Source organism: Psychrobacillus psychrotolerans (assembly GCF_900115805.1).
In the GTDB taxonomy this organism is placed as follows: domain Bacteria; phylum Bacillota; class Bacilli; order Bacillales_A; family Planococcaceae; genus Psychrobacillus; species Psychrobacillus psychrotolerans.
Map to the genome: position 1 here is coordinate 1 of NZ_FOXU01000012.1, position 57,269 is coordinate 57,269.

Here is a 57,269-nt window from a genome sequence, read left to right on the forward strand (position 1 = left end):
TCCCTCAAAGACGATGAGGTAGATAGGTTCGGGGTGGAAGCGTGGCGACACGTGCAGCTGACGAATACTAATCGATCGAGGACTTAACCAAATTTTGTTTAACGTAACAATGTCGTTTATCCAGTTTTGAAAGTACAAAAAAAATATAAAAAAAAGCTTGAATTATTTTCTAGTTTTGTTATACTAAGTATTGTCTTTCAAATTAATAAGGTCTAGTGATGATGGCGAAGAGGTCACACCCGTTCCCATACCGAACACGGAAGTTAAGCTCTTCAGCGCCGATGGTAGTTGGGGGTCTCCCCCTGTGAGAGTAGGACGTTGCTAGGCTGTATTATTCCGAAGTAGCTCAGTGGTAGAGCAATCGACTGTTAATCGATTGGTCGTAGGTTCGAGTCCTACCTTCGGAGCCATTTTAGGAGAGCTGTCCGAGTGGCCGAAGGAGCACGATTGGAAATCGTGTAGGCGGGTTAAACTGTCTCAAGGGTTCAAATCCCTTGCTCTCCGCCAGATTAGTTTTCTACATAAAAGTATGGCCCCTTGGTCAAGCGGTTAAGACACCGCCCTTTCACGGCGGTAACACGGGTTCGAATCCCGTAGGGGTCACCATTTATTAAATTGAACGAATGAAGTTGACGCAGAGATGCGAAGCTTATCGTAATTTAACCCAGGAGGATTAGCTCAGCTGGGAGAGCATCTGCCTTACAAGCAGAGGGTCGGCGGTTCGAGCCCGTCATCCTCCACCATTTCTTTTGAAACAAATTAGCAATTATAGTATTGTCGCGGGGTGGAGCAGTGGTAGCTCGTCGGGCTCATAACCCGAAGGTCGCAGGTTCAAATCCTGTCCCCGCAACCAAATGGTCCCGTGGTGTAGCGGTTAACATGCCTGCCTGTCACGCAGGAGATCGCCGGTTCGATCCCGGTCGGGACCGCCATTTTTTAAAAGATTGGTGATAAGCATGAAGGTCGAGGAAGCGATTGAGTGATGGAAGGAACGTACTAAAGTACGTGACTAACTGAACGAATGAAGCTGACAAAGCGATTCGCAGCTTAGCACAATCGAATTTGGCTCAGTAGCTCAGTCGGTAGAGCAAAGGACTGAAAATCCTTGTGTCGGCGGTTCGATTCCGTCCTGAGCCACCATATTTATACGCCGGAATAGCTCAACTGGTAGAGCAACTGACTTGTAATCAGTAGGTTGAGGGTTCAAGTCCTTTTTCCGGCACCATACACTGGTGGGGTAGCGAAGTGGCTAAACGCGGCGGACTGTAAATCCGCTCCTTCGGGTTCGGCGGTTCGAATCCGTCCCCCACCACCAGTTTTTAGGGGCATAGTTTAACGGTAGAATAGAGGTCTCCAAAACCTTTGATGTGGGTTCGATTCCTACTGCCCCTGCCAATTTTTTTTAGTTAGCTTTGAATAATGGCGGTTGTGGCGAAGTGGTTAACGCATCGGATTGTGATTCCGACATTCGGGGGTTCAATTCCCCTCAGTCGCCCCATATTCCTTAGTAGTTAGCTCTTTTTTTATTTGTGGCGGTTGTGGCGAAGTGGTTAACGCACCGGATTGTGATTCCGGCATTCGGGGGTTCAATTCCCCTCAGTCGCCCCATTGGGGTATAGCCAAGCGGTAAGGCAATGGATTTTGATTCCATCATGCCCTGGTTCGAATCCAGGTACCCCAGTTTGCGGAAGTAGTTCAGTGGTAGAACACCACCTTGCCAAGGTGGGGGTCGCGAGTTCGAACCTCGTCTTCCGCTCCAATTACTTTACGGCGGCATAGCCAAGTGGTAAGGCACAGGTCTGCAACACCTTTATCACCGGTTCAAATCCGGTTGCCGCCTCCAATTTTTTAAAAATGATTTAATAACTGCCTAGTATTTATTTTGCCGGTGTGGCGGAATTGGCAGACGCGCGGGACTCAAAATCCCGTATCCTCTGGATGTGCCGGTTCGACCCCGGCCACCGGTATAAAATCATGACTTAAAGTCATACATATCAAGACTTCTAACTACTTGTTAGAGGTCTTTTTTGTTGTCTAAATAAAAGGACTGAAATAAGCTAAAATCCCGTGCTTCGAATCCCATGCATAGGAGGATATTAGTATGACTAGAAGAAGTAATAGTTTATCAACAAAAGAATTAAGCATGATTAAATTAAAAATAACCGATGAAGAAGCTTTTCGGAAGTTTGAGAGAGATTGTTTGATAAGAAATTTAAGAACTGAGACATTGAGGTACTACAAGGACAAGTTTGCTGCTACTAAGAACACTTTAAAAGAAATGAAAATTGATAAGCAACTTGTAGAACTAACACAGAAAGATATAGAAGATATAGTACTTCATCTGAAAAGTAAAATTAAAGTTGTAAGTATTAACACTAGGATAAGGGCTTTAAAGTCATTTTATAATTTTTTATATAAGAATAAATTAGTGATGCCTAATCCTATGAAAAATATCAAGCAGTTGCGAGATCGAACAAGAGTTATTGAAACTTTAGAAGATAAGGAGCTAGAACTCCTTGCAGCACATATTAAAAATCAAAAGAGCTTTATAGGGGTTAGAGATTATGTAATATTTTTAGTGATGCTAGATACAGGGATACGATTGTCTGAATAATCGTCCAATAATTTCTAGACCGAAAATAAAGCTTTATTCATTTAATTACACAATGGAAGGTGAGTATATATAATATGCAAGAGAAGATGAAACATCTTAAAGAAGTTAGAATAGATATTGGAGAAGAGGCATTAAGAATAAATGCAGCAACAATCATCACAAAATATTATACTGATCGGTTAAAAGTGCGAGGGATTAAGAGAAATCGAATGTCGATTTTGAATCAAGTTAATCTTAGACTGCTTGGCCTAGATGTTGATAAAGTTTCCTATGGATTTATTCGAAAGTTTTACTAATAAATGAGCTCACTAGCTAACGATACTAATATGGTATTGAATGGGTGCTGCACCCCAAAAGTTAGAGTAATAAATCTAACTTTTGGGGTGTTTTATATGGCGAAGTATAGCCAAGGTTTTAAATTAAAGATTGTTCAAGAGTATTTAAAGGGGCAGCTAGGATACTTCTTATTAGGACAAAAATATGGCATGCCATCTTCAACGCCAATCAGACATTGGGTCAGGGCTTATAAAGCTTTTGGAGAAGAAGGCTTACAACAGAAAACAAAACATAAAGAATACCCTGTTCAATTCAAATTAGATGTATTAAACTTTATGAAACAAACAGGTGCTTCTTACCAAGATGCAGTGATTCAATTTAACATGAATCACCCTAGTTTAATCGCTACTTGGAACAGTAAGTTTTTAAAAGAAGGAGTAGAGGGCCTGAAACATGCGAAGGGAAGGCCATCTATGTCTAAAAAAATAAAAGATACAGCGATTAAAGTAGAAAAAACAATGTCTCGTGAGGAACAGTTAGAAGGTGAAAATGAACTACTGCGTCTCGAGGTCGCATATTTAAAAAAGTTGAAGGCTTTTCGAGAGAACCCCGATGCCTTCCTCGAAAAGCACAAGCAGCGATTGCCTTTGAACTTAAAGAAGAAGGATTCCGATTAAAAAACATTTTTAAACAAGTTGATATTCCGGAAGCAACTTATCATTATCATACCAAGCAAATGAAGCAGGAAGATCCAAATCTAACTTGGAAAAAATTGATTTTAGAGTCATTTGAACAGCATGAAGGTCGATATGGGTATCGTCGAATTCATGTGGAATTAAAAGCACAAGGGCATAAAATTAATCATAAAAAAGTGCAGCGAATCATGAATGAATTGAATTTAAAGTGCGTTAAATTCGTACGTAAATCTCGTTATAAATCGTATAAAGGGACTGTTGGAAAAGTAGCGAAGAATCGTTTAAATCGCCGTTTCAACACACCGTATGCCTTACAAAAACTGGTGACTGATGTAACAGAATTCAAGTGCACAAATAATGAGAAACTATATTTAAGCCCGATTATGGACTTATATAACAGTGAAATAATCGGTTTTAGTATGTCTAAACGACCTACACTGGAATTTGTGATGAATTCACTGAAACAAGTACTCCCTATCATTCAGGAACCTGCAAAATATCGTTCATCCATTCATTCGGATCAAGGCTGGCATTACCAACATAATTCATGGGTGAAAACATTAAAACAAAACAACATTTTCCAAAGTATGTCTCGTAAAGGAACATGTGCGGACAATGCGGCAATGGAGAACTTCTTTGGCTTACTTAAACAAGAAATGTATTACGGAGAAGAATTGATGTCCTATGAAGCGTTACAGAAGAAAATGAAGAAGTATATCGATTACTATAACAACGAACGAATTAAACAAAAACTGGCTGGCATGAGTCCGGTAAAATACCGAACTCATGCCAGCCAGTTAGCTGCATAAATAAAACTCTAACTTTAAGGGGTCACTACCATGTTGGTGAGCTCATTTTTTTTGCATTAATCTAGATAGATAGATAGATAGATAGATAGATAGATTCTATTTTGAAATGATACCGCCTATCCCTACAGAAAAAAACACAAAAAGTACGGATATAACATGTGAAGAACTGTTTACACCAAACGTCCCAAAACAAAATTTGGAATTGAAATTTTATGGTAATAAAGAAAAAAATGTAAATAAAAAAATCCCACCAAAGTGAGATCCTTAGTAAACTTTCAGGTAAATTAAGGTTGGTATGGTGGAAATCCACACTCTTTTAATATTCCATTGTGATCATCTGTATTCAAATGTGAATCATCATATTCATCTAGGACTTTTCTAAGTTCCATAAAAAGCTCCTTATCAACTTCAAGAAATGAATCCTCAAATCGTTTTTTAATATCCAACTTTATTAAATACCTTATCAGGTTCTCATATAGTAACGGATAATCTTTTTTAATACTTTCTCTATTTTCTAAGAATGATTTAATGTAATCCTCGAAAATATAAGCTTTATTTGGTTCAGGATATTCATATTTTTCTCTTTCTTTAAGTGGTGTGAAGACGGAGGTCGATCCCAACCACGTATCTCCAAGACCAGACATAAAGATTAAAAGAGAATACTTACGTAAATCAGGATCAGGATGATTAAAATATTTAAAGTATTCGTCATAATAATCACCTTGCCATTGGCCGTTGAAATCAAAACAAAAGTTGCCAACTTCAATACCTCGTAATACCTTTTTAGCTTTTTCAATTGGAGTTAGTGACATTGGGATTTCTTCCTCTCGTCTTCAATATTTAGGTTAATTAAAAATATGGGTACATTGTTATAATAACATAATCATACTTGTTGGCTTGTTGGTATTCCAATGGGCTGATCTTGTATCAACCTTAACTGTGTGGCCATCTAATTAGTAATCACGTGCGTTGATTTTAGCTAAGTAGTAGTTAATGTTGATATATATGACTTTATAAGAATATTGATTTTTTAGGGGACTCAAAATCCCGTATCCTCTGGATGTGCCGGTTCGACCCCGGCCACCGGTATAAAAGCAAAGAACCCTTGATATTTCAAGGGTTCTTTTTTTTGGAAAAATGCAGATAACATAGTTGTACTATAAATAGAAAAAGAAATTACTCAAGGTTTCAATAGTAATAAGAATAAGCCCAAGAGAAATCACCTCTTGGGCTTTATATGTTTATGAACTAACACAAAGCTTTTGATCATTTAGTGTGTTCCTACAATAGTTAGGAATCAACATGGCAAACTCCGTACTCCTTTGGAATTTAGTGCAATTCTCTTTAGCAACGATACATGTTACGCAAAACCATTTACAAAGTACTCGATTATTTCTAAATCGTCTTCCGTCACGTCACGGTCAAAAAGAGAGGACATCTCTTCTACAATTGCCTCTATTTTTCCTTTATGTTTATTTGTTAATTCTGCACTTGTCTTTAATAATGATACAAAGGAAGTAAATTCATCCTTTGTTAAAGGTGCTGGATGATGAGATAGGAAGAAGATTTCTGCGTCATAGCCTTCAATTTTCTCCAAAAGCTTATACATCTTTTCAATGGTATAATGCCACTTTTCTGCGTACATATTTGCATAGAGACAGTCCCCAAGAAATAATGTCTTTTCCTCTGCTATATAAATGAGATTTGAATCAGGTGAATGATCTCCACCAACATGTTCAATGATACAGGTAACCCCACCTATATTAAGTTTGATTTGCTTGTCAAAAATGATAGTGGGATCTGGTATGATAACTTCTCGCATACTTCCTAGCTCTAGCTTTATCGCATCTGCACAAAAAGGAATTTCAATCCCTGCTTCGACACGTCCATCCAACTCCTTATCTTCCCATGATAGCTTTTGAAGTTCTTTTACTTTGTTATAGGTCATGGAATTGGCAACTGAAGGAACATCCATTTCACGTAAGCCAAATACATGATCCCAATGCCAATGTGTGAGAGCCAGAATATCCCCTGTGAGATGATAGGAAGCTAATTGCTCTTTAAAGTATTTAGCATGATTAGAAGAATTACCAGCATCAATCAGTAGAGTCTGTTTGTCCCCTACAATAGCAGCTAATATCGGTCGATCTGTCTTTTGATATGGAGGCAGGTAAAAGAGTCGATCGGAAAGTTTTTTCAATGTTTGCATGAACTCGTACTCCTTAGATATGTTTGTAACGTTCATTATATACTACTGTTACAGGTGATGAGAAATAAAACTAGAAGTGTAATTGAACTTTGCATTTCGGGAGGGGATACAAAGTTGTTAAATCTAGTTGCATATAAGTTTGCTCGTGCAAACATGTAAAATTTATTATTGTTTGATAAAGATCCACTTTCATTTAATTTTTTAAACTATATATGTACTTTAGTAAGTGAGACTCTTAAAGTTAGAGTTTGAAAAGATTCACAAGATAGCTTATTAAGCCCTCCCGTGAACCAATTCTAATAGTAAGTAAAACCTATCCAACAAACTGTTTGATTAGCTCGTTAAATTTTTCTCGTTCTTCCCAGAAAAGCCCATGTCCACTATAGTGAAATGGAACGAGATGCGAATTTTTTATGGCTTCGTTAAGCTCTTGAGCTTGTTTAAATGGCACAAGCTTGTCATGCACACCATGAACGATTAATGTAGGAACTGTTATTTTAGGAAGATCAGTATCAAGCTTTTCATCTCTTAAAGTGTTGATAATTGCTGCAGTGGACCATCCAGCTGCCTGTAGTCCTAATCCATTAAACCAATTAGAGAATGGGGCAGAAATATATTGAAAGAAAAAAGTATCTGTTACACCTTGCATCATTTTAGGTCGGTCGTTTAATGTTTCTGTAAGAAGTCGGTTCGCTGTTTCTTGTGTAAATCCAGTTGGAGCAGCGGCGTCTATTAGAATCAGTCTCGATAATCCGTAAGCATTGTGACGAGTCGCATATCGTATAGCGATTGCTCCTCCTGTAGAATGGCCAGCTAGAGTAAAGTTGGTTAACTGGAGTGATTTAACTACTGCATGGATGTCATCTGCTAGTCTGTCAAAGTTGTAACCATGGATTGGTCTATCTGACTTTCCAAAACCTCTCCAGTCAATACCTATACAGCGGTAGCCCATTGATGGGAGAACATCATACTGATATTCGAATTGTTCATGGTTTAAAGGCCAACCATGTAAAAATACAATTGTCTTGCTTGCACTAGGATTAATATCCTCTACAAATAAATTAACACCTTGTTCTACGTTTACAAAGTAACCCACGCCAATTCCTCCATGAAAAAGTTTTATAGGTTAAGATACTCGAAAGTGTTTAAATGGGTGAATCGCAAGATACTAACCGCAAATCGCAAATTAGAATTTTTTAATCGCAAGTTCGCCTAAGATAATCGCAAGTTCCAAGGCTGCCTCTTTCATAAAAAAACATAAAATTATTAGCAGAGCTTTATTCACATTGTATTAAAGTAGGATATTTGGTATATTATTAGTAATACAATCTACGAAGTGACCAAGTAAATGAGAATTGTGAAACAGAAAGTATAGCCAATGCTGAAAGCTATACCACCGCTTCTTATTGAAACCTATCACGGAGATGTTATGTAAACATAACCGATTCGTTTTCGTTAACAAACGTTTAGAGGGCTTAAAATTTTTAAGCTAAACTAAGGTGGTACCACGTCTATTCAGCACAGAGACGTCCTTTTACGAGGATGACTTTGTGCTTTTTTCATTGATGTAAATAGGAGGAATATAAATGACAAATCAACAGCAAAACGATTTTACTAAATGGTATATTGACACGATTCAGAAGGCAGATTTAATGGATTACACACCAGTTCGTGGGTGTATTGCTTTTAAACCAGATGGCTTTGAAATTTGGGAGCATATTCAAGATGAGATGAACAGACGTTTTAAAGAAACAGGTCACCGTAATGCTTATTTCCCAATGCTAATTCCTGAATCTTTTTTCCAAAAAGAAAAGGATCATATTGAAGGGTTTGCGCCAGAATTACCATGGGTTACTGAGGCAGCTGGTGAAAAATTAGAAGAGCGTTTAGCATTACGCCCAACATCAGAAACAATGATTGGTCATTTGTATTCGAATTGGATTAAGAGTTATCGTGATCTGCCAGTTCTTATTAACCAATGGGCTAACGTTTTTCGTTGGGAAAAGAAAACACTTCCGTTTATCCGTACTTCTGAATTTTTATGGCAAGAAGGACATACAGCACACGTAGACGAGGAAGAGGCACGTCAGGAAACAATGCAGATGCTTAACATCTATAAAGAGGTTGTAGAGGAGCTTTTAGCAATTCCAGTATATGATGGTCAAAAAACACCTTCCGAACGTTTTGCAGGAGCTGTAGATACCTATTCTATCGAAGCTATGATGAAAGATGGAAAAGCTGTTCAAGCTGGGACTTCTCATTACCTTGGAACAAAATTTGCGGAAGCATTTGATATCAAATACTTAAACAAAGAAAACAAGCATCAGCATGTGCATACAACATCTTGGGGAACATCTACTCGTTTAATCGGTTCAGTTATTATGGTACATGGTGATGAACAGGGTCTTGTATTACCTCCACGTGTTGCACCAACCCAAGTAGTGCTAATTCCTGTGGGTCCTTGGAAGAAGAACCCTGCTATTATGGAGAAACTAGATGAGCTATACGCTGCATTGAAAGCAAAAGGTATCCGTGTTCGTCTTGATGATTCAGATCAATCTCCTGGTTATAAATTCAATGAATGGGAGCTTAAAGGTGTACCGGTTCGTATTGAATTAGGACCTCGTGATTTAGAGAACAATCAAGCGCTGATCAAAGTACGTGACCTGACAGAAAAAGAATCAGTAGAAATTGCTGTTATAGTAGAACGTATTGAAGAAGAGTTAACTACTATGCAAACACGTTTACTGGAGAAAGCTCGTGCATTCCGTGATGAGAATTCCCATACAAATGTAGATTCTCTAGAGCAGTTAAAACAGCATCTTACGGATTCAACGGAAAATGGCACAATTCCTGGATGGATTCTTGCAGGATGGTGTGGGGAGGATGCTTGTGAAGAGAATGTGAAAAATGAAACGAAATTTACGACTCGTAATATTCCATTCAACCCACCAGCAGAAAAAGCAACATGTATTAACTGTGGGAAGGATTCGAAACATACTGTATGGTTCGGTCGTGCCTACTAAAAAATAGTAGTGATTAAAAAAAACAACCCTAAGTGGTTGTTTTTTTTGATGACGAAACATATTATTTTGATCCTGCTACCCAATTCATACCCCAGTTATACGCATGATCCATCTCTTTATGCCCCTTGAAGTATTCTACTAAGCGTTCAATTTTAAATGTCTCATTATTTACATTTTCAATCATTGCGACTGCACACATTATTTGTCCATTACGATGTTCATCTAGCTTCACTTCAATAGCTGGGCCAGCCGGATATGTTAATGTAACAACTCCATCTGCTTCTGCCCAATTGGCTACCCCTTGATAGATAAATGAATACACCAAAATTCTTTTTATATCTGTTATTTTATTTCCGTTAATTCTCAGGTTTTCTCCTCCTGATAGGGAACCAGTACGATCATCACCATCGAGTTCCATATAGGGTGCTTGCTTTAGTGTGCCAAAAGCGTTACCTAAAGCTTGTACGCAGCCTTTTTCGCCGTTATTTAATTCATATAAGCAACCTAGGTCTAAGTCTACACCTTTAGGTTTTCCACCGAGTAGGGAAGAAAGGAATCCAGTAGATTTTGCTTTAACTTGTTGATCCCATTGGAGATTTACTAAAATTTCTCCGATATTATTGTTGTTTTTAGTAAGATTAATGGACTGTCCCTTTTTCTTAAGCTCAATCTTGTTCAAATTTACCATCAATAATCACTCCTTTTCTAATTTCACCATTTTGTCTACTTAAACTAAAACCGAAGAATCTTCTGAAGATAGGATTACTGGCTGTTCTATGTGTGTTGCTTTCAAACCAAATTTAGGATAAAGAGGCTCCAACTGATTACCTAGCAATAGTTTAATAGCATAGTAGGGGAAATTGATATCTGCTAGACAGCTGATATGCAATCCACCACTCATACGGGGATTAATCTCTAGTAGCTTAGGAATACCGTCTTTGTATTTAACTTGGATATTAAATACATAAGGAATTTTATATTGTATTGCCATTTTCTCTGCGATTTCGATTAAATCTTTGTTGTATTCAATTTCTCGAATACGTCCATTTCCTTTTTTCCTAGGTATTGCGGTAAGTAGTGTTCCGTCTGCATCAGCTAAACAGTCTATACTATACTCATAGCCATCCAAATATTCCAAAACCATTAAGTCCGGGAAATGCTCCTGCGTTTGTAAAATTCTAAGAGCAGTTTCATATGAAATTTTTTGAGAAGAAGCAGTATTGAATATAAAAGGAATCGTATCTGCATCATTATCTATAATTCGGAATCCGCTTGCTCCTTCTCCAATGACCGGTTTAATGCATAGTTTCGTATTATCCTTACTTAATTGTTCATAGGCTACTTTAAATTCCTGAGCATTGTTAACAATTTGATAGGATGGAATAGTAACGATAAAGTTACCTTCCTTTTCTTGGTTTTGTAAAGATTGATACATCGCTGCTTTGTTATCTACCATGGCCATTAAATCACCATCCGGACAAACCAACACTGACACACCGATGTCTTCGAACTTTTCTAAGTGCCGAGATATAAGCACGTTTTCTTTTCGTGGAACAAATATATGAATCTGATTTTGTATACAATAGTCTAAGCAAAACTGTATATAATCCTCGCCCTCAATATCTGGCTCTGTACTAAACACATCACAATAATTGAAATATACAGTGTCAGAATTAGGATGTGTTCCATGAATGATAAATTCTTGTTGATCGGGATTATGACGTATCAACTCCATGTAGTGTGAAACAGTTGAAAACCATCTATTAAACCAAATATTGAGGACCATTATAATTCTCCTTTGCTCGTATGAAAGTTTGTATTTAAAATATTTGTTTTAAAATCACCGCCATGTATTTGAGTAAACATGGAAGCCATAGATTCAAGTAATTTCTTACTTTCCTCTATCTTTAAGGAAGGACGTAGAAATACTATTTGTAATGCTTCTGTAGTATCTTCTGTTACAGCTGTTCGTGCAGAGTCTACAAATGGACTTCCAAATGGCCCTGCCTCATCCTGTAGAGTTATAATATTTTTTAATGTATTATCTCTGCCATTTAACCCGACATAAGTTGTTTCTTCGGTTCCAATAGTGATGTTTGTTTCACCTTGAATTTTCGCCACATCATATATACCCATTGGAATTTCATATTGCATAGAGAAGAAGTTGTTTAAATCTACAGCAGAATGCATGGGTGTGATATAATTTTGTTTTGCAATCCTTCTATACATAGCTTCCATTGAAGGACGGTACCGATTAGGATCTGCTCCGAACTTTTTCCAGAGAGCTCTCCATTCTTTAATCCCCGCGAAATCATTTACGGGCTTGTCGTCCATTTCAAAGAAAAGTTGCTCTTGAAATAATTGAAGTCGTCCTTTAAGCATTTGGGGTGAGGAAGTAACAATAATTTTGGTATAATGAATAATGCCTATTTTAAATGAGGGCTCTATTTCAGTAATTGAATCATCCAATTTTACTAACATATCAACCATCCTTACAATTATTTTTCTTAAGTGTAGCATAAGAAAGGAGAACATTTGTGAATATCATTCAGTTTCAAGAAAACCTCATAGATTATGCAGCATCCATTGGAATTGACAAAATTGGATTTACTTCTGTTTCTCCATTTCATGAATTAAAAAATAGATTAATCCGACAGCAGGAGTTAGGGTATGCCTCTGGATTCGAAGAACCTGATATTGAGAAAAGAGTGCATCCTGAAAACTTGTCAGAAGAAGCTAGTAGTATTATATCTATTGCAATTGCGTATCCTTCAAAAATGAAAGATGCTCCTCAAAGTGTGAAAGGTGCAAGACGAGGAATCTTCGCACGTGCATCATGGGGTATAGATTATCATACAGTTTTACGTGAAAAGTTAGCACTGTTAGAATTATATATTTTATCGCATATTCCAGATGCTAAATTGCGTTCAATGGTAGATACGGGAGAACTTTCGGATCGTGCCGTAGCAGAGCGCGCCGGAATAGGATGGAGTGCAAAAAACTGCGCTATTATTACTCCTGAGTTTGGTTCTTATGTCTATTTAGGAGAAATGATTACGTCAATTCCTTTTGAGTCTAGTGAGCAGATGGAGGACCAATGTGGTGATTGTCGGTTATGCTTAGATGTTTGTCCAACAGGAGCCTTAATAGAAGGTGGTCAGCTAAATGCCCAACGCTGTATTGCTTTTATAACCCAAACGAAAACAATGGTTCCAGATGAATTTCGAGCAAAAATTGGCAATCGCATATATGGTTGTGATACATGCCAAACAGTTTGTCCAAAAAACAAAGGCAAAGCCAATCTTCACCAAGAATCGTTTAAGCCAGAGCCTGAGTTAGTGAAACCTTTGCTACTACCTTTACTTAAAATGACGAATCGCACATTTAAAGAAACATATGGTCATATGTCCGGTGCTTGGCGAGGGAAGAATCCAATTCAGCGAAATGCTATAATTGCATTAGCTCATTTTAAAGAGCAGGCAGCTGTTCCAACACTGATAGATTTAATGCAACATGATGCTAGACCAGTCATCCGTGGTACAGCAGCATGGGCAATAGGTAAAATAAATACACAAGAAGGCTTGCTAGCCCTTCAAGAGGCTGAACAAAGTGAACAAGTGGATGAAGTTTTAGAAGAGATTCGAAAAGGGTTAGAATATTATACAGTAGAGAATTAGGAAGTGGAATATTTGAGTATTAATGTTGTTTTATATCAACCAGAAATACCTGCTAATACAGGGAATATAGCTAGAACTTGTGCCGGAACAGATGTTAAATTACATTTAATCCGACCTTTAGGATTCTCCACAGATGATAAGATGCTAAAGCGAGCAGGGTTAGATTATTGGGAACATGTAGATATTACTTATTATGATGGTCTTGATGAGTTTTTTGCAGCACATCCATCTGGCGAATACTATTTAATTACAAAGTTTGGGGCTAAGCCACATACTACATTTGATTTTAGTGATACGGAGAAGGATCATTTCTTTATTTTTGGACGTGAAACAAAAGGGTTGCCAAGAGAGTTTATCGATGCACATCCTGATCGTGCATTGAGAATTCCTATGAACGATAATATTCGTTCGTTAAATTTATCTAATACAGCAGCCATTCTAGTTTACGAGGCATTACGTCAGCAAAACTATCCAAACTTGCACTAAGAAGAGCTAGGTATCATGATTGGGTTCACTAAAAAAACGGACGAGGTCATAAATGACTCGTCCGTTTTAACAATAGATTATTTTTCAGATGCACCTGGTTTGTCATCGTATCCTGCTGTGAAAATTGCCACAAGGAACGAAATACTAACACCAAGAATAAGGATTAGTTTCATATGGAGTGCCTCCTCTATAGTATTCTGCACCTAGTATACCCTAATTTGTTTGAAAAAGAAATATTTCAAAAAAACGAAATTTGACAAAAATCGTTCATTTGAATGTTGCAACCTTTCGAATATTCTACTAACATAAAGAAAAGGAGTGATTTTTGATATGAACGAATTCAAAAATGGTCCAGAGAACGGTTCAATGGCAACAAACATGGAAGAAGTAAAGCAGTTAGGAAAACAGATGGATAGAATGAGAGACAACAAAGAGCTAGAAGAAGATAATCGTGTGTCCGATCCAGCTCAATCCGAAGATACATCTTCCATGAAGAAAAGAGAAAACGACTGAGTAACTCAGTCGTTTTCCTCCTAAGAAAGGATGAGAACTATGGCTTTAAATATACATTCAACGAAAAAGTTATCAAATGGAATTGAGATGCCTAGATTAGGATTAGGTGTTTATAAAATGACTGAACCTGATATGGCAATTCAAGCAATGACAGCTGCTCTAGATTATGGCTATCGTCATATTGATACCGCAAGTTTATATGCCAACGAAAAAGAAGTGGGCGAAGCAGTTCGAGCATCAAATGTTCCACGCAAAGATATATTCATTACTACAAAGGTGTGGAATACAGATCAAGGCTATGATCAAACTCTCAGAGCATTTGAAAAGTCTTTAAAGCTCTTAGAGATGGATTACGTAGATTTATATTTAACGCATTGGCCAATTACAGAAACTTTTGTAGATACATATCGAGCAATAGAACGGTTATATGATGAGAAGCTAATTCGAGCTACTGGTGTTGCCAATCATCATCAGCATCATTTGGAGGCTATTTCTGTTAAAGCAAACGTTAAACCAATGGTTAACCAAATTGAATGTCATCCACGCCTTACGCAGTTTGATCTACGTGAGTATTGTGCAGAACAAGAAATCGCGATAACTTCGTGGTCTCCACTTGCAAGAGGACGAATATTAGAGGAGCCAACATTACAACGTATTAGTAACAAATATGGTAAGTCTACTGCTCAAACCATTATAAGATGGCACCTGCAACATGATTTGATCGTCATTCCTAAGTCAGAAAATCCATCTAGAATTGCCGAAAATATGGATGTATATGATTTTGAGTTATCATTCGAGGACATGAAAAATATAGATGCACTTAACTTAAATGAGCGTACTGGTAAAGATCCAGATAACTTTAGTTTTTAATAAGGTGATTTAAGTAATATTGCACGATAGTATCTCTCCTGATTTGGAAGAGAAACTATCGTGTTTTTATTTATATTGGAAAATATTACGAAATAATGAAACCTATTACATATTTAAGCGTATTAGTAATAATACATGAATAAATATTAGATGAGGTCAATAATGAATATATTTTTTGAAAAGACTTACAAAAAAAGTAGTAAGCCGTTCCTAATATTAAAGATGCTATTGATAAGTTTGATGATTGCAATGCTAATAATGACCATATGGAATAATTTAGATATTTTTTATGTGAGATTAGTATTCATATTAGCAGGGATTAACTTTTTGGTAGATGCTATAGAAAGTTATCTTCAAAAAGAAAATAAAAAAGTGATAATAAGAGAAGTAGTGTTAGGGACTGTGCATATATTATTTGCTTTAATCCTTAAGTGGTGAGTGTTAGGAGGAGACTTTAATGGAAGGTTTTATGGGAACAGGAAATTGGCTAGGCATCTTATCTATCGTTTTTATAGTATTATGCTTTTATTTTACGCTTACTTTTTTTCAATACTTAAAACAAGAGGACGCACGTTTAACTAAACAATCCAAATTTGGAGCAGTTATTTGCCTCGCAGTGAGCTTGCTAATTCCAGCAATATACAATCTATATATATTTTTTGAGATGATGAGGTAAGGGAGAGTATGGGGTTATGAAGCAATGGAAGACGTTAAATACGGAGTATGTCCATAAAAGCTCTTACGGAAATATTAGGAAAGATATATGTGAGCTACCTAATGGTATGGTCATTAATGATTATTTTGTAAATGAGTATTCCGATTGGGTGAATGCTGTTGTACTAACTAAGGAAAATAAAATACTACTGGTAGAGCAATATAGACATGCCGGAAATGATATCTATTTAGAAATTCCTGCAGGTAAAAGAGAACATGGGGAAACGGATGAGGAAGGCATTATAAGAGAAGTTAAAGAAGAAACAGGGTACATTTCACGACAAACACCTATTTTGCTAGGTGAATTTATGATTAATCCTGCTACACAAACTAATAAAATTAGAACCTACCTCCTGTTAGATGCATATAAACAATTTGATCAAGAACTAGACGAAACCGAGGAGATATATGTACAATTGTTAGATTTTGAATCGTTAGGTTCTCTTATAAAAACAAATAAGATCAAAACACAGCTTTTTACTGCTCATGCTTATTATCTGACAAAGACTTTCCTTTCTGAAAACCCGTAAAAGCAAAGGAGTGATTATTATTTCTAGCACTTACTTCATATTATTTGTAATTACTCTCGTAAGTATACTTTTCAATTTTATTTTGTCGAAACTGTACAAAGACAAGGAAAAAGTAGATAAGGGTTTTGTATTTGGTTATCACGAGCTAACCCATAGAAGAAAAATGGTGCGAACACTTTGGACAGCTCCTTTTTTAATTCTTTGTTTAATTATGATAAAGAAAGTTAGTGAATGGCCATCGTCCTTAATTCTCCTGTTCTCCATCTTTTGTTTTGTAACGATTGTTTGGGATTTTACTTATAACTATTTAAAGTGGAAAAAGTTAGAGAAAAATAGAGGAGGAGTAGATGCTGAAGGATGATTGTTTTGAAAGTGGGTTTTCGCAATCCTATTATTAGGAGTTTGGGATATGTAGTTTTAATAGGATATTTTACTTAGAATTTTTTACGAAAGATTAGAAAGCGAAGGGGGCAAGTAAAATAATGATGCCCACGCATATTGTGGCTGTTGGAGGAATTGTTGAAAATGAGACCGGAGAAATACTTTTAGTAAAAACACACCATGGCGGATGGGTTTATCCCGGGGGACAGGTGGAGGTTGGGGAAAACCTAATAGATGCATTAGTTCGAGAAGTTAAAGAAGAAAGTGGAATTGATATCGAGGTAGGTCATTTAATAGGAACCTATTCCAACACAGGAGTTTATAAATGGTATGACGAAGTTACAGACGTCCCTACAAAAGTAATGTTCGATTTTGTATGTAAGCCTACTGGAGGAGTGTTAAGTACATCTGAAGAAACTTCTGAATCCTGTTGGGTTAAAAAGGATAGCGTATTAGAGTTCATAACGGCTCCTGCTATTAGAACAAGATATGAAGTGTATTTAAATTATAATGGCTCGGTAAAATACATGGAATATGTTACGAAACCTCAATTTGAAGTGAAATTAGATAAATAAATGAAGAATATAATTGGAGTTATGGAGACCAAGTAAACAAGCGTTAGATATGGATATATTTCTGATTTATGTAGGGGTGTTTATCGTGACAAATATAATTTTAGTTGTCGTCGCAATTATTGTGGTTTCTATTGTGGTTTATCATTTAGCAACCAAAAATAGGAAAAAACTGAATAGATTTCGGAAAGAATGGGATACTGGAACATTTGTTTCACAGAATATAGATTTTAATTCAGTTTCATCATACTGGTCGAACAAAAGAAATTATTATAAGCATTATGACGGAATAGATCAATTAACTTGGGATGATTTAGGGATGGATGAAGTTTTCAGGAAGATGAACTATACGCAATCTACTGTCGGCTCAGAGTACTTATTTAACCAGCTAAGAGACATTGAACCCTCCAGAGTTGGACAACAAAATAATGAGGAACTTTATCAGTTATTATCCACAGAACAAGGGGTAAGAGAAGAAATACTTTTAATTTTATCAAGTCTTGGTAAATTAAATTATACCAATTCTTCATCTTATTTTTTGGAGAAGAAAGAGACTAAGATAAAGTATGCTTCTATTTATGTGCTTTTAGCTCTAATGCCAGTTATATCCGTACTTTTAATGTTCCTTAATCTTAAGTATGGAATTATTAGTCTGTTGTGTTCCTTTACATTAAATGGAATCGTTTATTATCGAAATAAAACTATGTTAGAGAGTAATCTGTATTCTGTTGGATACGCAGCTGCAATTATTTCCGGTGGGAACCGTATAGCTTCTCTTAAGCACTCGATATTATTTAATCATCTAGATGGCCTCAAAGAGAATGTAAGACCTATTAAAAAAGTAATAACATTTAATAGGTTAGCTTCTTTTGGAAGTGGAGGTACTGGAGAACTGGATCTTTTATTTGAATATATACGGATCCTTTTTTTATTGGATTTTATTTCATTTAATAGTATTAGTAAAACGATTGCTTCTCATCAAAAGGAATTTCGTGAAATTTGGATGCTAATAGGAAAACTGGATGCAGCCATTGCAATAGGGTATTATCGCAAATCACTAGATATATATTGCACTCCAACTTTTACTGATGAGGATGGTTTATTTTTCGAGAATATGATTCATCCACTTATAGAAAAACCAGTTTCAAATACATCTAGTTTATGGAAATCAACTCTAATTACTGGTTCTAATGCATCGGGGAAATCCACATATATGAAAGCTGTTGCTATTAATGCGATTTTAGCTCAGACAGTTAATACTGCAGTTGCAAAAAGTTGGCGTATGAAACCTAGTTATGTCGTTACATCCATGGCCGTTCAAGATAATGTGCTAAACGGTGATAGTTATTTTATTGCAGAAATAAAATCCCTAAAACGTATAATTCGTCTAATAGAAGAAGAAAAACCTTGTCTCTCCTTCATTGATGAAATCTTAAAGGGTACAAATACAATAGAACGAATTGCGGCATCCGCAGCAATTATGGAATGGTTATCTGTAAACAATGGTATCAATATTCTTGCATCACATGATATTGAACTAACAGAAATTGTGGAAAAGACGTATGATAATTATCATTTTAGAGAAACGGTAGAAAATGGTGAAGTTCGATTTGATTACAATATTCATTCAGGTCCTTCAAAATCGAGGAATGCCATTAAGTTACTTGAAATACTTTCCTACCCACAAAGTATCACAGACAAAGCTAATAGTGTGGCACAGCAGTTTAATGAGCAACGTAAATGGAGTATTCTCGGAGAAAGTAACATGTTTACCGATGAAAAGTTTCAAGTAAACTCGAAGTGAAACAATTAAAAAAAGCAGATGAGAAATAAAAATCTCACCTGCATTTTCATTTGTGCAACGTTTGAATTCATACTAGCAACGTCCACTGATTTACTGCCGTAGCATCAACCTAGTTCTGTTGGCGTTTATCTTCTATAACGAGTACTTCACCTGTTATGGGATGATTAAATTGGACTTTAAATGCATGAAGCTCATACATTTTAGTTGGTGTTCTTTTAGCACCATATAGTTCGTCTCCAACAATTGGATGTCCTAGATGAGCTAAGTGAACTCGAATTTGGTGGGTACGTCCAGTTTCTAAAATGGCATGTACTTTCGTGAATTGTTCATGTTTCCCTGCAACTTCATAATGAGTAATAGCATTTTGCCCAGACGGAGAAACTCTTTTGCGCGTCGGATGGTGGCGATCATTACCGATAGCTGCTCGAATGGTGCCATGCTGGTTTTTCACTTGACCTTCTACAGTTGCCTCGTACGTGCGGACAATTGTTTTGTTCTCCAGCATACGGTCGAGCATACCTTTGACAAGTGGATTTTTTGCAATAACTACTAATCCCTTTGTGCCTTCATCGATGCGATGTACATGTTCGCCGTAATGCTGGTCTTTACTGTGTAAATAATTTGTCACAGTGTTCATAAAGGTATGATTTTGACCATCTTCGTTAGGATGTGTCGCTACTCCGCGTGGTTTAGAAGCGATTAGTAAATACTCATCTTCATAGGCTACATATAAAGGAATCTGATCGGAAAGGAGATAGTTTGAAGATTCCCCCTCCCATTTAATAACGAGTACATCACCTTTTTTGTTTGGAAGCTTCCATTGTAGAAGTTCTCCGCTCTTGTTGCTTACGGCTTTCTGCATTAGTAACTCATGTATTAACTTCTTGCCTAATTTCCATTTCTCTTGAAATAGATTATTGATGGTTAATCCATCTTCTTGTACGGTATACGTTAATGTATGAATCATCTTCCTAACTCCTTTAAAAAAAGGGTCTGTCTGCTCGACATGACCCTTTTGGTTATTTTAAAACGACTTCATCAAAGAATCCTTGAATTTGACTATTAGATATGGCACCTTCTACTCGAACTACTTCTTGGCCTTTTTCAAAATAGATCATTGTTGGTGTTGCTTTGATACGGTAATCATTCCAACCCTTTTCATACTCAAGTACATTGTATTTTACAATTTCAACTTTATTTTCTTTAGCAAGCGGTGTCAGTCGTGGTGTCATCTCTTGACAATGTACACACTCTGGGCTGAAGAAGTAAGCTGTCACAGGTTCTCCAGTAGCAATCTTTTTTTCCAATTCTTCTGGTAAAATAATATTTTGATAGTTCGGATCATCGATAAGATCAATAGTAGATTGTCTTAGATCATCCGTATCGTATGGATTATTCGCTAATGCATCCTTGTTTTTCTGAGAGTTTAACACAAAGATTAATACAAAGACTGCAACGATAATACCACCAAAAATAAGTAGTTTTTTCAAGTTACTTTTCCTCCTTGATGTCCCTCCATACTAAAACACTTGTAATTGCAATTATAATAAATGCAATAAGAGCTAAAAATGGAATGGTTATAAAACCTGCATAGTTAATATATTCTCCTGTACACGCTACTCTACCACATGCGGGTGCTGATTCTTGCATGAAAGTAAGTTTTTGAATGCTATAATGATAAGCAGATATACATCCACCAATCACGGAGAATATAAAAGTTGTTACTGCAATTTTAGGGTTTTTTTGAACATATGCAATTCCTAATATTAGCACAAGTGGATACATGAGTATACGCTGGTACCAACATAAATCACATGGTTCGTATCCTCTTACTTCTGAAAAGTAGAGTGAACCTAATGTTGCAGTAAGGGAAACTGTCCACATAAATAGTAATAGATTTTCCAGTTTTTTTGTCATAGGAACTCCTTTAAATTACTTTGAACTCAAATTAAAGTATAATCCTTCTTTAAATACATGTAAAATATTTTATCTGAAGAGCAAATAGCTATATAATGAAAGATACTGATGAAAGAGGAGCCGATACAATGACAGAAGAATTTGATTTATCCCCATTCGAACAAAGCATGATTATAAGACAAACGTCTTTTTCCGATATAGAGTCGATCTTAGAAATACAACGACAATGTTTTCCGGGTATGGACCCTTGGGAAGTATCCCATTTACGTAGCCATTTAACTATTTTCCCAGAAGGCCAACTGGTTGCAGAACTAGACGGCAAAGTAATTGGTTCCTGTTCTAGTCTTATTATAAATTTTGATGAGTATGATGATCGTCATTCTTGGTCGGATGTAACAGATGCAGGCTACATTACGAACCACAATCCAGATGGCTATAATTTATATGGTATTGAAGTAATGGTGCATCCTGAATATAGAAGAATGAAGGTTGGTCAACGTTTATATGAAGGCAGAAAAGATATTGCAAGACAGTTCAATTTAAAGTCCATTATAATCGGAGGGCGCATTCCTAACTATCATAAATTTGCAGAAGAAATGTCTCCAAGAGAATATGTGACATCTGTTTCTCGCCACAAAATATATGATCCAGTTCTTACCTTCCAATTGATGAATGGCTTTACGCTAATGCGTATTAACCCAAATTATCTACCGGATGATATGGCGTCTGCCAAATATGCAACGCTGATGGAATGGAATAATGTCGATTATATTCCACTTTCTAAACGTCACTTTAAAACAAGCTATCCTGTACGAATTTGTGCAGTGCAATATATGATGCGTAAAATAAATTCATTTGAAGAGTTTGCTAACCAATGTGAATATTTTGTGGACGTAGCTTCCGATGCTCAATCTGATTTTGTAGTGTTCCCGGAAATCTTTACTACGCAGCTAATGTCCTTCCTGAATGAACCATCGCCAAGTCAGGCAGTTCGTAAACTGACAGAATATACTCCGCAATATATGGAGTTATTCTCAGATTTATCGATTCGTTATAATATCAATATTATTGCTGGTTCTCACTTCGTGGAAGAAGAAAACGAGGAAATTTATAATATCGCCTATTTATTCCACCGAGATGGTGCAATTGATAAGCAATATAAAATTCATATTACACCGAACGAACGTAAATGGTGGGGAATTAGTGCAGGCGATTCTGTACAAGTATTTGATACCGATTGTGGGAAAATTGCGATTCAAATTTGTTATGATATAGAGTTTCCAGAACTTGCCCGCATAGCTACTGATATGGGTGCAAATATTATCTTCGCTCCATTTTGTACCGAGGATCGTCAAGGATACTTACGAGTTCGCTATTGTGCACAAGCACGTGCTATTGAAAACCAAATCTATACTGTTATTTCAGGTACAGTTGGAAACTTGCCACAAACAGAAAATATGGATATTCAATATGCACAGTCTGCCATTTTCGCACCTTCTGATTTTGAATTTGCACGTGATGGTATTGTGGGAGAAACAGAACCAAACGTTGAGATGGTCTTAATAGGGGATGTAGATTTAGAAATTCTCCGTCGTCAACGTCAAGACGGGACAGTTAAGCATTTAAAAGATAGACGTCATGATGTATACAGTATCGATTATAAAAAATAATGAAGTGGAGTTGACTTTCCTATGCGTTATAGACAACTATTTGACCAATGGAATAACTTCTCAGAGTTAGAAACCGATTGGAAAGAAAACCTTCAACAGCTAGCCAAGGATGAAAAAAGGATAGAGGATGCATTTTACCGTGATCTTGAATTCGGAACAGGTGGAATGCGTGGAGAAATTGGTGCTGGAACGAATCGTATGAACACGTACACTGTTCGTAAAGCGACTACAGGTCTAGCTTCTTATATTAAGGGAGCTGGAGCAGAAGCTATGGAGCGTGGAGTAGTTATCGCTTATGATAGTCGAAGATATTCTCCAGAGTTTGCGCGTGAAGCAGCGAATACACTAGCCTCTAATGGTATTAAAGCGTATTTATATATGGAACCTAGAACTACACCTCAGCTGTCATTTACGGTTAGACATTTACACGCATTTATGGGGATAGTTATTACTGCAAGTCATAATCCTCCTGAATATAATGGATACAAAGTATATGGCGAGGATGGTGCGCAGCTAAACATTGAGGACGCTGAGGTTGTTATTGAGCATGTCAATGATGCAGGAGATGCACTGCATATCGATCAACGAAATCCTGATAAACAATTAATAATTCAATTAGATGAAAAATTGGATGAAGCTTATTTGGAAGCCTTAAAAACAGTGCAAGAAAACGAAGAATTAGCATCTTCTTCTGATCTGAAGGTGGTATTCACACCCTTACACGGTGCTTCTGGTAAAACAGTCCAACGTATATTAAACGAAGTTGGTTACAAGCATATTTCCTATGTAGAAGAACAGATGGAGCCAGATGGAGACTTCCCGACAGTGGAATCTCCAAATCCGGAAGAGCAAAGTGCTTTTGAATACGCAATTCAGTACGGCGAAAGGAATTATACAGATATTCTAATAGCAGTCGATCCAGACGGGGACCGCGTTGGTATTGCCGTAAAATCGGATTCTAAGTATGAACTTTTAACTGGCAATCAAACAGGTGCGATATTAATCGAATATCTATTATCACAACGTAAAGCAAAGGGTAACATCCCAGCTAATGGTCGCATATTTAAAACGATTGTTACTTCTGATCTAGGTCGTGTAATTGCCGAATATTACGGAGTAAGTTCAGAGAATGTATTAACAGGCTTCAAATTTATCGGTGAAAAGATTAAGAAATACGAAGAGACAAAAGAGTTTGAGTTTCTATTTGGCTATGAGGAAAGTTATGGTTACTTGATAAAAGATTTTGCACGTGATAAAGATGCGGTGCAAAGCGTGTTAGCGATAGTAGAAGCTGCTGCCTATTATAAGCAACAAGGAAAGACCTTACTCGATGTTTTAGCAATGTTATATGAAAGACATGGCTACTATTTAGAAGGGCTTCAATCTGTTACGAAAAAAGGAGTAAGTGGTGCGAATGCCATTAAAAACTTACTAGAGCAGGTTCGGACAAATAGAATTACGGAAGTAGCAGGGATAAATGTTACCTCCCAAGAGGATTACTTACACTCCACTCGAATGTTTACCGATGGACGAGAAACAGAGGAATTATTCTTACCAAAATCAAATGTAATTAAGTACTTCCTTGCAGACGGCTCATGGGTTTGTGTAAGACCAAGTGGAACCGAGCCTAAGATCAAATATTATTTTGGTGTACTTAGTGGCACAGAAGTAGAAAGTAAAGAAAAACTAAATTCTTTGAAGGAAGATTTTTCGTTGAAGATGAATCAATACTTAGTAGATTAATATAGAAAACAGGAAAAGTGAAATCTCTTTTCCTGTTTTTTTTCGGTCAAAAGTATGATGCGCATACCCTACAGTGAATAGTAAATAAGTGATACTATGGAATTATCTGAATTACATACTTGGAGGAGTTTACATGTTATCAAATGAACTCTCGAACATAGAATTACTAAAAGAAATAGCGGAATTGTTAAATGAAGAAACGGAAATGGAGAAAATGCTACAAGGTGCCTTGCAAAAACTATTGGATGGTACCTTATTTGAAACTGGATGGATATTTTTTATTGATGAAAAAGGAAAACAACAGTTAATTGCACATGAAAATTTACCGAACGCATTAAAGCAGGATGACTGCATACATTTGCAAAAGGATAGCTGCTGGTGTGTGTCCAGGTTTCAAAAGGGTGAGTTAAAAAAAGCTTCCAATATTATTGAGTGTAAAAGAATAGTAAACGCAAGAAAAATGAGTAATGAGGACAGTGGGGGCATCACGCATCATGCAACTGTACCCTTACAATCAGGACAAGAAAGCTTTGGCCTATTAAATGTTGCGACTCCAAACACGATACGATTTTCAGACGGCGAGCTTGCGTTACTCGAATCGGTGGCTTTTCAAATTGGTTCAGCAATTAAGCGGATTCTCCTCACAAGACAGGAGCAGCAAGTAGCTCTTGTACAGGAGAGAAACCGATTAGCACGAGATTTACATGACTCCGTTAACCAATTACTATTCTCCGTCACGCTTACTGCCCGTGGAGGAATTGAAATGACAGAGCAGCCGGATATTAAAGATACATTTAAAGAAATTCAATATTTAACGCAAGAAGCACTAACAGAAATGCGCGCCCTCATTTGGCAGCTACGTCCCAAAGGATTAGAATCAGGAATTATTGAAGGCCTTAAAGGATATGGTGATATTCTAGGGCTTACAATGACAGTGAAAGTAAAGGGCGTTGTTAACTTACCTGCTATTATAGAAGAAACACTGTTCAGAATTGCTCAGGAAGCACTGAATAATATTCGGAAGCATTCTGGTGTACTCATAGCAGAACTATACTTAACGGTCACTTCTACAGATGTATTGTTAGTTGTGAAAGACGAGGGTTGTGGATTTCATATGAAAGAACCCAATAAGCTACGTTCAATTGGTTTACAGAGTATGAAGGATAGAGCTAGTTTTGTTGGTGGGACAGTAGATTGGGTGACAGGTTGCGAAAAAGGAACAGAAATATTAGTGCGATTACCTTATTAGGAGGGTGCGATTATGATACGTGTATTAATAGCTGATGATCATCATGTAGTAAGAAGAGGATTAATGTTTTTTCTGAAAACCCAAAAGGATATGGATATTGTAGGGGAGGCTACTAACGGAAAAGAAGCGATGGAGCTAACACAAAGTTTAAAGCCCGATGTTATATTAATGGATTTAGTGATGCCGGTAATGGACGGAATTGAAGCAACGAAACTTATAAAATCTACTAATCCGGAAATTCAAATACTAATGCTCACTAGTTTTTCAGATAGAGATCATGTAATTCCTGCCTTAAAAGCTGGCGCAGCGGGTTATCAGTTAAAGGATATAGAACCGGATGACCTCGCTGACGCCATTCGTAAGCTCATGCGCGGAGAAAATACGATACATCCAGAGGCAACAACTCAATTAGAAAAAGAGTGGGAGCCCGTTGTACCAAGTCCACATGAAGAACATCCTTTAACACCTAGAGAGCAGGATGTATTATCTGAGTTGACAAAAGGAAAGAGTAATAGAGAAATTGCATCCTCCTTGTTTGTCACCGAAAAAACAGTCAAAACACATATTTCTAATATATTCGCGAAGCTACATGTTCAAGATCGTACACAAGCAGCTCTATATGCAGTAAAACATGGCCTAACAGAACCAAGCGGAAGATGAAAAGCACGGAGAATCGCAATGACTATGCGATTCTCCGTGCTTTTTTTGTTCTGATTAACATATCGATCGATGGCAACTAAGAATCGATCGATCCTCCGCAAGAATCGATCCATCAGGCAAGAAAATCGCTCGATCAGCAGAAACTATCTACTGCTGATCGAGCAAGTCCATATTTGGTTCAATGTGGACTAAAATAACTGAAAAAGGTTTGACCTTCATAATACGATGTTCTATTTCTTCTGTTATACGATGACTATTCAACACGTTTAAATTTGGATCCACTGTAACCGTAATATCGACAAACATTAAATTTCCATGCATTCTCGCTTTAAAATCGGTTAACTCATCCACACCCTCTACTAGTCGTACTATCGTAGAGAGGGATTCAGCTTCGTCCACATTAAAACCGTCGGATAGCGTATATGCTGCATCATGAAAAATAGTATAGGCGGTATAGATAATGATGATACCAACTAACAGGGCAGTTATACCGTCTAAAAGAGGAAAACCTAAAATAGAGCCGACGATACCAATAGTTGCACCGATACTAACAAGTGCATCAGAGCGATTATCATAAGCTGCCGCTTTTAGAGCAGCACTATTTATACGGTTTCCAAGGTTTAAATTATATCTATAAACAATATACATGATAATGGCACTAAACAAGGCAACAATTGCGGTTAAAAGGGAAGGTGACTCTTGGATAGGGTTAGCAAGATGTTGTACTGCTTGAATGAGAACCTGGATACCGATAAACGCCATAATAAAAGCGGCGACAAGGGAGGCAATGGTTTCTGCCCGTAAATGTCCATATTGGTGATGCTTATCTGGTGGTTTTTGAGAAATTCGCAATCCGATTAAAATAGCAACCGACGCAATGATGTCTGTAAAATTATTTAGACCATCGGCTTTTAAGGCTTCAGATGAACCGATAATACCAACACTTAACTTAAGTGTACTTAAAAGTAAGTATACGCCAATGCTAATCCAAGCACCTTTTTCCCCTTCACGTAAGTTTGTATATAGTTCCACAATGTTTCCTCACTTCAACAATTATAGACATAGGAAAACGACCCTCATTTGAGAGTCGTTTTTTGAAATCTAATAATTTTTTTATTCCACTATCGGTTCTAGTTCTTCAACTGGAGGTGCAGATTTAATAATCTCTAGATATTGAATATGATGCCCATCAACTTCTTTAATCATGAAATCATAGCCTTGTTCCTGAATCTTTTCACCTTTAATGGTTTCGTAGCTCTTAGTCATAAACCAACCACCTATAGTATCTATATCCTCTTCATCGATATCTATACCAAGTAGGTCGTTAACATTTTCTATTAACATTTTCGCATCGAGAATATAATGATTTTCCTCTAACTTTTGAACTTCTGGAAGTTCATCAGTATCGAACTCGTCACGTATATCTCCTACGATTTCTTCGATAATATCTTCTATAGTTACAAGTCCTGAAGTACCACCGTATTCATCCATTAAGATTGCCATATGAATTCGTTCACGTTGAATCTTAAGTAATAAATCAGCGATTGGCATATTCTCAATAACTCGGATAATCGGTTGCATATAATCACTTACGGGTGTGGTTGCATTCGTAGGATCTTTTATATATGCAGTTAACAAGTTTTTCATATTTACAAGTCCAATAATATGGTCTTTATCACCGTCAGTTATTGGATATCTTGTATATTGTTCCACACCGATCAACTGAAATACTTCATCTAATGTAAAATCTTTATCAATAGAAGTAATCTCGGTGCGTGGAACCATGATTTCTTTTGCAATACGATCATCAAATTCAAAGATTTTGTTAACATATTTGTATTCAGCTTGGTTGATTTCTCCGCCTTTAAAGCTATCGGAAAGAATCATACGAAGCTCTTCTTCGGAATGAGCTACTTCTGACTCTGATACAGCATTTAAACCAAATACTTTGGTTGCTAAGAAACGAGCAGAACCATTCATACCGTGAATAACTGGATACATAAGTTTATCGAAAATGATAAGCGGTTTTGCTACCGCTAATGTAATTTGTTCAGACCTTTGAATAGCAAACGTCTTTGGTGTTAACTCTCCTACAACTACATGTATATAAGTTACAAGAGAGAATGCAATAATAAATGAAAGTAAAGAGGAAACACTCTCTGGGAGCTCAAAATAAGTAAATGCCGGATGTAAAATCCGTTCAATTGTCGGTTCTCCGAGCCATCCTAGCCCTAAAGCTGTTATGGTAATCCCGAGCTGACATGCAGATAGATATTCATCCAGATTGGAAACTACTTTTTTGGCATTTATCGCCTTAGTGTTTCCTTCAGCTATAAGCTGATCAATTCTTGTAGTTCTTACTTTTACAATTGCAAACTCACTCGCAACGAAAAATGCAGTGAATGCGATTAAGACAGCAAATGCTGCCAATCGTATGGCTATGTCCAAATAATTACTTTGTCCCTAACCCAAATGGGGGGTAAGACAAAGTGTACACCTCCTGTTTTCTAAAAAATAGTTTATACGTTTAATAATAAAATATAAAAAAAGAAATTACAAATCTTTCTACTTTAAATAGAGATATTCTATTAATAATTTTTACAAAATCTTAACATTTACACGCTAAAAATTATTAGATAATAAAGATTATGCCTGTAGAGGAGGTAAAAATGAAAAATAAATATCTCGACATACTGAAAGCATCTACTAAGCTTGGCTTAACGTCATTTGGAGGACCAGCTGCTCATATTGGTTATTTCCGGGACGAATATGTGGAAAAAAGAAAATGGCTAGATGACAAGTTATATGCGGATATCGTTGCGCTATGTCAGTTTTTACCTGGACCGGCCTCTTCCCAAGTAGGAATCTCTATTGGATTATTAAGAGGGGGATTATTGGGAGGTATAATCTCGTGGATAGGTTTTACAATGCCGTCTGTAATTATTTTAATGTTATTTGCTGCATTCATATCGAGTTCAGGATCTTTTGATAGTGGGTGGATTCAAGGACTAAAAATAGTGGCTGTTGCTGTAGTAGCACATGCGATAATAGGTATGCAAAAATCATTAGCACCAGATCGTATAAGAATAAGTATCGCCATAGGATGCGCAATATTAACATTACTTATTCCTACCGCAATTGGACAAATCACGATTATTCTCATAGCGGGTATTTTTGGTTTTTTCTATTATAAAAATGACGCAATAGAACCAGCACCTGAAATGAAGTTAAGTTTTGGTAAAAAGACTGGCATTATTAGTTGGGTATTATTTTTTACATTGCTCACTTTGCTTCCATTACTAAAACCGTTTGTACAATCTGTCTATTATGCGATATTCGATACTTATTACCGCGTTGGATCTATTGTATTTGGTGGTGGGCATGTTGTATTACCAATGCTACAAAGAGAGGTTGAGCTATCTGCTGATATGTTCCTGACTGGTTATGGAGCAGCACAAGCAGTGCCAGGACCATTATTCACAATCGCTGGTTTTTTAGGACAGATAACTGCTGGTACAGGTGGAGCATTACTTGCCGTTTTTGCGATGTTTCTACCTTCCTTTTTATTGGTCATTGGAACATTGCCATTTTGGTCTATTATTCGTTCTAAAAAAGGGATTCAAGCAGCTTTAAAGGGAGTGAATGCAGCCGTTGTTGGAATTCTACTTGCGGCACTTTATGATCCTGTTTTTACAAGTGCGGTAAATAGTACGCTTGATTTTGTTATTGTGTTAATTACTTTTACACTTTTAGTGGTGTATAAGTTAGCGCCATTCAAAGTAGTACTCATCAGTATTGTGTTAGGCGCAATTGTTCATTCATTATAAAAATTCAAAAAGTATTGACAATTAAAATTTCGGTATGCTAATGTTAATATACACAAAAAAATGGAATGGAGGTATGACAAATGATTCGTTTAAAAGATAGCGCTGTTAACTTAAAAAGTTGTTCATACCTTCCATTAGATCGGAAATGATTTAATAATAGACTTTTGTATTCCATTGTCTATTATTGAGCGCATTACCTCTAGATGGGTAATGCGCTTTTTTCTGTCTTTTTGACTTCCAATTTTTGGTGAAAAAGAAAAAGGAGTGTTGGTTATGGAAACAATTCAACGGACAAAGCAAATTTTATTAAAGGAATCTCTTGAAGGTGGCTAGTTATTAAGTAATGTGTAGAAAGAAGAAAAGAGGGGTTATAAATGTTTTCTGTTTTATTTAAATTGAAGTGGTTTTTTAAGGATCATTGGAAGCGATATACAGTAGCAGTTAGTTTGCTAATAATTGCTAGTGCTCTGGAGGTTTTACCACCGTGGTTAGTTGGGGAAGCGATCGATTCCATAACTATGGGAGATATGACTAGAGAGTCGTTAATGCAATATGTATTCTATTTTATTGGAATAATAATAGTAGGTTATATATTAAACTTTGTTTGGCAATACCAACTGTTTGGTGGTTCGATTACAATCGAGCGTATTTTACGGTCAAAGTTAAATTTGAAATTTTTGAATATGACTCCTACATTTTATGAAAAAAATCGTACGGGTGACTTAATGGCTCGTGCAACGAATGATTTGAACGCAGTAGCAACTACAGCAGGATTTGGGATTATGACATTAATCGATTCTACTATGTACATGGCTGCACTTATACTGGCAATGGGCTTTATCATTTCATGGAAGCTTACTATCTTTGCAATTTTACCAATACCTATTTTAGCTTTTATAATGCAATATTTAGGGAAAATTATTCATGAAAAATATATGGTAGCTCAAGATGCATTTGGTGATCTAAATGACCGTGTTCTAGAATCGATCGCCGGGGTTCGAGTTATACGCGCTTATGTTCAGGAAAGAGCAGATGAGAAGAACTTTGCTGATATGAGTGAAGAAGTCTATGAGAAAAATATGGTTGTAGAACGTATTGATGCTCTTTTTGGACCTATTACGAAGGTAGGGACTGGTATCAGTTATGTAGTTGCATTAGGTTATGGTGCTTATCTAGTATCTAAAGGTGAAATGACAGTCGGAAATTTAATCACCTTTAATGTTTACTTAGGTATGGCAATTTGGCCGATGTTTGCAATCGGGGAACTGATCAATGTAATGCAACGCGGAAATGCCTCGCTTGATCGCGTGCAAGAAACATTAGACTACGAGCAAGATGTAAAAGATCCAACTTCACCAGTTCAGTTAGACAATGTGGAGTCAATTGGATTTACCGATGTTGGATTCCAATACCCATTGTCCCAAGTGAAAAATCTTCAAGATATTCGAGTGAACTTAGAGAAAGGTCAGACACTTGGGATTGTAGGGAAAACGGGTTCTGGGAAAACTACCTTTATGAAGCAATTATTAAAGGAATATCCGATTGGTGCTGGACAGCTAACAATTGGAGAGACCGCAATTTCCGCACAAACGAAAGATCAGGTGCTAGAGTGGATTGGATATGTCCCGCAAGATCATGTCTTGTTTTCGAGAACCATTCGTCAAAACATTCTATTTGGTAAAGAGGATGCAACAGAAGATGAACTAGAGGAAGCAATTCGCCTAGCGCATTTCCAACAGGATCTGATGAACTTACCGATGGGCTTAGAAACGTTAGTTGGAGAAAAAGGGGTATCATTATCCGGTGGACAAAAACAACGTGTATCCATTGCTCGAGCACTTATTAAAAATCCAGAAATACTACTGTTAGATGATTCTCTTTCTGCAGTAGATGCAAAGACAGAAGCCAAAATTATCGAAAATATACAAAATGAACGCAGTGGAAAGACAACAATTATTACGACGCATCGATTGTCTGGTATCCAACATGCAGACCATATTATCGTTTTAGATGAAGGTCTTATTGTAGAAGAAGGAACTCATCAAGAGCTTTTAAAACAAAATGGTTGGTACAAAGAGCAGTTTGATCGTCAGCAGCTAGAGGGGGTGTCGTCATGAGTACAGGGAAACGACTCTACCATTATGCGTTATTTTATAAAAAACCAATTATCCTTGGTCTAATCTTTTTAACTATTGCAGTGTTTGCAGATCTAACTGGTCCATTTATTGCAAAGAAAATTATTGACGACCATATCACAGAAGGGGCTATTAACCTTCAGCCGATACTAATGTTACTTGCTGTCTACTTTGGTTTAGCCATTGTCACAGCGATCTTTAGATATTTTATGTTCATCAACTTACAGGTCGGTGCTAACCGCGTTGTGCAAAAGCTACGTAATGATGTTTTTCAACATATTCAAACTTTGCCGATACAGTATTTTGACAACTTGCCGGCAGGAAAAGTAGTTGCGCGTGTTACGAATGATACAGAAGCTATTCGTAATTTGTATGTGCAAGTACTTTCTCAGTTTGCGACTAGTATCATTTCGATTGCAGGGGTTTATGTTGCCTTGTTCATCTTAAATGTACAAATGGCTCTCATGGCACTTTTTGTAGTTCCTATTGTATATGTGTGGATGATTGCTTATCGTAAGTATGCATCTAAATATAATCACGTAGTTCGTACGAAAATTGCAGATTTGAATGCAATGCTAAATGAATCCATCCAAGGGATGTCCATTATTCAAGCATTTAAACGTGAGAAGCAGATGGAACGCGAATTTGAAGAGATGAATGATGAACACTATACGTACCAGAAAAAGTTACTTACATTAGATTCAGCAACTTCGTTTAACTTAGTAAGTGTGCTTCGTACGATTATGTTCGTCATGTTCATCTGGTATTTCGGAAGCTTATCCATGGAACCAAATACAATCATTTCAGCAGGTATGCTTTATGCCTTTGTAGACTATACAACTCGTTTATTTAATCCAATCACTGGGATTGTAAACCAATTTGCTCAGTTAGAAAGATCATTGGTTGCTGGTCATCGAGTATTTCAATTACTAGATGAAACTGGAGAAGATGTAAAAGACGAACGTATGGAACGATATGAAGGGAATGTAGAGTTTCAAAATGTATCATTTGCCTATAAAGCAGATGAATATGTCTTGAAAAATTTAAACTTTGTTGCCAACAAAGGGGAGACAGTAGCATTAGTTGGTCATACAGGATCTGGGAAAAGTTCCATTATGAATTTATTGTTCCGTTTCTATGATCCTTCAAAAGGTAAAATCCTAATCGATGGTATAGATATAACGACTGTACCTAGACAAACAATTCGAGATCATATGGGCATCGTGTTGCAGGATCCTTATTTGTTTTCAGGTACTATAGAGTCAAATGTGAGTTTAAGTGATCCTCGTATTTCTAGAGAAACGGTTATAGCCGCTTTAGAAGCAGTTGGTGGGGAACGAGTGTTGAAGAATCTAGAAAAAGGCATAGATGAGCCTGTAATAGAAAAGGGTAGCACCTTATCATCCGGTCAACGACAGCTTGTTTCCTTCGCTAGAGCACTTGCATTTGATCCTGCTATATTAATCTTGGATGAAGCGACATCTAATATTGATACAGAAACAGAGGAAATTATTCAACATGCAATGGATGTACTGAAAAAAGGAAGAACTACTTTTATCATTGCTCATCGACTTTCTACTATTAAGAATGCAGACCGCATTTTAGTACTAGACCGTGGGGAAATTGTAGAAAGTGGATCGCACGACGAGTTAATAGAGCTACAAGGTCGCTATGAACAAATGTATAAACTACAAGCAGGAGTATCTCAGCATGTATAACACATGCGGGGATATTCCCTTTTTTTGTTGAATAGGTTATCCGCGTGACGAACTGAGCTATGCGCTCGAGCGACTAGGTTATCCGCCCGAGAAACTGAGCCATGCGCCCGAGCAGCCCGTTTATCGGCTCATCAAGCGGCCGAACGCTCGATTGATTAGGTTATCCGCCCGAGCGACCAAGCCATGTGCCCGAGCAAAGCACTTATCCGCCCGCCAAACAGAGCCAAAAATCCAATCGAAATATTTATCCGCCAAGCACACAATTATATATTGAAATTTTCTAACGATAATCGTATATTTAGTGTACCGAAATAAAAAAAAGAAGAGGTACCTTATGATTTATTGGTTTGCAAATTGGAAAAAGAGCTTTGCTTTATTCAATAGAAATATAAAAATGTTCATGCTTGCCAATGTACTCATTCAAGTGGGGATGGGTGTATTTTTAGTGATGTACAATCTTTATATAAAGGAACTCGGGTTTCCAGAAACATTGAACGGTAAAATCATCTCTATGACATCTCTTGCTTCAGCGATTATGTTAATACCGGCTGGATATCTAAGCGACCGGCTAGGTAGGAAAGGAATTATTATTACTGGTGCAATTTTTGCTGCTGGTACTTTATTTTATAGAAGTTTGATCACCGGCGAACAAAGCTTAGTTTATGCAGCTTTCTTTACTGGGTTGTTTATGGCATTGGTGCAAGTATCCGGTGTTCCTTTTCTTGCTGAAAACTCCACTGCTGGAGAACGAATGCATCTTTTTAGTATTCATTTTTCGTTGATGACTATAGCAAGCGTTATTGGAAGTCTTGGAGGAGGGGTATTAGCAGATGCGCTTCATCTAATTGGGAATATCTCCACAGTAGATTCTATTATGTATGTACTAATTATTGGAGCGATTATATTTACGATGGGCATAGTTCCATTGTTTCAGCTGAAACCAACGCAAAAAATAGAAGGTCAAACAGAGGCAAGTACCGAAGAATCAGAAGGAAATGCTCCGACTGGGTTCAGAAAAAATATGAAGGTTATTGTGTTATTTGGAGTTGCAAATCTATTAATAGGAACAGGGTCTGGTCTAGTTATTCCTTACTTGAACTTATACTTTGCGAACCGATTCGATGCATCGAACACTTATATTGGAATTATCTTGTCACTCGGATCAGCGATGGCAGCCGTTGCAATGCTACTTGGGCCAGCACTTGTGAAGAAGGTAGGGAAAGTTAAGGCATTGGTCATTTTTCAGCTACTATCGATTCCATTTCTGTTCATCACAGGTTACACCAATTCATTAATCATCGCTTCGATTGCATTTTTGATGCGCCAAGCTCTAATGAATGCGGGGAATCCTATCCAAAGTGCAATTGCAATGGAACTAGTACAAGATAAATATAAAGGACTTGCTAACTCGGTAAATCAAATGGTCTTTAATGTAGGATGGGCAAGTACTGGTGCAATTTCGACAGGGCTTGTTATGACATTTGGCTTTTACTGGGGATATGCTTATACATTTACAATTACAGGGATTCTCTATATTATTGCATCTACTTATTTTTATTTACTGTTTGGGCGTAAGCGTACTTTGCGCAAGAAACAAGTATGAATGCTTCTTGCACAGTGACACCTCAGTCATACACGTGAAATAGCATTAACTCATGTATCATTTTTTTTACTGTTTCTTCATCAGCAGGTGTTTCACCTAGCCACTTAATCGTGCCATCCGGTTCATATTCTGCAGCGTATCTTTGTTGTTTATAAAAGAAAGAGACGGACCAACCAGGTAGTTGTTTGTTTTCATAGAGTGGTTTGAAGCTAAAGTGTTGTAGCAAGAATATCAACCTTTCATGTGAGTGAATTTGTTCGCATACACTAATATAAATGATTAGTGAAGGAGCATCGAATTGTTTAATGATCAGCTAAGGCAAGCAATACTTAATGAATATCATGATTATCATTTTTATCGTTCTATGTATAAATTGACGGATGATCCATACTGGCAAGGTTTTATCGAACATATTTATGAGGATGAAAAAAGCCATTACGAAATGTTCCAACAACTCTATTATATGCTCACTGGTACATTTGTACAAAACTTTCCAGAACCCACTTTATGTACAGACATGAAAGAGTGTTTAAAAAATGCGATAAGAGATGAATTAGAGGCTGCAGAACTGTATAAGGAAATGCTCTTACAAATACCAATCCAACAAGCATATGCTCCTCTATTTGTTGCGATGCACGATGAAACGGAGCATGCTATTCGTCTTACTACTTTGCTTCATCTATTGTAAATTCTTTTAGTGTTTGCCTCTCCTCTGCTATAATAATCTAGAAGCTAGAGGAAAAAGGTGAAATTGATGAATTTTATATGGACAATCACATTTATGGCAGTGGTCGGAGCAGCAATCGGAGCGGTAACTAATCACTTTGCTATTAAAATGCTATTCAGACCTCATGAGGCAAAATATATAGGGTCTTGGCGCATTCCATTCACACCTGGTCTGATCCCTAAGAGACGTGATGAACTTGCAAAACAATTAGGTAATACAGTAATTCAACATTTGCTGACACCTGATATTTTCAAGAAAAAATATTTTAACGAAGAGATGAAACAAAAGGCAAATCATTTTTTAACTGAGCAACTAAACGATAAAATCTTTCAGTCGGATAAAACGATAACAGATTGGTTAAAGCTTGCTGGACTAGAAAATGTTCCGACTATTGTAAATGATAAAATAGAAGAACAGGTGGACGTTCAATTTAGTCAATTAAAAACTAGGTTTGAACAAGAAACTATACGTCAACTTGCACCAATAGATTGGCAACTAAAAGCGGACACTAAAGTCGGAGAAATAGTTTCGTACATTCTACTCAAAGGTGAAGATTTCTTCGAATCAGAAGAAGGCAGAATGACGGTAAGAAATCTAATTGATGATTTCCTTTCTACAAAAGGGACGCTTGGCAATATGATACAAATGTTCATGGGCGAATCTTCATCACTTGCTGGAAAAGTTCAGCCGGAAATACTTAAATTCCTAAGAGCTCCAGGTACTAAAAATATGTTAGAAAAAATAGTACGAAGCGAATGGGAGAAGTTAAAAGATCGCCCACTCAATGAAATGATGGACGGCTTTGACTTTGAACCAATTGTTAAAAACGTTAAAGTATACTTAACTGGACAATTGGCTGTGGAAGAAAGATTGAACTATAATTTCCTCCATTACTTCCCTGGAGCAACTGGATGGACAGAGTCATATCTTATACCTAAAGTGACGACATTTGCATTCCATGAAGCAGAAACAAAGCTAGAAGAAGTCTTGCGTAAAATGAAATTAGAAGATATGGTAAAAGAGCAAGTTGATACTTTCCCAGTATCTCGCTTAGAGGAAATTGTTCTTGGTATATCGAAAAGAGAGTTCAAAATGATCACCATTCTAGGTGGTGTTCTTGGTGGACTTATCGGTATTATTCAAGGACTAATCGTTTTCTTTACTAATTAACCCTAAAGGAGCTTACAACATGATTAACATTTATGATGACATTAACAAACTTGAAAAAACACTACGTCAAACAGATGAATTTTCCAACGTTCAAACAGCAGTAGAATCTGTAAAAGCTGACGAACAGGCTCTAGTATTATTCCAAAGTTTCCGTAAAGTTCAAATGTCTCTTCAAGAGAAGCAAATGAATGGTGAAGAAATCTCTGGAGAAGAGATTGAGTATGCACAAAAAACGGCTCAGCTAGCACAAGGAAACGAAAAGATTTTCCATATGCTTCAAGCTGAAATGGCTTTGAGCCAACTTATTGAAGAAGTAAACCGTGTATTGATCAAACCCGTTCAAGAACTTTATGAAGGTATCTAAGAAAACAAATGAAAGGAACTTCTCCTACTATGGAGAGGTTCCTTTTTTCATTTACTAGAGAAATGGATAAATACTCCGTTGCGCTAGTAAATCCTCATCGAATGCGAGTAACTAAAAGCTATAAATAGTTTTCCCCTTTCTAAGAAGGACTTTAATAGTATAATGGCGAATTTAACAAGAATGAATGACTATTCACTTATAAAGGGGAATGTATATGTACAAAACTATATTGTTAGAAAAAGATGGTCGTATTGCGACTTTAACATTGAATCGTCCAGAAGCGATGAACTCGATGAATGGGGTAATGATGAGAGAGCTAGCAGAAAGTCTAGAATCTCTGCAAACAGAAAAATCAGTTCAAGTGTTAGTTATAAAAGGTGAAGGGCGAGCATTTTCTGCTGGTGGAGACATTAAAGCAATGCTAGATAAAGAGAATCCTTTAGACATTGACGAGGCGATGACGTATCTTACAAGAATTGCTACAGCTTTATATAAGTTACCACAGATTACTATTGCATCAGTTAACGGCGCTGCTGCTGGATTAGGTTTTAGTATGGTATTAGGCTGCGATATTATCATAGCAGAGGAAAATAGTAAACTCGCTATGAATTTTATCGGAATTGGGCTTGTTCCAGACGGTGGAGGCCATTTCTTCTTAAAGGAAAGAGTAGGGATCCCAAAAGCAAAACAACTGATGTGGAGCGGGCAGCTTTTCTCTGGAAAAGAAGCACAAAAAATCGGACTTGTGGATGAAATTGCATCCGATGGTTTAGGTTCTGCAACTGCAGCATCCTATGCACAAAAACTAATCCAATCTCCAATTGCTGCTATGATCGCATCAAAAGAAATCTTACACGCAACGAAGATAAATGAATTGCAAACTGTTCTAGAAAAAGAAGCTGTTACGCAATCCGCAATGCGAAGAACCGAAGATCATTTAGAGGGTATTAAAGCATTTGTTGAAAAAAGAAAACCCGAGTTTAAAGGAAGATAAGATTTTCAGGGAGGATCATTTAGCTGATCCTCCTTTTTATTTGATTACATACTTTATTAATAACAAAAGAGGATGGAAGCGACAATTAAACTGCTGGGATAATTTGTGGAATTAGAGATAAGTGAACGTTTTATAAAGTTCTTTTAACTAAGTTATTTTTCTTCTGAAAAGTTCTATTTACAAGATAGATACCAATAATAATAAACAAGCCACCAACGATGATAGAAGGGTATAACGTCTCCCCTAATAGTAACCAACCAGATAATACACCGAAGAAAGGTGCCAAAAATAAATAGGCACTCGTTTTTCCTGGATCCCCCTTTTGTAAAAGATAATACCAGACGGCGAATTGAACAATAGAAGACATAATACTTAACCATAATAAAATGAACAATGATTTACCGTTCAAAATGAAGACTTGTTTTTCAAGAATAAAGCTGCCAAGTAGAAGTAGTAATCCACCAAAAAGCATCTGGTAAGCGGATAGAACCCACGTATTAAAAAGTGCCCCCCATTTTTTAACTAATAATGTGGAAATTGCCCAAAAAACAGCAGAAAGAATGCCAAAAAGAACGCCAATCTTTAATTCAATTTGCGCACCTACTGCAATACTTACCCCTAATAACCCTAAAAGAACACCAATCCATTGATAAAATTTATAGCGTGTTTTTAAAAATAAGGTACCGAATACAACAACAAGTAACGGGTTAGTGAATGTGAGAATGGAGGATTCACTAGCTGTAATGGTTCGTAAACTCAAGAAAATACAACCCATAACACCGGCAGTTTGGAAAGTACCAATAATAAGCATCTTTATCCAGTTTCCTTTAGATACTGGGTGCGGTCTTTTTAAAACGATAACACTTACCGCCATTATGAATCCGGCAAGTGTGAAGCGTAATCCTGCTAATAACAAAGGGGATGAATAAGACAAACCTATTTTACCTACTGCAAAAGAAGAACCCATTAAAAATGTCGTTAAGAGTATTAACAATGTAAATTTGAAAGTATTCATTTTTTTATCTCCCTACATATTATACTGAGTTATTTATGTCTATTATAACTTCTAAACATTTCAACTACGGTCGAAATATGGAATGCAATTATGGTGCAATATGTCTTCATTAAATCAACTTCTCCGTTTTTGATGTTTAACCGCTTTTGACTTGCTCAGTATGGGAAATTACAAAACTATCAACTGAAAAAGTTGATCGGATTAAATGCTGAAAGAATGATATTGTTTTAGGTATGCTACGGACAAGACCAATACTCCATTTAAATATGACATGCAGTTATCTTATTAAGAATGGTACAGTAAGTTTAACAAGATGAAAGAGGTGAAGCTATTAATGGAACAATGTTTATGGCCGCAAAGCAGTGAGCTTATGCAAGCTTATCATGATGAAGAATGGTGCAGACCTAGTTGGGATGACCGGTATATTTTTGAGATGTTGACGTTGGAGGGGGCACAAGCTGGATTGTCGTGGAGTATTGTTTTAGCAAAGCGCAAAGCTTACAAAGATGCTTTTCAAAATTTTGACATTGAGTATTGTGCTAGTCTGAGTGACACGGATTTAGAATTTATAAAAGAAAATTACAATGTCATTAAACATTTTTCGAAGCTTCAATCCATTCGCACCAATGCAGAAGCAGTAGTGAGGATACAAAAAGAATTTAAGAGTTTTTCCAATTTTTTATGGCACTTTGTTGATTTTAAACCAATTATTAATAATTGGGAGACAGACATTCAAATCCCTGCTCAATCTCCATTATCGGTACAGGTTAGCAAAGAGTTAAAAAAGAGAGGCGTCAAATTTGTGGGACCTGTTACAACGTATTCCTTTTTACAAGCAATAGGCATAGTAGATGATCATATTAAATCATGCGATCATCATACTTTAAATCAAATAATTCGTGAAAAGACTTGATATGACTTTAACAAACAATATATTGATGGGTGGAAATGATAATTTACTAGAAATCTGCATTAACGAAGAATATTCTACGGGCTTACTCAAATGAGCACTATTGAAGCCTATTGAGTCTATATGAAAAATAAAAAAAGGACTTAGCCAATATAATGGTTAAGTCCTTTTTGTTGTTCTATACATGAAATAATACTAGTTTCCCAGAACTATTTACTAAACGATGTGTTTTATTGGAAAAGCCTTTTTCTTCAATAATTGCTTCCCCTTTTTCCTTTGCTTCTTCGTCATTTTCATATTCCCAAGTTTCCTCTAAAATTAGTTCTCCGGTTGGTTCAAAGGCAGTAAATCGGTATGGTTTCATGAGTCAAACACCCCTTCATTATTCTACTATATATTATACACAAAAAATTATGAAAACAAAATGTAAAGCTAGCTTGACAATGAAGTGCGAAGTAAAGTAAACTTTACGTAAAGCTAACTTTACAAAAAAGGAGGGGCAAGTTGAAAAACTACGTTCGAGATAAACGGATGGCATTTGGCATGACACAGGATGAACTATCAGAAAAGCTAGATGTATCCAGACAAACAATAATATCGTTAGAAAAAGGAAAATACAATCCATCGATTAATTTGGCTTTTAAGTTATCCAGACTATTTACATGTACGATTGAGGATCTATTCATTTACGAGGAGGAAGAGAAGGATGTATGAAAAATTTGATTTACTTACATTTTTAATCGGTTTGCCATTAGCAATTGTAATAATAGGTATAGTTTTCATGATCAATCGGAAAATAGGCAAGAAAAAGAGATGGTTTGATGAACGATACAATAGAATACATGAAAAAGCACGATCCTATTCATGGGTAGCGACGACTATTGCAATCTTAGTTGTCTGGATGATTGTCATTGTAATAGAGGGACCTGGGCTGACCTTTTTCTTATTAACGGGTCTTTGGATCGTTCATATGCTTTCCTATACAATCGGAGCATTTGTTGCAAATCAAGATAACTAAGAAGGATCGTAGAAGACTGTGTACATTTAGTTGTATACAGTCTTTTCCTTATGGTAAAATAAGAACAAATATTCTATTTTGGGATGAGGTGTACTTGATGGCAAGAATTCGTTTTCTACATGTGGCAGATTTACATTTGGACAGCCCTTTTAAAGGTATTTCCTCTATTCCTAAAAAAAGGTGGAAAGAAATACGGGAGAGTACTTTTCAAGCGTTTCAAAACATGATTAATTACGCGGTGGAAAATAAACCGGACTTTGTATTAATAGTTGGCGATATTTATGATGGGGAAAATCGGAGTCTCCGTGCGCAGCATTTATTTCAACAAGGAATGGAAGCTCTAAATGTAGAAAATATTCTGGTTTACATCTGTCATGGCAATCATGATCATTTAAGTGGGAATTGGGTTCGTTTTCAATTGCCTGCAAATGTTCATGTATTTGGCGAAAAGGTAGAAACCAAAACACTCTTAATAAGAGAAGAAAAAGTCCATATTACAGGATTTAGTTATAAAGAACGTCATATTCAGAAAGCAATGCATAGCTACTATCCAATTTCTAATCATGAGGAAATTCATATTGGGATGCTCCATGGTAGTGTAGAAGGCAATAAGGAGCATGATGTATATGCACCATTTAGAAAAAGTGATTTGCTAGAGAAAGGCTATCATTATTGGGCGCTTGGTCATATACACAAGCGTCAAATAATCCATTCCGAACCACCTATTGTTTATCCCGGAAATACGCAAAGTAGGCACCGCAATGAAAGTGGCATAAAAGGCTTCTATGAAGTATCTTTACTTAACACTCAAGCTGACCTTCAATTTGTCCCATCATCTGCTTTTATTTATGACAAACTTTCTATAGATTGTGCAGATATAATCCATGCAAATGAATTAATCATCCATATTGAAACTGCACTAAGAAATTACAGTGAAATACACGGGAAAGCAATCTTGGAACTTACGTTAAATGGAATGACAGATGAAACAATTGAATTATTAAAATCTAGCAATAAAGAGGAGTGGCATGTATTAATACAGGAGAGTCTCGAGCAAGTAAATAACTTTTTAATAATCAACGAACTGTATATAGAAACTCCCATTGAGAAAAGCCCTGAATCTACCATGCTATTATCTTCTTTGAATGAATGGGACACTTCGGAATGGAAGCTCGCTTTAAAGGAACTTTATCAGCATTCTAGAGGGAGTAGATATTTACAGCCCTTAGATCAAGGTTTTATGGATGACGTCGTAAAAGAAGCAGAATCATTAGTTTTAGAGGCTATTGCAAGGAGGAGTGGCAATTGAAACTTGTAAAGCTTCAAATATATGGCTTTGGAAAGCATGAAAATATAGAGATTAAACTTAGTGATGGTATAAATGTGTTCTTTGGTGAAAATGAGGTAGGAAAGACTACTATTCAACAATTCATCCTACATATTTTATTTGGATTTCCGCAAAGAAATGCACAGTTACTTCGCTATGAACCTAAAAGCAATGCTGCTTATGGAGGTAAAGTCGAAATAAGTGATGATCAAGGACAGCTCATAACGATTGAGCGAGTTAAAGGGAAAGCAAGTGGAGAGGTTACAGTATATTATCCAGATGGGACCCGTGGAGGCGAAAGGGAGCTGTCTAGTATTCTCCACGCTTATTCACGCTCAGACTTTGAAGCCATTTTTTCTTTTTCTTTACTTCAGTTACAGGGCTTCGAGAAGATGACAGAAGAAGAGCTTACGAAAACGTTATTATCTTCAGGAACAACCGGCATCGATACATTAGCGATTGTCGAAAATCAATTTATAAAAGATATGGGAGAGCTATTTAAGCCCACTGGCAGAAAACCTTTAATCAATCAAAAGATAGAAGAACTACGTGAACTGGAGACTGCCTACAAGCATCAGCTAGAAGAAGTAGGAAAATACGAACCTGCTATAAAACGTCTGAACGAAATAGAAACGATAGTTGAGGAACTAGATCAACAAGAAAAAGAGATTTCTCAGCAGTTACAACGCTATATGGAATGGAAGCAACTGAAACCATTGAAAGAAACAGAAATGGACTTAAATCTGGAGCTCGACTTAGTAAAAGAACAGACCTTTCCTTCAGACGGTATTCGAAGATTTGAGTTGACGAAAGATAAGTTGAATCGTAATTCTATAGAGATGGAGCAAGTGAAAAAAGAGTTAGATTCCTTAACGATCAATACAACTAGCTTAACTTCATCGCAAATAGAGGGATTACAATCATTTCTAAATCGAGAGGCAGAATGGCATCAGCTTCGCTCCAAACGAATACAAATAGAAGAGGAGCAAAGTAAAACACTGCAAAGCCAAATGCAGCAGTTAGCTCTAGTAGGAGTAGACTGGGAAAAAAGCTTGCAGCATATAGTCCACGCAGATGTTTCCATACAGCAAGAGGACAAACTGGTTACGACGCTTCAAACTGAAAAAAACTTGGAGCTTGAGCTTCAGCAGGAAAAACGATTACTTCAAATGAAGGAACAGGACTTGCTCCATTTACAACAAAGAGTGATAGAGGCCAAAAAGGTTAATAAATCCTCTTCGGCTCAACAAACCAATAAAATAATGTTCGGTATTATTGCAGCTATTGTTCTTATCGGGGTTATTATAGGTGTTGCACAATCAAATTGGATAGTTCCTCTTACTGCTATTATCATTAGCGGAATTGTATCTGCAGGATTTACTTTCATGATGAATACATGGAAGCAATCGGATGATGTTCGAACATATGCAGATTTATTAAACAAGGAACTGCAGTCACTACAACAAGAGATTTCACATTTGAAGCAAAAAATTAATGAGTTAGAAACTAATAAAACAAATATATCAAAACAGGTAAATGAGTTTTTGACAAGCTATCATATTAGTGAACAATTATCACCAAGTCTATTACCTGAACTATTTAAGCGACTTCGCCTAATTCAAGAACAGCAAATTCAGCTAGACCAAATGGAAACAAAGCTCTATGAAGTTGGTCTGCGAATACAGGAATTGTATAGACAAGCATTGGAAAAAGTTCCTTTTAATCTCTCAGAAGAAATGCTATTCCACCAATTACGAGATTTCTATTTAGCTGAAAAGCAAAAGATAGAAGATCAGCAGTATAAAGCGACAAGGATTTCCGAGCTCCAAAAGAAATATAAAGAGCTTGCTTTACTTCAAGAGTCTTTTACCGAACAAATCCGCCTATTATATCAGGAGGCAAATGTAGATTTAGAAAGCGATTATTATACGGCAAATTCTATCTATGAGAAAAAAGTGGAGCTTGAAAAGGAATTACGCCATATCCACATGCAATTAGCTGGAAAACATATAAACTTGAACGATTTTGAAATTACATTTGAGGACAAGTGTAAGGGAGAACTACATCAGCTACAACAACAGAGACATAAATATAATGATGAAAAAGCAACTTTGTCTTATCAAACGAAAAGATTATTAGAGGATGAAGAGCAGAGTGAACAATTACAATTATTAGAACAGAAAAAAGCAGAACTACATGAGCTCGTAAAAAAATGGGCGGCTCAAAAAGTAGTCGTTGAATCGATTAAACAGATGATGAAACAGTTAAAAGAAGAGCGACTTCCCGAAGTATTAGAAAATGCACAACATTACTTTCAATTGCTTACAAACCAATCATATGTACAATTGATCTTATCACCAGAAGGGAACTTTGAGGCAGTTAAAACCACTGGACAACGCTTTAAAATTGCAGAGCTCAGTCAAGCGACAAAAGAGCAAGCATATATTTCCTTACGCCTGGCCCTAGCAGTTTCCTTGCAAAGAAAAGCACCATTTCCCATAATCATGGATGATCCATTTGTACATTTCGATCGTGTCAGACTTCAACAAGTGGTACAATTAATGGCAGAGCTACAAAAAGAACACCAATTACTCTATTTTACTTGTCATGACAACATGCAATATGTATGGGAAGACGCATCGGTCATACAAGTAGCGACATTATTACCTAGAAAGGTAGGGGTTGTGAAATGAAAGGCATTACACAATTGCGAGTAGGCGAACCAGTTGATCACTACTTACTTATAAAACAATCTACAAAAGGTGTAACAACCGTTGGAAAACCATTTATGTCACTAATATTGCAAGATAAGAGTGGAGATATTGAAGCAAAACTGTGGGATACAAATGATGAGCATGAAAAGCTTTATGGTGCGAGTCAAATTGTACGTGTCGGTGGGGAAATCCAAGATTACCGTGGGAAGTTCCAGTTACGTGTAAAAAGTATTCGCCCAGTAAAAGCGGAAGAACCCATTTCGATTAATGATTTAGTCCCATCTTCAGAAAAACCAAAAGAAGAATTGATGGAAGAGCTTTTACAATACTTCTTTGAAATGAAAAATCCAATAATACAACGTATTACGAGACATCTGATGAAAAAACATCAGACATCATTTATGACGTTCCCTGCAGCAACTAAAAACCATCATGACTATGCTTCTGGACTAATAGATCATGTTGTGTCTATGCTTAAATTAGGAAAATCGTTATGTGATTTGTATCCAACGTTAAATAAGGATCTTTTATATGCAGGAATTATCTTACATGATATTGGAAAAGTAGTTGAGCTTTCAGGACCTGTAGCAACAACATATACAGTAGAAGGTAATTTACTTGGACATATTACCATAATGGTAACTGAAATTTCTAAAGCTGCCGAAGAATTGGAAATCGAGGGAGAAGAGGTAATGCTTCTTAAACATATGGTACTGTCTCATCATGGTAAAGAAGAGTGGGGAAGTCCAAAACGTCCTGCACTTCGTGAAGCGGAGATGCTCCATTATATCGATAATATTGATGCGAAGATGAATATGCTTAATCGTGCATTAGACAAAACAAACCCTGGTGAATTCTCCGAGCGATTATTCCCATTAGAAAACCGTTCATTTTATAAGCCAACATTTGAATAGACAAAAAAAGCGTAAAGGTGCGAAGCCTTTACGTTTTTTTATGGCTTTGTATTACCGATCATTTTCGTAGTTTGTGAAGCTTTAACTAACAGACGCACTAATTCTATAAAGGGTGCTTTACTTCTTCATAAAGGAGTAAAGGACCCTTTTGGGTTAAAAAGTATAGATAGATTAATTGAACAAGGGAAATCTTAAAGGAATAGAGAATAGATAGAATTGAAGGGGATGAACACATGGAAAGAAAGTTCAGTAAGATTTCCATTATATTAATTATTGTTGGAATTTTTGGTGCATATATGGCGTTCCCACCCATTAATATTGATATTTTTGGGTGGTGGGGAATATGCATTGGCTTTGGTATCTATCTAACAGGCATAGTGCTTGGTATCTGTGCTTTCTTTAAGAAAGAAAAAGGGTTAATGAAGTATATCTCGTTACTTTCTGTTTCGTTGGGTGCATTATTTATAGGTTTTCTTTATGCAATTATCGGTAAAATTTAATGACTAATTTGGTGAGCTTATCACACCCAATGAAGATTTTAATACGCTCAATATCTATAAAATTGCATAACAGAAATTACTATTAAAATAAGCTGAGCCCTCAGAATATGGTGCTAGAATACTTAAGTTATAGGAGGTACATATATGTTTTATAGGAGAAAATTTTACATTATAAAAAATGAATTTGTAGAGAAGTTTAATGAACACTTCAACAATACTAATTTACCTAATCAACTAAAGCACGGAGCGCGTTTGGTAGGACGATGGATGTCGGATAACAAAGATAATACCACAGAAATATTTGCTATTTGGGAATATGACAGTTATAACGATTATATAGAAATAGAGAACAATGTAAAAGCTGACAATGCTCATATTAAACGCATTAAAGAGTGGTATGAAAAAAATGGTGGAAGGGAACATGTTTTTACTGATTATATATTGGAAGTGAAAAATGAAGCATTAGTATCTACTTTAAATAAAGTAGATTATTAATCTTAAATACGTGTTTAAATCTTTGGGTGCTTATGTGCGTTGGTTCATTCACGTCTTCCACATGTTACTAGGGAAATTAAACATATCTTCTTAAACACAGGTGCTTTAAGAAAGATCATATTGATAATAATTTTATGAATTAAGTTGCACTTTTTCGTTCCTCACATGAATGATAGGATTCTGAAAAAAGAACGAGAGCAAAATAAAAAAGGTTGAACATGACTTCCGTCATGTTCAACCTTTTTACTTGTGTTATTTATTTTTCGTCTTCAGTTGCTTCAGCATCTTCAGTTGTGTCTGTTTTAGCTTCTGCATCTTCAGCTGGTGTTTTTTGTTCTTCAGCAGCTGCTAAAAATTGATCTAATGATGTTTTTAAGTCCTCATCTTTAATCTCGATTTTAGCGTCTTTCATCATTTTAGCCACTTTTGGTAATAATTTTGATTGGTCTGCTTTTTCTAACTTCAATTGTTTTTCAATTTCAGCTTTTTTATCTTCATATGATTTCTCTATTGTGCGAGTATCTGTTACTTCAATAACGTGGTAACCAAATTCCGATTTAACTGGTTCAGATATTACATTTTTCTCTAAACCAAATGCTACTTTTTCGAATTCTGGAACCATTTGGCCTTTACCAAACCAACCTAGTTCTCCGCCACTTGTTTGAGCTGCTTCTTCCGTAGAGTATTCTTTCGCAACTTCTGCAAAGTCTTTACCTGACTCCAATTCAGCTTTAACTTTTTTCGCTGTTTCTTCGTCTGCTACTAATACGTGACGAGCATTAATTTCATTTTTAATATTTTCATATTCTGCTTTAATTTCTTCTTCTGTTACTTTAACATCTTCTATTAAAGCTTTTTCTTGCAATAGGTTTAGTTCTAAGAATTTTTTGTAAGATTCTTCAGTATAGCCTTGTTGAGCAATCATTGCTTCAAAGCTTTCCCCGTACTGCTCTTTATCAGCTTTTAACTGAGTGTTTACTTCATCCTTAGACACTTCGTACTTATCTGCAAGTACTTTTTCAATCATTAGCAATTGGAATGCTTGATCGCCGATAGATGATTTCATCTCTTCATACAAATCATTCTGTGTAATATCTCCGACTTTAGATGTAGCAATAACTTCACTGTTTTTGTCTGAGTCCCCGCTACAAGCTCCTAAAGCAAGAACTGATGCTGCAAGTGTTAATGTTAATACTGTTTTTTTCATGAAATATTCTCTCCTAACTTCTATGTGTTGCCGTAGTTACTATAACATAAACGAAATAAAAACAAAAATAGTTCCCTTACATTTGCCTACCGAACATTTAAAATGCCGCATAGGATACATGGAAAAGGAGGTGTTTTAAATGAGCGGACAATATAACGGTGGCGGCGGATATAACGGTGGTTCAGGGTTTGCTTTGATCGTAGTTTTATTTATTCTATTGATCATTGTAGGCGCAGCGTTTCTCTACTAATTAAATAGGAGAAACTGAGATCGTCTAAAAAACGATCTTAGTTTCTCGTATTTGTAGAGTGAAAAAAAGAAATGACCCAATCTTATGAAGATTTGGGTCCACTTTTTTTCTCTTAAACTGCGTAAACTAGCTCAACATAAAAGGAAACAAGAAGAATCGTGATCAGGATATTGATCGTACGAAAAATCTTCGGATGTTTCTCTTCCGGAATTTCTTTTGACATTACTAAAGCATATGTCATTCGGTTAATTTGTAGCAAATAAAATGCTGAGAATAGAACTAATGTGAATATAATCATGTCTAGACTCCCTTCATATACTGACTAAGCATAACAAACAATGAGGAGGATATACAAGTGTTACATATTGTTAATAGTTTTATTCCGCTATTAAAATTTCGTACCCTGCATCTGTTTCCTCGATTAAAGCGCACTTAGGTGATTTACTTAAGTTTTTTACATAAATTAAATCGATTAAGCAAATTCCACAATGGTAAGCAAACAAAATAGTAAAATAGTGTGCAAAAACAGGAACTGCTAACGCTCCTATGACAAGTAAAGCATTTAAGAAAATAAAAGGAGCTAGTAAGATGAAAAGAAATCTACCTTTTTGAATTGGTTCTATTATTCTTAAATGTACAGTGGGAATAAATCTAAATTGATTAAAGACAATAAATTTTATTTTTTCTTTAAGTCCAATCATTGGGATAAAATGAAATATTTTATGAAGTGGATAAACACCCAAAAATGCTATCGTAAATATCCAAAAGTAATCATCCGATTTATGTGTATCATTAATAATTCCTAATAAGGCATATGCAAATGAAAAAACCATAATTACTACTAAAGAAGAAAGAACAAATAATCTTTCTAAGCCATATTGTTTTTTCACATTAATTGTTTTCCAGCAGTGCAAGGTATGCAACTCCTATATATATAAATTTAATTTAGATACATAAGATAATCCTTTTTAATAGAAAAAGCAACCTCTTTATTTATAGGGGATTATTAACCTCGTATTATTAGTCTTTTGCTACAATTGTACTCTCGAGATTTTTTAATGATCTTTCGAAGATATCCATGAAATCGTCCCCGTAAATATTGCGAATAACAGCGGTTACATCCATGAAATCTGGAAATTTGCCATATACCTCTTTGATAGGGAGAGAGCCTTCCAGTACAGCATGCGGAGTCTCATGGTAGTTTTCATACATCTCTTCTAAAAGTACCTGTCCTTTTTTGGTCACATCTACATACGTATTTCGCTTATCTGTTTCTCTTTTAGAAAATGAAAGTAATCCGCGTTCCTCTAATTTCTTAGAAAAATTAAATGCTGTGGAGACATGCATGACTCCGAATTTTGCTATATCAGAAATAGTTGCACCTTTAAGGTGATATGATATCCATAAAATATGATGTTCATTAATATTCAAGTCATAAGGTTTTATCCATGATTGCCAATCTTTTTCTACTGCTTTCCAAAGTGCTTTAGATAGTTGTGCTATCCGCTGACTGTAAAGCATTGCTTCTTTCTTCGTATAAAATTGATCTGCCATGTTACCCCTGCTTTCTGTATTTAATTTCTTAAAAACATTATAGCAAGAAAGTAAGTAAGTGAATACAAGTTTAATAAATATTATTATTTTTATAATAATATTTCGGATAATTTTTAGAGTGAAACGTTTATAAAAAAAGGGTATATCCCATTTTGGAATATACCCTCCGTTCATATTATATTGTTGCTTCTTTTTTCTTTGGTAACTTACTTTCTAAATCTGCCATTGCTTCTTGAATAGATGAAATTTCTGCTTGAAGATGGGCTTGAAGAGGTGCAGTTTCGTTTTTCCATTGGGCAATACTAGATTTAAGGTCTTCAATTGTGCTTGGTACTACTTCTTTTGAAGAATTTGTTAAGTTGTTTATTGAACTTTTAACATCTGCTAGTTGAAGCTTTATGTCCGAAAGCTTGTCTCTAAAATCATTAGAGGTAGACTTTAAGGAAGATCGAACTTCCATACCTGATTTTGGAGTGGTCATAAGTACAGTAGAAGCCCCAACTAGTAAACCAGTTGTTAACCCGTAAAATAATGGTGCTAGTTTCATAATAATTCACTCCTTTGCTTATATGTATTATTCCTTACCTTATGATAATTAAAACATATTATTTTATATAACAAAAGGGCAAGCTCCACGATAGGCAATTTGCATAGCAGCAAGGCACTTGTGTCTGGACGGAGCATCACTTTAGAAATTTATTTATATGTCGCTAATTAGATAGTTTTCTATAGAAAAAAAGCTTTCCTTCGAAAAGGAAAGCAGTTAGCTTGTATTTATACGGTTAGGGCTGTTTCAAAACTAGTACGTTTAATCAATTTACCTATAATCGGATAGATGATAAAGAATGCTATTGCATTTATAGCAATCGCTGGAATTACTACAATAACAAATAATTCCTGGAAAATTGCACCTGCTCCGAATACAAAAATAGCAGTTGATAAGAAAACTGTACCTGATATTAGTGTGCCAATTCCTGTAAGGATTACACCGACTGCAACCTTATTGGCTAATTTGTTTAATAATAATACAAGACCTAAGAAAACAAATGCTGTTACTGCTTTATCAATGATATTTGGAACAAATCCTCCTGGAAAAGTAGAAAACAGTCCAGAAATAACACCTGTTGAAATACCAAGTAAGAATGTGCTTTTTACGTTAGGAAATAATAGTATTCCTATAAACATCATTGTCAGCATAAAGTCTGGTTTCATCCCACCATTAATTCCTGGGATAATAATGTAAAGTACTGCTCCGACACCTACTAAAAGGGCCATCAAAACTAAATTCTTCGTATTCATTTCTCATCTCTCCTCAGCTATTCTATGCTCTGTTTGTTAATTTCCTCTAACGTATCCTCATGATCGTTAGCAAGAAACTTATATATGATTTTACTTGCTCGATGTAGTAATAGCAAGAATTACTTCTTCAATTTTTCAAATAATTCTCCTGCTAAGTTTTGTATGATCTCCGGAGTAAATGTTTTCTCTTTTGTGATCCAAGTTGGACGGAAGCCATCTGTTTGATCGTAACGCGGGATAAAGTGTAAATGGAAATGAAATACGCTCTGACCGGCAGGTGCTCCATTGTTATTTAATAGGTTCATGCCCACTGGACCGAAACTTTCTTTCAAAGCACTCGCAATTTTAGGGACAACTTTGAATAAGTTACTAGCTTCTTCTTCGGATAAATCATACACGTTCTCTTTGTGATTTTTAGGAATAATTAGTGTGTGACCTTTTGTTAATGGCATTATATCCATGAAAGCATACACATACTCATCTTCATAGATTTTCGCACTTGGAATAGAACCATCAATTATTTTGCAAAAAATACATTCACTCATCATATAGCCTCCATATTCATCGTTATGAAAAGTTTAACATATAATAGGACAGGCTGTGGAATGATAGAAGATTTTTTGAATTTTTTTTGGTAAACTATGTATAAGAAGTGAGGTGCGTAAGATGACTGTATTAGAAGTCAAAGACGTGACAGGTGGCTATACAAGAAAGCCTGTGTTACATGATTTAAACTTTTCGATTGAAAAAGGAGAACTAGTAGGGTTAATCGGGTTGAATGGTGCTGGTAAAAGTACTACCATCAAACATATTATCGGAACAATGAACGCTCTAAAGGGTGAAATCCTACTTAACGGTAAAACATTGAAAGAGGATCCAGCACAATATCGTACATCGTTTTCCTATATACCTGAAACGCCAGTGTTATATGATGAGTTGACGTTAAAGGAACATCTTCAGCTAACAGCGATGGCCTACAATTTAGATGAATCTGTTTTTGAGGCAAGAAAAGAAGCATTATTAAAAGAATTCCGTATGGAAAAAAGATTGAACTGGTTTCCAGCGCACTTTTCTAAAGGAATGAGACAAAAAGTAATGATTATGTGTGCGTTCCTAGTGAATCCAACATTGTTCATTATCGATGAACCGTTTGTAGGTCTGGATCCATTAGGTATTAAATCATTACTGGAGCAGATGAAAACAAGAAAAGATGAAGGGGCATCCATATTAATGTCCACACATATATTGACTACTGCAGAAAAATACTGTGATCGTATCCTACTTTTGCATAACGGGAAAATTCGTGCTCAGGGGACAATGGACGATTTACGGGCGGCATTTCAAATGCCTGATGCAACATTAGATGATCTTTACATCGAAATGACGAAGGAACAACAAAATGAATAATTTGCGTGAAGTATGGAGTAAACGGTTTATATTTTATATAAATGAATTGCAAAAATACTTGAAGTATATTATTTCTGGGCATATTGCAATTGTCATTGTATTCGTAATTGGGGCAGCCGGGTATACGTATAGTGAATGGTTGAATACAGCTCCAAAGGATTTTCCCGCCTTTTTAGTTGTATCATTCATCGTGAGTATTTTACTCGCTTTGAGTACGCCAGTTACGTTAATGAAAAAAGCAGATAGTGTTTACTTTCTTCCATTAGAAACAAAACTAGGTGAATATTTAAAACTCGCGCTTACATGGACTTTCTTTTCATCCATTATAGTACCGTTAGCAGCTTTGGTTGTGTCGATACCACTGCTAACAAGAATAGCTGGTTCCACATCACAAGAAATATTATTCTTCTTCGGAGCGATCCTTATTTGGAAGTATTGGAGTATCCAAACGGAATTCCAATATCGATGGGCATCCAACGGTAAAAATGTCTGGGTAGATTATTTCATGCGAATGATTTTATTGTTTGCCGGTTTATATTTCTTACTAAGTGGTACCTATTTATTTTTACTTGCGGTCGTTATTATTCAAATACTCTATTTAATAGCTTGGAAAAAGAAAAAAGCTGAAGTACCTTTTCCTTTTGATCATTTCATTGAAGTAGAGCAATCACGTATGATGCGTTTTTATCGTTTTGCTAATTACTTTACAGATGTCCCGCATATTCAGGGGATGACGAAAAGAAGAAAGTGGCTTGATATTCTTTACAAACTTGCACCCTATGAACAAAAACACACACAATTATATTTAGTGGTACGTACATTTATCCGTACAAATGATTATTTCTATTTATGGGTTCGTCTTACAGCGCTCGCTATGATCGGGGCCATTTTCATACCGTTTCCAATCGTTGCAATCATCTTTACTAGTGCTCTTTCATTTGCTACGGTCATTCAACTCCGCCAGTCTTTAGCGGCAGGAGAAGAATTCCGAATGGATTTACTGTTTCCTATTAAAGAGGGGGCACGAAAAAAAGCTGTTGATAAACTGATAAGAATAATTCAACTCATTCAGGCAATTTTCGTCTTCATCGTAATTTTAGTACAAGCAGGATTCATAATGGAGTTACTGTTCATACCGATTGTGATGATCGTTATTTCTGAACTGACGCTTCGGGTAAGTAAAATATAATTTAAGAAAAACCAGGCAAAAAGTCGGCTAGTCCTTTAAAAACAGAAACTTGGGTATGCAGTTGATATCCGCTGCGAGCGGACGCTTTCCGTGGGCACGGCTTCAGCCTCTTCCTCACCCGCGGAGGCCAAAAGGATGTTGGTCACAAAGGCTTTGCCACAGGACGTGGCGCACTTTAGAATTTGTTCTCCACATGTAACGGAAATCAGCAGACTCATTCTAAAAAGTCCTGTAAAACCGATGTTCTTGCGGTACTTTTATATACTTTCTTATATGGTAAGAAAAAAAGAGGGAGCTTTAAAAAGCTTCCTCTTCTTCTATGGATTGGTAAGTAGATATATATGGTGCGCTTGTAAACAAATTTTGTTTATCTGCAATCATACTAAAATCTAGGTTGACTGTTTTTTCCCATACTTCATAGCTACTCGGACCAGTCCATTCCGATAAAATGATATATGTTTCGGATTTAATAGGTTCTAGCACTCTTAAAGCGATAAAACCTGGTTCATTTTGCGCAGTAGGACCAAGGTTTGTGTATTTGTGCTCGAAAATTGTTTTCCCTTCATCTGTAATGGGAATATGTTGTAAAACGAAGTAACCATTGTGTGAAAAGTTCCCTGCCGATTCTAGCACTTTATATTTTCTGGGCACTTGAAAAACTGATTTATTGGAGGTTTCGTGGATTAGAACGGAATTTCCAGTTCCGTGTAATAGGAAGAGTTCTTCGTTTGGATGTTTCTTTTTTATGGACTGCATAAATTCCGGAGTCCCGGATGTCATATATAAATTCATGAAATTAACTCCCTTTCTCTCTTTTCTTATATCGTTCCCATATTAATGATTTTAAAAACATAATACACAAGTATCATACAGAATTCCGGACAAATTTATGACAAATGCACTGTTTGGCTATACTTTAGAAAAAAGAACGTCTATAGTTGTAACGTATAGGAAAAACAGTACGTTTATATAATGAGAGGCAGGTACCTTTAATGACTAAATTTAACGATACACTTCTTCGTGCAGCACGTGGAGAGCAAGTTGAACACACGCCAGTTTGGTTTATGAGGCAAGCTGGAAGATCACAACCTGAATACAGAAAAATAAAAGAAAAATATTCTTTAGAGCAAATTACACACGAACCTGAACTTTGTGCATATGTTACACGTTTACCAGTAGATAATTACAACGTCGATGCAGCAATTCTGTATAAAGATATAGTAACACCGCTTGTTGGAATAGGCGTAGATGTAAAGATTAAAAATGGAGTTGGCCCTGTAATTTCTAATCCAATCCGTACAGTTCAAGATGTAGCAAACTTAGGGGATTTATCTCCTGAAGATGATGTGCCATTTGTATTGGATACGATTAAATTATTAACGACTGAGCAGCTAAATGTTCCATTAATCGGATTTGCAGGGGCGCCATTCACTCTTGCTAGTTATATGATTGAAGGCGGTCCTTCAAAAAGCTATAACAAAACAAAAGCATTTATGGTTTCAGAACCACAGGCTTGGTTTGCATTAATGGACAAGCTTGCAGATATGATTATTGTCTACATCAAAGCTCAAGTAAAAGCTGGTGCGAAGGCTATTCAAGTATTCGATTCGTGGGTAGGGGCTTTGAATGTAGCAGATTACCGTATTTTCATCAAACCGGTTATGACACGTATTTTCACGGAGCTTCGTGAAACAGGCGTTCCGCTTATTACATTTGGTGTTGGTGCTAGCCACTTAGCGAAGGAATGGCATGACCTTCCTGTTGATGTAGTCGGTATTGACTGGCGCTTATCTATTGAAGAAGCCCGTGCAAAAGGACTGACAAAGCCTTTAATGGGGAATTTAGATCCATCTTATTTAGTTGGCAGTTGGGATGAAATTGAAAAACGCGCGAAAATTATCGTAGAACAAGGTGTGGCTCAGCCTGGGCATATCTTTAACCTTGGACACGGTGTGTTCCCAGAAGTAGAACCGGAAACACTTAAACGTTTAACTTCTTTTGTTCATGATTATAGTAAAGAACTAATCGCAGCAAAATCAAACTAAATTTTTTATGAGGTGAAGATGATGAAAAAAACAATGGGATTACTAGTAATGGCTTACGGAACTCCTTACTCAGAAGCAGATATTGAACGATATTATACACATATCAGACATGGTCGTAAACCGAGTGATGAGCAACTGGCTGATTTAACTGGACGTTACGAAGCAATTGGAGGTATTTCTCCACTTGCTAAAATCACTGAAAGCCAAGCAAGAGGATTATGTGACCGTTTAAATGAATCGCAAGATGAAATTGAATTCAAGTTATATATTGGCTTAAAACATATCGAGCCCTTCTTAGAGGATGCAGTTGCAGAAATGCATAAAGATGGTATTACAGAAGCAGTATCAATGGTATTGGCACCACATTTCTCTACTTTCTCTATTAAATCATATAATGGTCGTATTAAAGAGGAAGCAGAAAAGCTGGGTAACCTTAAAATTACTTCAATCGAAAGCTGGTACGATGAACCAA

The 57,269-nt window shown here is 36.3% G+C and carries 62 protein-coding genes, 16 tRNA genes, 2 rRNA genes and 1 other annotated feature (1 of these 81 running past the window's edge); of the genes, 58 read left to right on the forward strand and 22 right to left on the reverse strand.

What is annotated here, in order from left to right:
- From BM260_RS16955 to BM260_RS17060, 22 genes are all read left to right on the forward strand, one after another.
- Positions 1-91, forward strand: a 23S ribosomal RNA gene (locus tag BM260_RS16955); the annotation flags it as partial.
- A gap of 120 nt (positions 92-211) precedes the next feature.
- Positions 212-327: ribosomal RNA gene (gene rrf, locus BM260_RS16960) — 5S ribosomal RNA — on the forward strand.
- A gap of 8 nt (positions 328-335) precedes the next feature.
- Positions 336-410: transfer RNA gene (locus BM260_RS16965), tRNA-Asn, on the forward strand.
- 5 nt (positions 411-415) lie between these two features.
- Positions 416-507 (forward strand) — tRNA-Ser (locus BM260_RS16970).
- A gap of 24 nt (positions 508-531) precedes the next feature.
- A tRNA-Glu gene (locus tag BM260_RS16975) sits at positions 532-606 on the forward strand.
- Positions 607-667: 61 nt separating this feature from the next.
- Positions 668-743 (forward strand) — tRNA-Val (locus BM260_RS16980).
- Positions 744-778: 35 nt separating this feature from the next.
- Positions 779-853: transfer RNA gene (locus BM260_RS16985), tRNA-Met, on the forward strand.
- Between the two features lie 3 nt (positions 854-856).
- Positions 857-932, forward strand: a tRNA-Asp gene (locus BM260_RS16990).
- Between the two features lie 132 nt (positions 933-1,064).
- A tRNA-Phe gene (locus BM260_RS16995) sits at positions 1,065-1,140 on the forward strand.
- 9 nt (positions 1,141-1,149) lie between these two features.
- Positions 1,150-1,225: transfer RNA gene (locus tag BM260_RS17000), tRNA-Thr, on the forward strand.
- Between the two features lie 6 nt (positions 1,226-1,231).
- A tRNA-Tyr gene (locus BM260_RS17005) sits at positions 1,232-1,315 on the forward strand.
- A 6-nt stretch (positions 1,316-1,321) separates the two neighbouring features.
- Positions 1,322-1,395 (forward strand) — tRNA-Trp (locus tag BM260_RS17010).
- A 27-nt stretch (positions 1,396-1,422) separates the two neighbouring features.
- A tRNA-His gene (locus BM260_RS17015) sits at positions 1,423-1,498 on the forward strand.
- 34 nt (positions 1,499-1,532) lie between these two features.
- Positions 1,533-1,608, forward strand: a tRNA-His gene (locus BM260_RS17020).
- Between the two features lies 1 nt (position 1,609).
- Positions 1,610-1,681, forward strand: a tRNA-Gln gene (locus tag BM260_RS17025).
- Between the two features lie 3 nt (positions 1,682-1,684).
- Positions 1,685-1,759: transfer RNA gene (locus BM260_RS17030), tRNA-Gly, on the forward strand.
- 10 nt (positions 1,760-1,769) lie between these two features.
- Positions 1,770-1,843 (forward strand) — tRNA-Cys (locus BM260_RS17035).
- Positions 1,844-1,884: 41 nt separating this feature from the next.
- Positions 1,885-1,967, forward strand: a tRNA-Leu gene (locus BM260_RS17040).
- 134 nt (positions 1,968-2,101) lie between these two features.
- Positions 2,102-2,614: a tyrosine-type recombinase/integrase gene (locus BM260_RS17045; protein ID WP_093538549.1), complete on the forward strand. Its 513-nt coding sequence runs from the start codon at positions 2,102-2,104 to the stop codon at positions 2,612-2,614.
- 74 nt (positions 2,615-2,688) lie between these two features.
- Positions 2,689-2,910 (forward strand): hypothetical protein, encoded by a 222-nt coding sequence (locus BM260_RS17050; protein WP_093538550.1) that lies wholly within the window; start codon positions 2,689-2,691, stop codon positions 2,908-2,910.
- 96 nt (positions 2,911-3,006) lie between these two features.
- Entirely contained in the window at positions 3,007-3,567 is a 561-nt protein-coding gene (locus BM260_RS17055; RefSeq protein ID WP_175496339.1) for a helix-turn-helix domain-containing protein, read from the forward strand.
- A complete protein-coding gene (locus BM260_RS17060; RefSeq protein ID WP_139219940.1) occupies positions 3,465-4,394 on the forward strand; it encodes an IS3 family transposase in 930 nt (309 codons plus the stop codon). The genes BM260_RS17055 and BM260_RS17060 overlap by 103 nt, the downstream gene beginning before the upstream one ends.
- Positions 4,395-4,678: 284 nt before the next feature.
- On the opposite strand, the gene BM260_RS17065 is transcribed toward BM260_RS17060, so the two are convergent.
- The 3 genes from BM260_RS17065 to BM260_RS17075 all read right to left on the reverse strand — a co-directional run bounded on the left by BM260_RS17065 (position 4,679) and on the right by BM260_RS17075 (position 7,699).
- Positions 4,679-5,206, reverse strand: coding sequence for a hypothetical protein (locus tag BM260_RS17065; RefSeq protein WP_093538553.1), 528 nt, complete (start codon positions 5,204-5,206; stop codon positions 4,679-4,681).
- A 548-nt stretch (positions 5,207-5,754) separates the two neighbouring features.
- Positions 5,755-6,603, reverse strand: coding sequence for an MBL fold metallo-hydrolase (locus tag BM260_RS17070; RefSeq protein WP_093538554.1), 849 nt, complete (start codon positions 6,601-6,603; stop codon positions 5,755-5,757).
- A gap of 313 nt (positions 6,604-6,916) precedes the next feature.
- Complete coding sequence (locus BM260_RS17075) at positions 6,917-7,699, reverse strand: alpha/beta fold hydrolase (protein WP_093538555.1); 783 nt, start codon at positions 7,697-7,699, stop codon at positions 6,917-6,919.
- 226 nt (positions 7,700-7,925) lie between these two features.
- Positions 7,926-8,140 (forward strand) — a binding site (T-box leader).
- 49 nt (positions 8,141-8,189) lie between these two features.
- Between BM260_RS17075 and proS the strand changes: the two genes are divergently transcribed.
- Positions 8,190-9,629 (forward strand): proline--tRNA ligase, encoded by a 1,440-nt coding sequence (gene proS, locus BM260_RS17080; protein WP_093538556.1) that lies wholly within the window; start codon positions 8,190-8,192, stop codon positions 9,627-9,629.
- Between the two features lie 61 nt (positions 9,630-9,690).
- Here the strand turns inward: proS and BM260_RS17085 are convergent, their stop codons facing one another.
- From BM260_RS17085 to BM260_RS17095, 3 genes are read right to left on the reverse strand one after another with little or no spacing between them, the layout of a single operon-like run.
- Complete coding sequence (locus BM260_RS17085) at positions 9,691-10,317, reverse strand: TerD family protein (RefSeq protein ID WP_093538557.1); 627 nt, start codon at positions 10,315-10,317, stop codon at positions 9,691-9,693.
- Positions 10,318-10,356: 39 nt separating this feature from the next.
- On the reverse strand, positions 10,357-11,415 hold the full coding sequence (locus tag BM260_RS17090; protein WP_093538558.1) for an ATP-grasp domain-containing protein: 1,059 nt from the start codon (positions 11,413-11,415) through the stop codon (positions 10,357-10,359).
- Complete coding sequence (locus tag BM260_RS17095; RefSeq protein ID WP_093538559.1) at positions 11,415-12,110, reverse strand: B3/B4 domain-containing protein; 696 nt, start codon at positions 12,108-12,110, stop codon at positions 11,415-11,417. The genes BM260_RS17090 and BM260_RS17095 overlap by 1 nt, the downstream gene beginning before the upstream one ends.
- Positions 12,111-12,166: 56 nt before the next feature.
- Between BM260_RS17095 and queG the strand changes: the two genes are divergently transcribed.
- The 10 genes from queG to BM260_RS17145 all read left to right on the forward strand — a co-directional run bounded on the left by queG (position 12,167) and on the right by BM260_RS17145 (position 19,176).
- A complete protein-coding gene (queG, locus tag BM260_RS17100) occupies positions 12,167-13,306 on the forward strand; it encodes a tRNA epoxyqueuosine(34) reductase QueG (RefSeq protein WP_093538560.1) in 1,140 nt (379 codons plus the stop codon).
- Positions 13,307-13,318: 12 nt separating this feature from the next.
- Positions 13,319-13,792, forward strand: a complete 474-nt coding sequence (gene trmL, locus BM260_RS17105) for a tRNA (uridine(34)/cytosine(34)/5-carboxymethylaminomethyluridine(34)-2'-O)-methyltransferase TrmL (RefSeq protein ID WP_093538561.1) — start codon at positions 13,319-13,321, stop codon at positions 13,790-13,792.
- Positions 13,793-14,122: 330 nt separating this feature from the next.
- The gene (locus BM260_RS17110; protein WP_093538562.1) at positions 14,123-14,305 is read left to right on the forward strand and encodes a hypothetical protein; all 183 of its coding nucleotides are present in this window, start codon (positions 14,123-14,125) and stop codon (positions 14,303-14,305) included.
- Positions 14,306-14,344: 39 nt separating this feature from the next.
- A complete protein-coding gene (locus BM260_RS17115) occupies positions 14,345-15,175 on the forward strand; it encodes an aldo/keto reductase (protein ID WP_093538563.1) in 831 nt (276 codons plus the stop codon).
- A gap of 258 nt (positions 15,176-15,433) precedes the next feature.
- Positions 15,434-15,613, forward strand: coding sequence for a hypothetical protein (locus tag BM260_RS17120; protein ID WP_139219941.1), 180 nt, complete (start codon positions 15,434-15,436; stop codon positions 15,611-15,613).
- 19 nt (positions 15,614-15,632) lie between these two features.
- The gene (locus tag BM260_RS17125) at positions 15,633-15,851 is read left to right on the forward strand and encodes a hypothetical protein (RefSeq protein WP_093538565.1); all 219 of its coding nucleotides are present in this window, start codon (positions 15,633-15,635) and stop codon (positions 15,849-15,851) included.
- 16 nt (positions 15,852-15,867) lie between these two features.
- On the forward strand, positions 15,868-16,419 hold the full coding sequence (locus tag BM260_RS17130; protein WP_093538566.1) for an NUDIX hydrolase: 552 nt from the start codon (positions 15,868-15,870) through the stop codon (positions 16,417-16,419).
- A gap of 211 nt (positions 16,420-16,630) precedes the next feature.
- Positions 16,631-16,780 (forward strand): hypothetical protein, encoded by a 150-nt coding sequence (locus BM260_RS18545; protein ID WP_175496340.1) that lies wholly within the window; start codon positions 16,631-16,633, stop codon positions 16,778-16,780.
- 118 nt (positions 16,781-16,898) lie between these two features.
- On the forward strand, positions 16,899-17,375 hold the full coding sequence (locus tag BM260_RS17140; RefSeq protein ID WP_093538568.1) for an NUDIX hydrolase: 477 nt from the start codon (positions 16,899-16,901) through the stop codon (positions 17,373-17,375).
- Between the two features lie 85 nt (positions 17,376-17,460).
- The gene (locus BM260_RS17145) at positions 17,461-19,176 is read left to right on the forward strand and encodes a MutS-related protein (protein WP_175496341.1); all 1,716 of its coding nucleotides are present in this window, start codon (positions 17,461-17,463) and stop codon (positions 19,174-19,176) included.
- 109 nt (positions 19,177-19,285) lie between these two features.
- Here BM260_RS17145 and BM260_RS17150 read toward each other — a convergent pair whose 3' ends face one another.
- From BM260_RS17150 to BM260_RS17160, 3 genes are read right to left on the reverse strand one after another with little or no spacing between them, the layout of a single operon-like run.
- On the reverse strand, positions 19,286-20,143 hold the full coding sequence (locus tag BM260_RS17150; RefSeq protein WP_093538570.1) for an RluA family pseudouridine synthase: 858 nt from the start codon (positions 20,141-20,143) through the stop codon (positions 19,286-19,288).
- Positions 20,144-20,195: 52 nt separating this feature from the next.
- On the reverse strand, positions 20,196-20,666 hold the full coding sequence (locus BM260_RS17155) for a thioredoxin family protein (protein ID WP_093538571.1): 471 nt from the start codon (positions 20,664-20,666) through the stop codon (positions 20,196-20,198).
- 1 nt (position 20,667) lies between these two features.
- Positions 20,668-21,093, reverse strand: coding sequence for a disulfide oxidoreductase (locus tag BM260_RS17160; RefSeq protein WP_093538572.1), 426 nt, complete (start codon positions 21,091-21,093; stop codon positions 20,668-20,670).
- Between the two features lie 128 nt (positions 21,094-21,221).
- On the opposite strand from BM260_RS17160, the gene BM260_RS17165 reads away from it, so the two are divergent.
- The 4 genes from BM260_RS17165 (at position 21,222) to BM260_RS17180 (ending at position 26,415) form a co-directional block, all read left to right on the forward strand.
- Positions 21,222-22,763 (forward strand): carbon-nitrogen hydrolase family protein, encoded by a 1,542-nt coding sequence (locus BM260_RS17165; protein ID WP_093538573.1) that lies wholly within the window; start codon positions 21,222-21,224, stop codon positions 22,761-22,763.
- A 21-nt stretch (positions 22,764-22,784) separates the two neighbouring features.
- A complete protein-coding gene (locus BM260_RS17170; protein ID WP_093538574.1) occupies positions 22,785-24,506 on the forward strand; it encodes a phospho-sugar mutase in 1,722 nt (573 codons plus the stop codon).
- A gap of 133 nt (positions 24,507-24,639) precedes the next feature.
- On the forward strand, positions 24,640-25,755 hold the full coding sequence (locus BM260_RS17175) for a GAF domain-containing sensor histidine kinase (protein ID WP_093538575.1): 1,116 nt from the start codon (positions 24,640-24,642) through the stop codon (positions 25,753-25,755).
- Positions 25,756-25,767: 12 nt separating this feature from the next.
- Positions 25,768-26,415, forward strand: a complete 648-nt coding sequence (locus tag BM260_RS17180) for a response regulator (protein ID WP_093538576.1) — start codon at positions 25,768-25,770, stop codon at positions 26,413-26,415.
- Positions 26,416-26,562: 147 nt separating this feature from the next.
- Here BM260_RS17180 and BM260_RS17185 read toward each other — a convergent pair whose 3' ends face one another.
- Entirely contained in the window at positions 26,563-27,447 is an 885-nt protein-coding gene (locus BM260_RS17185; protein WP_093538577.1) for a cation diffusion facilitator family transporter, read from the reverse strand.
- An 81-nt stretch (positions 27,448-27,528) separates the two neighbouring features.
- Complete coding sequence (locus BM260_RS17190; RefSeq protein WP_245762770.1) at positions 27,529-28,863, reverse strand: hemolysin family protein; 1,335 nt, start codon at positions 28,861-28,863, stop codon at positions 27,529-27,531.
- A 221-nt stretch (positions 28,864-29,084) separates the two neighbouring features.
- Here BM260_RS17190 and chrA point away from each other — a divergent pair, with 221 nt between their 5' ends.
- The 4 genes from chrA (at position 29,085) to BM260_RS17210 (ending at position 35,698) form a co-directional block, all read left to right on the forward strand.
- Entirely contained in the window at positions 29,085-30,242 is a 1,158-nt protein-coding gene (gene chrA, locus BM260_RS17195; protein ID WP_245762771.1) for a chromate efflux transporter, read from the forward strand.
- 374 nt (positions 30,243-30,616) lie between these two features.
- Positions 30,617-32,359, forward strand: a complete 1,743-nt coding sequence (locus tag BM260_RS17200) for an ABC transporter ATP-binding protein (RefSeq protein ID WP_093538580.1) — start codon at positions 30,617-30,619, stop codon at positions 32,357-32,359.
- A complete protein-coding gene (locus BM260_RS17205; protein ID WP_093538581.1) occupies positions 32,356-34,095 on the forward strand; it encodes an ABC transporter ATP-binding protein in 1,740 nt (579 codons plus the stop codon). The genes BM260_RS17200 and BM260_RS17205 overlap by 4 nt, the downstream gene beginning before the upstream one ends.
- A gap of 334 nt (positions 34,096-34,429) precedes the next feature.
- Positions 34,430-35,698: an MFS transporter gene (locus BM260_RS17210; protein WP_093538582.1), complete on the forward strand. Its 1,269-nt coding sequence runs from the start codon at positions 34,430-34,432 to the stop codon at positions 35,696-35,698.
- Positions 35,699-35,720: 22 nt separating this feature from the next.
- Here BM260_RS17210 and BM260_RS17215 read toward each other — a convergent pair whose 3' ends face one another.
- Entirely contained in the window at positions 35,721-35,924 is a 204-nt protein-coding gene (locus BM260_RS17215; protein WP_090570212.1) for a YheE family protein, read from the reverse strand.
- Between the two features lie 72 nt (positions 35,925-35,996).
- Between BM260_RS17215 and BM260_RS17220 the strand changes: the two genes are divergently transcribed.
- The 4 genes from BM260_RS17220 to BM260_RS17235 all read left to right on the forward strand — a co-directional run bounded on the left by BM260_RS17220 (position 35,997) and on the right by BM260_RS17235 (position 38,953).
- A complete protein-coding gene (locus BM260_RS17220; RefSeq protein WP_093538583.1) occupies positions 35,997-36,386 on the forward strand; it encodes a ferritin-like domain-containing protein in 390 nt (129 codons plus the stop codon).
- Positions 36,387-36,452: 66 nt separating this feature from the next.
- Positions 36,453-37,595, forward strand: coding sequence for a DUF445 domain-containing protein (locus BM260_RS17225; RefSeq protein ID WP_322788102.1), 1,143 nt, complete (start codon positions 36,453-36,455; stop codon positions 37,593-37,595).
- A gap of 19 nt (positions 37,596-37,614) precedes the next feature.
- Entirely contained in the window at positions 37,615-37,959 is a 345-nt protein-coding gene (locus tag BM260_RS17230; RefSeq protein WP_093538584.1) for a YlbF family regulator, read from the forward strand.
- A gap of 214 nt (positions 37,960-38,173) precedes the next feature.
- The gene (locus BM260_RS17235; protein ID WP_407691725.1) at positions 38,174-38,953 is read left to right on the forward strand and encodes an enoyl-CoA hydratase; all 780 of its coding nucleotides are present in this window, start codon (positions 38,174-38,176) and stop codon (positions 38,951-38,953) included.
- Between the two features lie 130 nt (positions 38,954-39,083).
- Here the strand turns inward: BM260_RS17235 and BM260_RS17240 are convergent, their stop codons facing one another.
- Positions 39,084-39,968, reverse strand: a complete 885-nt coding sequence (locus BM260_RS17240; protein WP_093538586.1) for a DMT family transporter — start codon at positions 39,966-39,968, stop codon at positions 39,084-39,086.
- Positions 39,969-40,302: 334 nt separating this feature from the next.
- Between BM260_RS17240 and BM260_RS17245 the strand changes: the two genes are divergently transcribed.
- On the forward strand, positions 40,303-40,881 hold the full coding sequence (locus tag BM260_RS17245; protein ID WP_093538587.1) for a DNA-3-methyladenine glycosylase I: 579 nt from the start codon (positions 40,303-40,305) through the stop codon (positions 40,879-40,881).
- A 175-nt stretch (positions 40,882-41,056) separates the two neighbouring features.
- Here BM260_RS17245 and BM260_RS17250 read toward each other — a convergent pair whose 3' ends face one another.
- Positions 41,057-41,242 carry a YhzD family protein gene (locus BM260_RS17250; protein ID WP_093538588.1) on the reverse strand — a complete coding sequence of 62 codons (186 nt, stop codon included), beginning with the start codon at positions 41,240-41,242 and terminating at the stop codon, positions 41,057-41,059.
- 140 nt (positions 41,243-41,382) lie between these two features.
- Here BM260_RS17250 and BM260_RS17255 point away from each other — a divergent pair, with 140 nt between their 5' ends.
- The 7 genes from BM260_RS17255 to BM260_RS17285 all read left to right on the forward strand — a co-directional run bounded on the left by BM260_RS17255 (position 41,383) and on the right by BM260_RS17285 (position 47,846).
- Positions 41,383-41,592, forward strand: a complete 210-nt coding sequence (locus tag BM260_RS17255) for a helix-turn-helix transcriptional regulator (RefSeq protein WP_093538589.1) — start codon at positions 41,383-41,385, stop codon at positions 41,590-41,592.
- Positions 41,585-41,896, forward strand: a complete 312-nt coding sequence (locus BM260_RS17260) for a hypothetical protein (RefSeq protein WP_093538590.1) — start codon at positions 41,585-41,587, stop codon at positions 41,894-41,896. The genes BM260_RS17255 and BM260_RS17260 overlap by 8 nt, the downstream gene beginning before the upstream one ends.
- A gap of 97 nt (positions 41,897-41,993) precedes the next feature.
- Complete coding sequence (locus tag BM260_RS17265; protein ID WP_093538591.1) at positions 41,994-43,205, forward strand: metallophosphoesterase family protein; 1,212 nt, start codon at positions 41,994-41,996, stop codon at positions 43,203-43,205.
- Positions 43,202-45,916 carry an ATP-binding protein gene (locus BM260_RS17270; protein ID WP_175496342.1) on the forward strand — a complete coding sequence of 905 codons (2,715 nt, stop codon included), beginning with the start codon at positions 43,202-43,204 and terminating at the stop codon, positions 45,914-45,916. The genes BM260_RS17265 and BM260_RS17270 overlap by 4 nt, the downstream gene beginning before the upstream one ends.
- On the forward strand, positions 45,913-46,851 hold the full coding sequence (gene yhaM, locus BM260_RS17275) for a 3'-5' exoribonuclease YhaM (protein WP_093538593.1): 939 nt from the start codon (positions 45,913-45,915) through the stop codon (positions 46,849-46,851). Before BM260_RS17270 ends, yhaM begins: the two co-directional genes overlap by 4 nt.
- 233 nt (positions 46,852-47,084) lie before the next feature.
- Positions 47,085-47,351: a hypothetical protein gene (locus tag BM260_RS17280; protein WP_093538594.1), complete on the forward strand. Its 267-nt coding sequence runs from the start codon at positions 47,085-47,087 to the stop codon at positions 47,349-47,351.
- A 144-nt stretch (positions 47,352-47,495) separates the two neighbouring features.
- Complete coding sequence (locus BM260_RS17285; protein WP_093538595.1) at positions 47,496-47,846, forward strand: NIPSNAP family protein; 351 nt, start codon at positions 47,496-47,498, stop codon at positions 47,844-47,846.
- Between the two features lie 256 nt (positions 47,847-48,102).
- Here BM260_RS17285 and BM260_RS17290 read toward each other — a convergent pair whose 3' ends face one another.
- Entirely contained in the window at positions 48,103-49,053 is a 951-nt protein-coding gene (locus BM260_RS17290; RefSeq protein WP_093538596.1) for a peptidylprolyl isomerase, read from the reverse strand.
- Positions 49,054-49,192: 139 nt separating this feature from the next.
- Between BM260_RS17290 and BM260_RS17295 the strand changes: the two genes are divergently transcribed.
- Complete coding sequence (locus BM260_RS17295; RefSeq protein ID WP_090570162.1) at positions 49,193-49,303, forward strand: YjcZ family sporulation protein; 111 nt, start codon at positions 49,193-49,195, stop codon at positions 49,301-49,303.
- Positions 49,304-49,415: 112 nt separating this feature from the next.
- Here BM260_RS17295 and BM260_RS17300 read toward each other — a convergent pair whose 3' ends face one another.
- From BM260_RS17300 to BM260_RS17325, 6 genes are all read right to left on the reverse strand, one after another.
- On the reverse strand, positions 49,416-49,601 hold the full coding sequence (locus tag BM260_RS17300; RefSeq protein WP_090570160.1) for a hypothetical protein: 186 nt from the start codon (positions 49,599-49,601) through the stop codon (positions 49,416-49,418).
- A gap of 79 nt (positions 49,602-49,680) precedes the next feature.
- Entirely contained in the window at positions 49,681-50,217 is a 537-nt protein-coding gene (locus tag BM260_RS17305; RefSeq protein ID WP_093538597.1) for a DUF3267 domain-containing protein, read from the reverse strand.
- Between the two features lie 106 nt (positions 50,218-50,323).
- Positions 50,324-50,857 carry an HTH-type transcriptional regulator Hpr gene (locus BM260_RS17310; RefSeq protein ID WP_093538598.1) on the reverse strand — a complete coding sequence of 178 codons (534 nt, stop codon included), beginning with the start codon at positions 50,855-50,857 and terminating at the stop codon, positions 50,324-50,326.
- Positions 50,858-51,032: 175 nt separating this feature from the next.
- Positions 51,033-51,404 carry a YtxH domain-containing protein gene (locus BM260_RS17315; RefSeq protein WP_093538599.1) on the reverse strand — a complete coding sequence of 124 codons (372 nt, stop codon included), beginning with the start codon at positions 51,402-51,404 and terminating at the stop codon, positions 51,033-51,035.
- 227 nt (positions 51,405-51,631) lie between these two features.
- Positions 51,632-52,156 (reverse strand): tryptophan transporter, encoded by a 525-nt coding sequence (locus tag BM260_RS17320; RefSeq protein WP_093538600.1) that lies wholly within the window; start codon positions 52,154-52,156, stop codon positions 51,632-51,634.
- A 119-nt stretch (positions 52,157-52,275) separates the two neighbouring features.
- Positions 52,276-52,701 carry an HIT family protein gene (locus BM260_RS17325; RefSeq protein WP_093538601.1) on the reverse strand — a complete coding sequence of 142 codons (426 nt, stop codon included), beginning with the start codon at positions 52,699-52,701 and terminating at the stop codon, positions 52,276-52,278.
- Positions 52,702-52,822: 121 nt separating this feature from the next.
- Between BM260_RS17325 and BM260_RS17330 the strand changes: the two genes are divergently transcribed.
- A complete protein-coding gene (locus BM260_RS17330) occupies positions 52,823-53,563 on the forward strand; it encodes an ABC transporter ATP-binding protein (protein WP_093538602.1) in 741 nt (246 codons plus the stop codon).
- Positions 53,556-54,752 (forward strand): ABC transporter permease, encoded by a 1,197-nt coding sequence (locus BM260_RS17335; protein WP_093538603.1) that lies wholly within the window; start codon positions 53,556-53,558, stop codon positions 54,750-54,752. Before BM260_RS17330 ends, BM260_RS17335 begins: the two co-directional genes overlap by 8 nt.
- A gap of 297 nt (positions 54,753-55,049) precedes the next feature.
- On the opposite strand, the gene BM260_RS17340 is transcribed toward BM260_RS17335, so the two are convergent.
- Positions 55,050-55,544, reverse strand: coding sequence for an antibiotic biosynthesis monooxygenase family protein (locus tag BM260_RS17340; protein WP_093538604.1), 495 nt, complete (start codon positions 55,542-55,544; stop codon positions 55,050-55,052).
- 200 nt (positions 55,545-55,744) lie between these two features.
- Here BM260_RS17340 and hemE point away from each other — a divergent pair, with 200 nt between their 5' ends.
- Together hemE and hemH are read left to right on the forward strand one after the other, a co-directional pair.
- Complete coding sequence (gene hemE / locus BM260_RS17345) at positions 55,745-56,797, forward strand: uroporphyrinogen decarboxylase (protein ID WP_093538605.1); 1,053 nt, start codon at positions 55,745-55,747, stop codon at positions 56,795-56,797.
- Positions 56,798-56,815: 18 nt separating this feature from the next.
- On the forward strand, positions 56,816-57,269 hold the beginning of the coding sequence (hemH, locus tag BM260_RS17350) for a ferrochelatase (protein ID WP_093538606.1). It continues 476 nt past the right edge of the window; the window shows 454 of its 930 coding nt (coding positions 1-454); the start codon lies at positions 56,816-56,818; its stop codon lies off the right edge, out of view.

Excerpts from the sequence above, each read along its gene's own strand:
- BM260_RS17245 (WP_093538587.1), top strand. The coding sequence starts at position 40,303 with ATGGAACAATGTTTATGGCCGCAAAGCAGTGAGCTTATGCAAGCTTAT.
- BM260_RS17325 (WP_093538601.1), bottom strand. The coding sequence starts at position 52,701 with ATGAGTGAATGTATTTTTTGCAAAATAATTGATGGTTCTATTCCAAGT.
- BM260_RS17050 (WP_093538550.1), top strand. The coding sequence starts at position 2,689 with ATGCAAGAGAAGATGAAACATCTTAAAGAAGTTAGAATAGATATTGGA.
- BM260_RS17210 (WP_093538582.1), top strand. The coding sequence starts at position 34,430 with ATGATTTATTGGTTTGCAAATTGGAAAAAGAGCTTTGCTTTATTCAAT.
- BM260_RS17290 (WP_093538596.1), bottom strand. The coding sequence starts at position 49,053 with ATGAAAAAAACAGTATTAACATTAACACTTGCAGCATCAGTTCTTGCT.
- BM260_RS17320 (WP_093538600.1), bottom strand. The coding sequence starts at position 52,156 with ATGAATACGAAGAATTTAGTTTTGATGGCCCTTTTAGTAGGTGTCGGA.
- BM260_RS17070 (WP_093538554.1), bottom strand. The coding sequence starts at position 6,603 with ATGCAAACATTGAAAAAACTTTCCGATCGACTCTTTTACCTGCCTCCA.
- BM260_RS17260 (WP_093538590.1), top strand. The coding sequence starts at position 41,585 with ATGTATGAAAAATTTGATTTACTTACATTTTTAATCGGTTTGCCATTA.
- BM260_RS17205 (WP_093538581.1), top strand. The coding sequence starts at position 32,356 with ATGAGTACAGGGAAACGACTCTACCATTATGCGTTATTTTATAAAAAA.
- BM260_RS17125 (WP_093538565.1), top strand. The coding sequence starts at position 15,633 with ATGGAAGGTTTTATGGGAACAGGAAATTGGCTAGGCATCTTATCTATC.
- BM260_RS17225 (WP_322788102.1), top strand. The coding sequence starts at position 36,453 with ATGAATTTTATATGGACAATCACATTTATGGCAGTGGTCGGAGCAGCA.
- BM260_RS17315 (WP_093538599.1), bottom strand. The coding sequence starts at position 51,404 with ATGAAACTAGCACCATTATTTTACGGGTTAACAACTGGTTTACTAGTT.
- BM260_RS18545 (WP_175496340.1), top strand. The coding sequence starts at position 16,631 with ATGATAAAGAAAGTTAGTGAATGGCCATCGTCCTTAATTCTCCTGTTC.
- BM260_RS17165 (WP_093538573.1), top strand. The coding sequence starts at position 21,222 with ATGACAGAAGAATTTGATTTATCCCCATTCGAACAAAGCATGATTATA.
- BM260_RS17235 (WP_407691725.1), top strand. The coding sequence starts at position 38,174 with ATGTACAAAACTATATTGTTAGAAAAAGATGGTCGTATTGCGACTTTA.
- BM260_RS17330 (WP_093538602.1), top strand. The coding sequence starts at position 52,823 with ATGACTGTATTAGAAGTCAAAGACGTGACAGGTGGCTATACAAGAAAG.
- BM260_RS17200 (WP_093538580.1), top strand. The coding sequence starts at position 30,617 with ATGTTTTCTGTTTTATTTAAATTGAAGTGGTTTTTTAAGGATCATTGG.
- BM260_RS17285 (WP_093538595.1), top strand. The coding sequence starts at position 47,496 with ATGTTTTATAGGAGAAAATTTTACATTATAAAAAATGAATTTGTAGAG.
- BM260_RS17150 (WP_093538570.1), bottom strand. The coding sequence starts at position 20,143 with ATGATTCATACATTAACGTATACCGTACAAGAAGATGGATTAACCATC.
- BM260_RS17265 (WP_093538591.1), top strand. The coding sequence starts at position 41,994 with ATGGCAAGAATTCGTTTTCTACATGTGGCAGATTTACATTTGGACAGC.
- BM260_RS17115 (WP_093538563.1), top strand. The coding sequence starts at position 14,345 with ATGGCTTTAAATATACATTCAACGAAAAAGTTATCAAATGGAATTGAG.
- BM260_RS17250 (WP_093538588.1), bottom strand. The coding sequence starts at position 41,242 with ATGAAACCATACCGATTTACTGCCTTTGAACCAACCGGAGAACTAATT.
- BM260_RS17045 (WP_093538549.1), top strand. The coding sequence starts at position 2,102 with ATGACTAGAAGAAGTAATAGTTTATCAACAAAAGAATTAAGCATGATT.
- BM260_RS17340 (WP_093538604.1), bottom strand. The coding sequence starts at position 55,544 with ATGAATTTATATATGACATCCGGGACTCCGGAATTTATGCAGTCCATA.
- BM260_RS17335 (WP_093538603.1), top strand. The coding sequence starts at position 53,556 with ATGAATAATTTGCGTGAAGTATGGAGTAAACGGTTTATATTTTATATA.
- BM260_RS17280 (WP_093538594.1), top strand. The coding sequence starts at position 47,085 with ATGGAAAGAAAGTTCAGTAAGATTTCCATTATATTAATTATTGTTGGA.
- BM260_RS17095 (WP_093538559.1), bottom strand. The coding sequence starts at position 12,110 with ATGTTAGTAAAATTGGATGATTCAATTACTGAAATAGAGCCCTCATTT.
- BM260_RS17295 (WP_090570162.1), top strand. The coding sequence starts at position 49,193 with ATGAGCGGACAATATAACGGTGGCGGCGGATATAACGGTGGTTCAGGG.
- BM260_RS17300 (WP_090570160.1), bottom strand. The coding sequence starts at position 49,601 with ATGATTATATTCACATTAGTTCTATTCTCAGCATTTTATTTGCTACAA.
- BM260_RS17065 (WP_093538553.1), bottom strand. The coding sequence starts at position 5,206 with ATGTCACTAACTCCAATTGAAAAAGCTAAAAAGGTATTACGAGGTATT.
- BM260_RS17175 (WP_093538575.1), top strand. The coding sequence starts at position 24,640 with ATGTTATCAAATGAACTCTCGAACATAGAATTACTAAAAGAAATAGCG.
- BM260_RS17120 (WP_139219941.1), top strand. The coding sequence starts at position 15,434 with ATGACCATATGGAATAATTTAGATATTTTTTATGTGAGATTAGTATTC.
- BM260_RS17170 (WP_093538574.1), top strand. The coding sequence starts at position 22,785 with ATGCGTTATAGACAACTATTTGACCAATGGAATAACTTCTCAGAGTTA.
- BM260_RS17110 (WP_093538562.1), top strand. The coding sequence starts at position 14,123 with ATGAACGAATTCAAAAATGGTCCAGAGAACGGTTCAATGGCAACAAAC.
- BM260_RS17130 (WP_093538566.1), top strand. The coding sequence starts at position 15,868 with ATGAAGCAATGGAAGACGTTAAATACGGAGTATGTCCATAAAAGCTCT.
- BM260_RS17310 (WP_093538598.1), bottom strand. The coding sequence starts at position 50,857 with ATGGCAGATCAATTTTATACGAAGAAAGAAGCAATGCTTTACAGTCAG.
- proS (WP_093538556.1), top strand. The coding sequence starts at position 8,190 with ATGACAAATCAACAGCAAAACGATTTTACTAAATGGTATATTGACACG.
- BM260_RS17055 (WP_175496339.1), top strand. The coding sequence starts at position 3,007 with ATGGCGAAGTATAGCCAAGGTTTTAAATTAAAGATTGTTCAAGAGTAT.
- BM260_RS17230 (WP_093538584.1), top strand. The coding sequence starts at position 37,615 with ATGATTAACATTTATGATGACATTAACAAACTTGAAAAAACACTACGT.
- BM260_RS17090 (WP_093538558.1), bottom strand. The coding sequence starts at position 11,415 with ATGGTCCTCAATATTTGGTTTAATAGATGGTTTTCAACTGTTTCACAC.
- yhaM (WP_093538593.1), top strand. The coding sequence starts at position 45,913 with ATGAAAGGCATTACACAATTGCGAGTAGGCGAACCAGTTGATCACTAC.
- BM260_RS17180 (WP_093538576.1), top strand. The coding sequence starts at position 25,768 with ATGATACGTGTATTAATAGCTGATGATCATCATGTAGTAAGAAGAGGA.
- hemE (WP_093538605.1), top strand. The coding sequence starts at position 55,745 with ATGACTAAATTTAACGATACACTTCTTCGTGCAGCACGTGGAGAGCAA.
- BM260_RS17085 (WP_093538557.1), bottom strand. The coding sequence starts at position 10,317 with ATGGTAAATTTGAACAAGATTGAGCTTAAGAAAAAGGGACAGTCCATT.
- BM260_RS17160 (WP_093538572.1), bottom strand. The coding sequence starts at position 21,093 with ATGACAAAAAAACTGGAAAATCTATTACTATTTATGTGGACAGTTTCC.
- BM260_RS17240 (WP_093538586.1), bottom strand. The coding sequence starts at position 39,968 with ATGAATACTTTCAAATTTACATTGTTAATACTCTTAACGACATTTTTA.
- chrA (WP_245762771.1), top strand. The coding sequence starts at position 29,085 with ATGAAAAATAAATATCTCGACATACTGAAAGCATCTACTAAGCTTGGC.